Origin of the sequence: Amycolatopsis silviterrae (assembly GCF_042684085.1) — a bacterium.
GTDB lineage: Bacteria > Actinomycetota > Actinomycetes > Mycobacteriales > Pseudonocardiaceae > Amycolatopsis > Amycolatopsis silviterrae.
Window position 1 is genome coordinate 68,464 of record NZ_JBHUKS010000012.1, and the last position, 57,671, is coordinate 126,134.

Below are 57,671 nucleotides of genomic sequence, written 5' to 3' on the forward strand. Positions count from 1 at the left end.
TGCCCGGCGAGCGCAGCAGCGAACGTGCCGCCGACCGGGGCGGTATCCGGGGCCACCGGTTCCTCGCGATGATCGAACACCGCGCGCAGCGGCACCGCGCCCGGATAGAACACCAGCTCGCCCGCGACCACGAACCCCGGCGGCAGCGAACTGTCCAGCGGACGCCCCGGCGGCGCGAACGACAGCACCAGCGCGTCCCGGCCGCTGCGCTTGCCCCGCAGCCAGGTGCGCCTGCTGCGCAGCGAATCCTGTTCCTCGTCGGCCGCGCCGGTGACCAGCCACTGGTCCGGCACCCGTTCGCCGGACTCCAGCACCTGCGCGTTGCCGACGGAGAAGCCGAGCCGGGTCCGTACTGTGTCGGCGAGGCCGGCAGGCAGCGACTCCAGCCGGTTCGCCGCGTCCGCGAGCACGTAGACCAGCGACAACTCGGCCAGCAGCCGATCCGGCCAGTCCCGGCCCCGGCCGACCAGCGCCGCCGCTCGGCGCAGGCCGCCCGCCAGACCGGGCGCTTGCGCGTCGACCATCCGCGACGCGACCGTGTTCAGCTCCTCGGTGCCGCCGCGCTCGAACGTCGCGAACCCGGCGGACACCCGGTCCGCAAGCCATCCGCGCAGCTCAGCGGCCCCCGCGGTGACGCGCGCGAGCCGCTCCTGCGCCCGCTTCGCCGCCGCTTCGAGATCCTTCGGCGCGTCCGTCTTCTTCTCGGCTCGTTCCGCCCGCGCGGCCCGTTCGTCCAGCCACGTCTGCACCCATCCGGGCTCCTCCGCGCGGGGGATCTGGCCGTCCGACCAGCGCAGCAGCAGCCCCAGGGCGTGCTTGCACGGGAACTTCCGGCTCGGGCAGGTGCACCGGAACGCGGGCCCGGCCACCTCCACCGTCGTCTGATACGGCCGCTTCCCGCTGCCCTGGCACGCGCCCCAGACGGCACGGGCCGACGCGCCCGTGTCCGACCACTTCGCCGGCGCCGCCTGCCCGCGCCCGGCTTTCGCCGACGCGGCGTCCGGCGCGAGTTCGAGCACCCGCTCCGGGCTCCACCGCGCCGCTCCTTCGTCCCCCACGTTTCCTTGCCGCTCTTCCGGTTCCGTCCCCTTCCGGGGCTGACCGGAAGAGCATCCCATCCGGCACCGACAATTTCCGGCGCGCTTGCCTGAGCGGGGCGGGATGGGGTTGATCTTCGAGGGGTTCCGAGCCGCTACCAGGGACTCACGGCGGAGCGCGCGGGGCGGGTTCGTGGTCGGTGATGGTCTCCTTGACGGGCTCTGATTCCCCATGCCGGGGACTTGAGGCGGCGTTGGGGGCGCGGCGGGAGTGGAGTGTGTCGTCCGTGAGGGACTCCCTGAAGGAATCTGATTCCCTCAGGGAGTCTCTCACAGACTTGAAGAAACGGGCAGGTCGGCACTAATCGGGCATTTCATTGACCTGGGTGTCCTTTGTGGACAGTCAACAGGCGGACCGCGGCCCGGACCTTGCGGCCGCTGCCCCGTCCTGGCCCGCCAACGGCCAACTCGGCCTCGTCAGGCTCTTCGGCCTGGTCGGATGCCACTCAACCGCGCTCGTGGCACCGCCTCGCGTTGGCGGCGATGTGGTCTGGAAGGCCCGAGCATGCGCCGCTCAGGAAGCTTCGACAGCCCCGCGCCAGCGCACCGTCGGGCGCATCCGCTCGTCGTTCACCCGGTGCTTGTTCGCCCCCACGATGTCGAACATCGACTCGATCAGCGTGTCCGACAGCAGATGCGGCTCCAGCCCCAGCCCGACCAGCCCGGTGTGCTTGACGTTGTAATAGTGCTCCGGCTGCTCCACCCGGGGGTTGTCGAGGTTCTCGATCTGCACCGGCCCGGGGAAGCGGTCGGCGACGACCTCGGCGATCCGGCGCACCGACATGCTCTCGGTCATCTGGTTGAACACCCGGAACTCGCCGCGCCCGGCGGGGTTCTCCACCGCGAGGCGGATGCACTCGACGGTGTCGCGGATGTCGATCAGGCCGCGCGTCTGCCCGCCCTTGCCGTACACCGTGAGCGGCTGGCCCAGCACGGCCTGGATGACGAACCGGTTGAGCACCGTGCCGAACACCGCGTCGTAGTCGAACCGGGTGGCCAGCCGCGGGTCGAGGGCGGTCTGCGGGGTCTGCTGGCCGTACACGACGCCCTGGTTGAGGTCGGTCGCGCGCAGGTCCCAGATCCGGCAGGCGAACTCGATGTTGTGCGAGTCGTGCACCTTGGACAGGTGGTAGAACGAGCCCGGCTTCTTCGGGTACAGCATCCGGTCGCGGCGGCCGTTGTGCTCGATCTCGAGCCAGCCTTCCTCGATGTCGATGTTCGGGGTGCCGTACTCGCCCATCGTGCCCAGTTTGACCAGGTGGATGTCCGGGTCGATCTCGGCGATCGCGTACAGCAGGTTGAGGGTGCCGACCACGTTGTTGTGCTGCGTGTAGACGGCGTGCTCGCGGTCGATCATCGAATACGGCGCGGACCGCTGCTCGGCGTAATGCACGATCGCGGAAGGCCGGAATTCGCGCACCGTCTCGAAGAGGAATTCCGCGTCGAGCAGGTCTCCTTCGTAGCGCGCGATCCTTTTCCCGGACACCGCGTGCCACGCGTCGGTGCGGGTGCTCAGGTCTTCGATCGGGACCAGGCTCTCGGCGCCGAGTTCGACGTCGTACTGCCGCCGCGCGAAGTTGTCCAGAACCGCCACTTCGTGGCCTTTGTCCGACAGGTGGAGCGCAGTGGGCCAGCCCAGGTAACCGTCACCGCCGAGAACCAGCACTCGCATCCAGAGCACCCTTCCTTTCGTTTGCCGCGACAGACGCGTTCCTCGGTGGCAACCCGATGTCGCGGTGGCAGATCCGAACCTAATCGCGGGCCGCTGATGTTCGCCTGGCAGCCAGCTGTGAATCCGCTGTGGGCCGGGGGGCCGCGCGGCGGAACCGGCGGCCCGAGGGGAAACTGGGGACATGACGACGGTAACCAACCCGGCGAACCGCCGCACGACGGAAGAATCGCCGGGACCGCGCCGCCGCGGCGCGGTCCGGTTCGTGCGCGCGGCCGCCAGTTCGGTGGCCGCGACCCTGCTCAGCCAGGCCGCGCTGATCGCGGTGCTCGCCGCGGACGGGGCCCCGTGGCTCGCCAGCGCGTGCGCGTTCGCGGCCGGCGCGGTGCTGAACTTCTTCCTCACCCGGCGCTGGGTGTGGGGCCGCCGCGGCCGTCCCGAAGTGGGCCGCGAGCTGCTGCCCTACGTCCTCGTCATCTCGCTCGGCGGCCTCGCCTCGGTCGGGCTGACCACGCTCGCCGGCCACCTGCTCGCGCCGCTGCGGCTGCCGCACTTCTGGTGGGTAGTGCTGCTCGACGCGGCGTACGTGTTCAGCTACGCACTGGTGTTCGTCGTGAAGTTCACGATGCTCGACCGGTTCGTTTTCGCCCGCGGCGCAGCACGTAGCCCCGCCACCACGTCCCGGTCATGACCCGCGCGTAGTTCGCGCCGTACACGACGCTGCCGCCCTTCTTGCTCTTGCCCGCCTTGCGCAGCCGCATGCTCATCGGCCGTTCGAGCACGCGCGCGCCTCGCGCGGTCGCGCCCAGCAGGAGTTCCGACGATTGGTACTGCGGTTCGTTCAGCGGGATCGCGCACGCGAGTTCCGCGCGCATCGAACGGAATCCGAACGACGTGTCGGTGATCCGTCGCCAGGTCAGCACCGACGCGAGCCACGCGAACACGCGTACGCCGACCCAGCGCACCCGGCTATCGGCCTCTTCGTGCCCCAGCCGCCGAGAGCCCGTCACGAAATCCGCGGTGCCGTCCAGCAGCGGCGCGACGAGTTCGGCCATTTCGCTGTTGTCGTACTGACCGTCGCCGTCCGTGGTGACGATGTACCTCGCGCCGTTCTCGGTGGCAAGGTGGTACCCGAGACGCAGCGCGGCGCCCTGGCCGCGGTTAGTCGGTGTGACGCACACGTACGCGCCATGGTCTTCCGCGATGGCCGCAGTGTTGTCCGTACCGCCGTCTACGACCACGAGGACGTCGACAGTCCGCCCGAGGCACTCGTCCGGCATCTTCTCCAGTACCTGGCCGATGCCGCCAGCTTCGTTGTACGCGGCGATCACCACGGTCAGCTCGGACAGCTTCGCGCCGGGATGCCGCTCGTGGAAGTCCGCGATAGCGCCTTCGTCGACAGTGTCTGGATAACTGCCGAGCCGACGACGGCTTGCCACGGTGAGCGTCGTGAACCCGAGCGCGCCGGCGACCGGCAACAGCACGAGCGCGGGAAGCTGATAGCGCCAGGAAAACTCGAACATCGCGGACGCGAACAGCAGGAACAACCCAGTGCCGGCAGCGAAAAGCGCGCCGCCGCGGGCGATGTGCCGGGGTTTCTTGCGGCGCAGGACGGTGAGCAGGCCGAGGAGCGCGAAGAACCCGAGCACCGCGCCGGGCACGAACCCGCCGTTGAGCTGATAGTCGCGCAGGAACGCCGCGATCGGCTCGTCGACCTGGGGATCGGTGCCGTCGTACTGCTGCGTGACCGCCTTGACCGCGGCGGGATCGGCGAACTCCGGGTAGGTCAGCTGGAACTGCCACCGGTCGATCGGCACGTCGGTGGGCGCGGTGTAGCGGGTGAACTGGAAGCTTTTCGCGAAGTCGCCGAGGATCGAGGTCGTGACGTCCCACCACTGCGCTTTCAGCGCGGTGACGGCGAATTCGTGTGCCAGCGCGCCCTTGTCCGCGCCGGGCGGCAGCGGCCCGGGCCACGCTGGGTCGAGGTCGGCGTGAGTGTAGTTGTCGACCAGCCGGTTCTCGACCGGTTCGGTGGGGCAGAATTGCCGTACCACCGGGTCTAGCTGGAGTTTCGCGCAGTCCGCCACCGCGGCGGTGCGCCCGTAGAGCATGCTGCCGGACGGCCCGCTCAGCCCCCATTGTCCGGTCTCCGCCTTGACTTTCGCCGCGTACGGGACCACGACGACGAGGATCCCGAGCAACCCGATGCCAGCGTTGCGCCAGCCGCGCCACGAACGCCAAGCGCTGCCCGCGGCGAGCACGTACAGCAGGAACGGCGCGGCGATCGTGATGCCGATCAGCCGCACCAGCACCCCGGCTCCGACCACCAGACCGGCGAGCGCGATCCGACGCCAGTTCGGCTTTCCCTTGGCCAGCACCAGCCACAACAGCCCGAGCAACAGCGCCTCGAACAGCACCTCGGCCATGATGTTCTGCTCGATCTGCACCTGGTAGGCGTCGAGCAGCAGCGGCGCGGCAGCGAGCGCGCTCACCCAGTTGCGGGCGCCGAGCCGCCGGGCCAGCGCGTAGATCCCGACCGCGATCGCCAGCCCGCCCAGATGCTGCACCGCGGCGACGAACGACAGCCCGCCGACCGCGAGCAGCGGCCGCAGCAGCAGGTCGTAGCCGACCGGGTTGATCCCGTCGGCGCGCAACGCTTGCAGATTGTCCAGGTACCGGAACGAATCGATGTACAGCAGCGCCGGCCGGTAGGCGATCCAGGACAGCACCCGCAGCGTGGTTCCCGCGGCGAGGAGCACCAGCAGGAACGCGTGGCGGCGGAGGAATCCGGTCACGGCGCCTCGGCCCGGTTCAGCCCGGAGAAGTACTTCCACGCCGTGGCGAGGCCGTCGGCCAAGGTGATTTCCGGCTGGTAGCCGATGGTTTCCGCGCTCGCCGACACGTCCACGACCACCGCGGGCATCTCGCCGGCCGGGGCGGGCACGTGCTCGACCGGCAGCTTGGCCCCGGTCACCGCGCGCACGGTCTCGACCATTTCCAGCACTGACACGGAACGTCCGGCGCCGACGATCGCACGGCCGGTGTAGCCGCTCTCGTACGCGAGCACGATCGCGCGTACGACGTCGTGTACGTGCACGAGGTCGCGACGCTGCTCTCCGGTGCCGTACACACGCACGCCTTCATTATTCAACGCTGCGCGCATCATGCGCGGGACGAAGCTGTCTTTGTGCGACATACCGGGCCCGTACACGTTGGTGAAGCGCAACGCGCACGTCGTGATGCCGTACGCGCCGGCGTAGCCCGACAGCAGCATCTCGCAGGCTGCTTTCGTAGCACCGTATGGCGTAAGCGGCTTCGTGGGCAGGTCGACCGTGATCGTGTTAGTGCCGACATCGCCGATCACGGCGTTCGTAGACGCGAGAATGAACCGTGGCACTTCGCGTGCGCGGCACAGTTCGAGAAGTTCCTGTGTCACCGCGACGTTTTCCGCGTATGTGTCGCGTGGCAGCTCTACCGACTTCAACACGGACGTCAGCGCGGCGAGGTGCACGATCCCGCCAACGCCTGCGGCGACAGCGTCTTCGCGGGTTTCGGCGTCTCGCAGATCTCCTACGACAACGCGCACTCCCTCGTCCGTCGTCTCGTAGCGCACGCGGTCCACGACAGTGACCGGATAGCCGCACTCACGGAACGCGCGCACGACAGCGCGGCCGATGAAACCGCTGCCGCCGGTGACGACGACGGGTGTCCTTTCGGGACTGTGGGGGAGCGTCATGGCGCACAACCTACCTCCGCGGCCTGTGCGGCACTTGTGCGTCTTTCCCGCCGACAAGCACAGCGGTGGGCGCGGGACCGCGTGCGGGCACCCCCAGCGACCGCACGCGGATCCCGGTGTTTAGTTTTCTAAACGATGCGCGGTGGGGAGTGTAGCTGGAGCGGGACGGCTGGTGTCAAGTTTTCGAGACGGTTATGCTGGACGCTGTTACGGAGACGGAACGGCGATGGGGGGCGGCATGGCCGAGCAGTCGGAGGAGCGCAGCTTCGCGCAGCGGCTGGCGCACCTGATCGCGACGGTGCACCCGCCGGACCGCAAGCCCTACTCCTATCGCGAGATCGCCCAGGGCGTCGCCGACGTCACCGGCGTCAGCATGTCGGCGACGCACGTGCAGCAGCTCGCCGTCGGCGCCCGGCGCGACCCGAAGCGGTCGCACATCCAGGCGCTCGCGCGGTTCTTCGGCGTGCCGGTCACCTACTTCTTCGACGACGAGGTCGCCGGAAAGGTCGACGAGCAGGTCGCCGACGTCGTCGCCTGGCGCGACACCCAGGCCCGTGACCTGGCCCAGCGCGCGATGCGGCTGTCCGAACGCGACCGGCGGACGGTTTCCGCGCTGATGGACCAGCTCGACAGCTACACCGAGGGCCGCGAACGCACCCGGCGCGGGCGCAAGCGGGAGTGAGCCGGGCGGCTATGCTGGCCCCTGCCGGAGCACCGGGGACGCCGTGGTGCACCAGGCTGGTCCAGCCGCCGATCGCCTCGGGAGGGGACATCGACCCGACCGTGCGCGTACGCGCCCGCAACCGGGTGCGCGACCTGCTGCGGCACGTGCCCGCCCCGCGGCCGTGGTCGATGAACGCGTGGATCGACCGGCTGGAGCGCCATCGCGGCCGCGACATCGACCTGCTCGCGGTCGACTACGCGCCCGGCCAGCCCTCCGGCGCGTGGCAGCGGCACGACGACTTCGACCTGATCGCGTACGCGGCGGGCACGTCTTCGCTGCACCAGGACCACATCATCGCCCACGAGATCGCTCACCTGCTGTGCGAGCATCGCGGCGAGTGCGTGCTCACGGACGCCGAAGCGGCGACGGTCGCGCCTGATCTCAGCGCGCACCTGCTGTCGCATCTGCTCACGCGCGTCACGACGAATTCCGACGAGTACGAAGCGGAGCTTATCGCCGTGTTCCTCATGAGCGCCGCTACGGAAGACGGTGCCCAGTTGCGGCCGGGTGCCTCCGGTCCGGCCGCGGATCGCGCGCGGCGCTTCGCGTCGCTGCTCGGGTAGCGCGCGGATGATCGACGTTCTGTTCTTCGGGGTCGGCCTGTTCTCCCTCGCGGTCGGGATCTGGCGCGCGGTCCGGGCGCGGCGGACTGGCGCGGGCGTGGGGCTGGCGACCAGCCTGATTGCTCTCGGCGTCGCTTTCTGCCTGCTCGCCGACAGCGCGCAGGCGATCGAAAGCCAGCTGTACCCGAGCTTGGGACGGCTGCTGTCGAACCTCGCGACGATGGTGGCTGCGTACGGCATCGAAGTGACTGTCGCGGAGATCGGTGGCGCGGCGCAGCGTCGGCGGCGTGCGCGGCTCGGCGCGTTGATTGTCGCGCTTGTGGTGCTCACGGCGTCCTTCTTCGCGACGCGCGGGCTGCCGACGGGCGTCGGGCTCTTCGACGAGCTGTACCGGTCGAACCCGACACTGGTCGTGTACATCGTCGTGTACACGCTGTACCTGGGCTTGGCGGTGGCGGACATCGCCGTCGTGTCGGCCGGCGCGGTGCGCGCGGGTACGGGCGCGTTGCGGGTCGGGCTGGGCATCGTGCTCGTGGCCTGTGTGTTCGCTTTCGCTTACCTGATCGGCAAGATCGTCGATCTGATCAGCGATCTGACCGCGGAGCATCCGGTCACGAAGCTGTGCCGCGGCGCGTTTTCGACGGTCCGGTGCTCGCTCGCGGTCGGGTTCCCGGCGATTTCGGTGCTGCTGATCGTGGTGGGGCTGACGGTGCCGGCGACGCCCGCGCTGGGCCGGGCCGTGCGCGACGCGCGGACGCGGGCGGTGCTGCGGCCGCTTCGCGAGCACCTGACCTCGCGGTATCCGGACGTCGTCCGGCTCGACGGCTCGTCGGGGACCGGCCGGGAGCGGCTGCTGACGATGATGAGCGAGATCAACGACGGGCTGCTGCTGTCCGGGGTCGGGCCCGAGCTGTCGCCGAGCGCGGCGGCGCAGGTGCTGCGCAGCTCGACCGGCGCGGTCCCGGACGAACCAGCGGCACCGTCCGAGCAGACCGCTTTCGCGGCCGATGTGGCTCGGCTGCGGGCTATCGCGCAGGCGTTCCGAGCGGAGCCGACAGCCGGAGCTGCCAACCCTCCTCGGTGAGCGCGACGAGGTGCAGCGTTTCCGCCCTGGCGGTGATCGGCAGCGCGGCGCGCGCTCGTTCGGCGACCTCGGCGCGCTGGTCGTCGGTGCCGCCGAGGGCGATCGTCAAATGCGCCGGCGGGTGCGCGCCGAAGCGGCCGCCGTACGGGGGCACCTCAGGCCAGTGATCGCACACAGCGTCGGCGAGGGGCTGTAGCGCGGGCGCGGCCGCGGCGACGAATCCGGGCGCGGTGACCAGGTCGGTCAGCTGTACTTCTGTTGCGGGGAAGCTGGCCGCGAGCTGCCGGACGTCGGCGTCGGTCTGCTCGGTGAGCCGGTCGGCGGGCAGGAACGGGTACAGGGCGGTGACGTGCGGCGGAAGGCCGGGACGGACGAGTCCGGGATCGACGGCCGCGGCGGTTTCGAGCAGGACGGCGGCGGACGGGAGCGTGACGACGAGCGCGCTGGTTCCGGGCGTGGGCACGCTCCGATCCTGCCGGACCGCCCTCGCGGCGCGGCAAGGGACCCTCGGCCGGAGGAAAGGCAACCCTTTCTTGTGCTTCCTTCGGGGAATTCCGCTAAACCTAACCCTAAGTCTTTCCCAAGTCCGCCGTCGGCGATTCCGCGCGGTCCTACACTCGGTGGATGAAGATCGTCCTATGGACCGCATTGTGCGGATTGTGCGCCGTCACCGGCCACGTGCTCCTGGGCGTCGTGGCAGGTTTCCTTCTGCTGGCTTGTGTTCCGCGCCGTCCCGCTCCGGGACGGCCGGCACCCGAAAGAGAATTGATCAGCTCGCGCGGCTGACTTTCCGGGAAATGATCCCGGAATATGCGCACCCCGCGGCAGGCGCTGCCCTCCTCCCGGCCGCGGGCGTCCCGGAATTGTCGGTGCCGTGCGGTACAACGGTGACCGGCGAACAGGGAGGGAACGATGCATTACGTCGAGCACGGTTCCGGCACGCCGGTGCTGGCCGTCCACGGCTGGATGCCGGACCACCGCCTGATGACCGGCTGTCTCGAACCGGTCTTCGCGCGGCGGCCCGGATTCCGGCGGATCTACCCGGATCTGCCCGGGATGGGTGATCGCCCGCCGGGTCCGCGCGCGGGTCGGACGACCTCGTCGCCGCGCTCGGGGACCTCGTCGACGACCTGATCGGCGAGGAGCCGTTTCTGCTGGTCGGGGAGTCGTACGGGGGTTACCTGGCGCGTGGTCTGGTGCGGGCGCGGCCCGAGCAGATCGCGGGGCTGGCGCTGCTGTGCCCGGTCGGCCGCCCGGTGCCGGTGCTGGAACGGGACGTCCCGGAGCACGAGGTGCTGCGCGCCGATCCGGAGCTGCTGGCGGGTCTCGACCCGGCCGAGGCGGCGGAGTACGGGGAGGTCGCGGTGGTCCAGTCCGCGGAGACGCTGGCGCGTTTCCGCGCGGACGTCGCGCCCGGCCTGGCGGCGGCCGATCGCGCCGCACTGCAGCGGATGCTGGCGGGCTGGACGTTGTCGGCCGATCCGGAAAGCGGTCCGGCGTACCGGAAACCGGCGCTGATCGTGTGCGGGAGGCAGGACGCCTCCACCGGATTCGCGGAGCTGTACGGCTTGCTGGGGCACTATCCGCGGGCGAGCTTCGCGGTGCTGGACCGGGCGGGGCACAACCTGCAGTTCGAGCAGCCGGTGTTGTTCGAGGCGTTGATGGAGGAGTGGCTGGACCGGGTTGTGGAGGGGAGTGGTGCGGTGGGGTGATGCGGCTGCAGGGTTGTCGCTTTGAGCGGCGCTGTGCTGCTTCGGCTTGGGCGATTCGCATATCTGAAGCCCCGGCCGACCTAGTCTGTCGTGGAACGGCGCGGTCTCTCCGCTGATGTGCGTGCCGGAGCGGTGAGGCTCCTCGCTTGATCCGTGGCGAACTGGCGTGTGGTCGGCTTGCGATCGTGAGTGGCCTTACTGCGTCGCGGTGACCGAGAGGCCGTGACCGGAGCGTCTTCGCGTCCGCGCTGAGTACGGCAATCGTCGCTCGCGGTTCGGCGGCAGTGCGAATTGGCAGCCGCGCGCTGCGCGACGCCGCGATTCCGTGCGTCCCCAACCGTTATGGGACAAACGGCCGTTCCTGCGCGTCGAGCGTCACCTGCGTGCGCCGGCGCGGAGTGGTCCAAGCCAGTCGAGTCGCCGAGTGTTCACCGCAGCGTCGTTGAAGGGGGTTGCCCCGGCGGTTAGCGTCGGCGCGACTTCTTTGCTGCGGAGGTAGCCATGTCCACTGGGGAACTCAACCGGCGCAACCTGTTCCGGGCCGGCGGCGTCGTCGCGGCCGGGGCGGCGATGGGCATGCTCCCGGGCGTCTCGTTCGCGGCGCCCGCGCCCGGCACCGGGCAGCAGACGAAGACCGTCACCGGCACCTTCCGCCCGGACGTGCCCGACTGGTACTACCTCCCGGTCGACGTGCCGCGCGGCGTGAAGCAGATCGACGTCGTCTACTCCTACGACAAGCCCGCCGTGCCCGCCGGCACTCGCGGAAATGCTTGCGACATCGGGATGTTCGGCCCGGAGGGGCACGAGCTGGGCACCCGGCGCGGCTTCCGGGGCTGGTCCGGCGGGTTCCGCGACCGGTTCTCGATCAGCGCCGCCGAGGCGACGCCCGGGTACCTCGCCGGGCCGATCACGCCTGGGCGCTGGCACGTCATCCTCGGCCCGTACACGGTCGCGCCGCAGGGCATGAACTACCGCGTCGACATCACGCTCACGTTCGGCCGGGACACCTCGAAGCCGTTCCAGCCGAACCCGGCCCCCGCGACAGCACCCGCGCGCGACCGCGGCCGGTCCTGGTACCGCGGCGACTCCCACCTGCACACCGTTCACTCCGACGGCAGGCGGACGCCGGAGCAGCTCGTCGCGGACGCGCGGGCGGCCGGGCTGGACTTCATCGTGTCCACCGACCACAACACGTCGAGTTCGCAGCTCGTGTGGGGCGACTACGCGACCGACGACCTGCTAATCCTGAACGGCGAGGAGGTCACCACGCGGTCCGGGCACTGGCCCGCGATCGGCGTCCCGGCCGGCACCTGGATCGACTGGCGCTACCGCGCGTCCGACCCGGCCGGCTTCCGGCGGTTCACCGACCAGGTGCACCGGGCGGGCGGCCTGGTCACCGCCGCGCACCCGTTCGCGAACTGTTTCGGCTGCACCTACGAATTCGCCTACGAGATCGCCGACCTCGTCGAGGTGTGGAACGGCCCGTGGACCGCGGAGGACGAAGCGAGCGTCACGCACTGGGACGGCCTGCTGCGCGGCGGCCGGTGGATCCCGGCGATCGGCGATTCCGACGCGCACAACCCGGACCAGACCGTGGCGCTCCCGCACACCGTCGTCCAGGCGGACCGGCTCGGCCGGGGGGAACTGCTCGCCGGGCTCAAGGCGGGCCGGTCCTGGCTCGCCGAATCGAAGGACGTACAGCTCGACTTCTCGGTCTCCGGCGCGGGCCGCACCGCGGGCATCGGCGGACGGCTCGTCGCGGGCACAGGCACGCCGGTCGAGGTGCGCGCTGTTGTTCGCGGAGTGCCGGGCACGACCGTGACCTTCCTCGACCAGCTCGGCCCGGAGCACAGCGAGACCGTCCCGGAGTCCGGCAGCGCGACGGTCGCGTGGACGACGTACCCGCGCTACAGCCGCTGGGTGCGGGTCGAGGTGCGGCGCGCGTCGGGCGGCCCGAAGACGACGACGCCGAACGCCATGGTCGCCATGTCGAACCCGATCTTCCTTGGCGCTGCCAACGCCGGCTGACCCGACCCGGACGTCTCGCGGCCGGGACGCCCGGGCAGACTGTGCACTCAGAGTGGGCAGTGGGGAAGGGCGGGAACGGGTGCGCGGGTGTGGCGTGCGAGCGGCGATCGCAGCGGTCGTCGTGGCCCTCGCGGCCGTGGTCGTCGTGGTGGTCATGTTCTCGCGCAGTGACGAGGTGAAGACCCCCGGCTGCACCGTGGCGCTGCCGAAGGGTGCGAACGACGCCTCCGCGCCGCAGTACACGCTGCAACCGGAGCCGATGAACAACGCCGCGATCATCGCCGCCGTCGGCGTCAAGCAGGGCCTGCCCTCGCACGCGGTCACGGTCGCCTTGGCGACCGCTTTGCAGGAGTCGAAACTCCGCAACCTGAGCGGCGGCGACCGGGATTCGGTCGGCCTGTTCCAGCAGCGCCCGAGCCAGGGCTGGGGCACCCCCGACCAGCTCCAGGACCCGGTCTACTCGGCGACGGAGTTCTACAAGAAGCTGGCGAAACTCGACAACTGGCAGACGATTCCCGTCACCGAGGCGGCGCAGGCGGTGCAGCGCTCCGGCGCACCCGACGCGTACGCCCAGTGGGAAGACGAAGCCACCGCGCTGACCGGCGCGCTGACCGGCCAGTACCCGGCGTCGCTGACCTGCCGGAACCTGACGCTGAACCCGCCGGCGAACCTGGTGACTGTCGCGAACGCCGAACTGGGCACGGCCCGCCTGAGCGGCGCGCACCCGGCCGCGGAGGGCTGGCGGATCGCGAGCTGGCTGGTGGCCCGCGCGGCGAAACTGGGCATCGACCGGGTGAGCTTCGCCGGCCAGACGTGGACGGCGGAGTCCGGTGCGTGGGCCGCGGACGAGAAGGCTGGGCAGAATCTTTCGCTGCATCAGGCACCTGTCGCGCCGCCTAGCTCTGGTTGATCAACGGCAGCGCACTTCGCCCCGGACTTGATCGTCCATCGCCGCCTCGTTCAGCCTGCGGTCGCGGTGGCGAGGATTCTGCGCGTGCGGTCGAAGGTAGCGAGCACATGGATACCTTCGTCGTGCATGGACCGCAGGGCAGGATCGTCGCCCGGGTCGAGCGCCGCGGCCTCCTCCCACATCGCACGTTCCGCGGCCCGCCACTGTGGACGGTCCCGAACGACCACGTCCGTAAAGCCTGCGGAGGTGAGGCCAGCCTCGGCGTCGACTGCCCGGATCCGTGCCGGGACCCGCTCGTCGGCGGAATCGACGGCCTCCCAGGCCGTCAGCGCGACGCGTCCGCCCGGACGGAGCACCCGGCGCATCTCCTCGAACGACTCTGCGGTCGCCTGGAACTGGATCGCGTCGACGCAGACGACCGCGTCGGCCGACCGGGCTTCCAAGGTCGTGTCGGAAAAATCGCCCAGACGGAATTCGGCGTCCACGGAAGCGAACTGCTGCGTCAGAGTCCGAGCTTGGCCGATTGCCTCCTGCGCGAAGTCGACACCGATCAACCGCGCTCCGGTCCGGGAAGCGATCTCAAGGCCGTACCCGCCGCGCCCGCAGGCCAGATCCAGCAGCCGTTCGCCGGGCGCGAGCCGCAGTGCCTCGACGACTTCCGCGAGGCCGTCCCAGCTGAGCAGGCTGCTCGACAGCAGTCGCGGCGGCAGCCCCAGATGCCGTTGGTGGAGGTCATCGTGCGCGCCGCCGTCGCGCATGGTCGAGTACCACTCGTCGAAACCCGCCGCCGACGGCGCTGATCCGGAACTCACCGCAGCCCTCCCCAGCTCAGCTGTTTCCGTCGCGGAAAGCCTACGCGGGACAGCCAGTCCCGGTCGGCTCCGCTCGGTGCACCGGGCGCTGTTCAGCTGATGGCGGACTTGTAGAGCTGGGCGATGTCGTCGTCGAAGTAGGCGCTGTAGGAGACGTCCGGGGTGTCGCCGCCGGTTTGGTAGCCGCCGATGGTTCCGATGACGGTGCCCGTGCCGGTGTCCGGGTCCTGGTCGATCACCCAGGGGCCGCCGCTGGTGCCGTCGGGGAAGCCGGGGCAGGCGACGCGTTGCTGGTAGGTGTCGGACTGCGTGGTCGTGCCGGTGCAGACGACTGGTTGTTCGGCGCCGTTCGGGTATCCGGTGAGGGTGATGGTGTGCGAGAAACCCTGGTTCGTGCCGAGCTGGTTGGCGCCCGTGCGGCTTTCGAGGCTCGCCGGACCGGGCTGGGCGACCTTGAGGAACGCGAAGTCGAGGTCTGGGTCGGACGAGGATTTCCATCCGTCCGCGACCACCGCCGCGGTGACCTGCCAGGTGCCGTAGGGGGCGAGGCCGTCGTGGTAACCGGGCTTGAAGGTGACGCCGGAGACGTCGCCGCCGACGCAATGCGCGGCGGTGAGGAGCAGGTCGCCGGTCGGGCTGTGCACCACGCTGGCCGAGCAGAAGTGGTTGCCGCCGGAGAACAACGCGCCGGCTGCTGGGCTGGCGTTGCCTGCCGGGCCGGCGGCGGTGCTTGGCTGGTTGGGGGTGGGAGCGGCCGAGGTGGTGACGTCAGCGGTGTCGACGACGGCAGTGTCGACGGCGGCGCTGGCGCCGCCGGTCGCGACGAGTGCGGCCGCCGCGCAGATGATCAGCGCGGTCCGGGAAACGGTGACTCTCACACATCAAGATGACCATGCCGGTGCCCGGCGGGCATCCCGTGCGGCCGGATGCACAGCAACCTCACAGCGCTCGCACATCGCTTCACAGCAGGGCGCGGGCGGTTGGCGGGCGCGGGATTTTCCACCCCTGCGGGGGTGGTGGCGTCCATCTCGTGGCACGGTCCGTCTGGTGCGTCAGCCCGCGGGCGTGACCGGCCGGCCTGGGGGACCGGCCGGTCACCTGCCTGCTGAGCAGGCAGCCCTCGGGACGCCTCCGGCTGAGCCAGCGACCGGCCGCATGGGCGAGGTCTGCTTGGCTGGGGCGTCGTTCCGACACCGAAGCCGGCGACGTCTGCGGCGTACTTCGCCGTCTCCGCGTCAAGCTGGCAAGTCGGTGCTGGGTGGCTGACGTGCCGACTCGACACAGCTGACTCGACGATGAGCAGACGGTCGGCAATACCGGGACGAAATCTGTTCGGGCGCGATCCTCGCAGCGGCGACCTCGGCGTCGAAGGTGCGACTTGCCCGGCCGGAGCCGTTGACGCGGTTCGGTGGCGTCCGGACACCACCGAACCGGCACGGCACCTGGCCTACCCGGCCAGTACCACCTCCGAACCAGCCCGAGTCACCCTCGTGCCGCGGAGCCGTTCCGCAGTTCCCATCCCTACTTGCCTTCCTCCTGGCTGTGCGTCACCAGGAGGGTCACGCCAGCTTCGCCGTCGCAGTCGACCAGGACCGGGCCTACTCCGTTGCCGATCTTCGTGGTCAGTTTCGCCGTGGCCTTGAAGGCTTCCGGGTTCGCGTCGACGATCTTGAGGTCCTTCAGGATCTGGTGGCCGGGGTAGCCGCCGATGACCTTCTTCAGGCCTTTGCCTCCGCCGCAGTTGCCGGTGATCGTGACGTCCCCGCCGGGGACTGCCGGGTTCGGGTCGACCTTCACCGTCGCCCTGGCGCCTTGCGGGGGCTGTTCGGCGGCGGGCGGCTGGGCGGCGGCCGGTGCGGCAGGGCGGTCGCCGGTCGACGCGGCGGCGACTCCGATCGTTCCGCCCGCGATGACGGCGGCGGCGACCGCCGTTCCGGCGACCAGGCGGCCGTGGCGCAGAATCGAAGACTTCACTGACATTCCGTTTCCCTCCCTCGAAGTGTCCATTGAGGACACTGTGCGGTTCACCCGTGCATGGGTTCGTCCGGATAGTCGACGCGACCCCCTTCCCAGGTTCTCTCCGAAGCAAAAAGTGACTGGGGTCACATCGACGGCGAGCGGCTACGATGACGGGAAATCGACGCTGGCGGGGAGTTTTCGTGACGGTGGCGGGAGAAGCGCGCGAGCGGCTGAGTCCGCGGGTCGCCAAGCAGGTGCGCGATCTGATCCTGACCGGTGCGGTCCGCGGCGGCGAGCGGCTGCGCACCGAGCATCTGGCCGAGCGGCTCGGCGTCAGCGCCACTCCGGTGCGCGAGGCGTTGATGGCGCTGGCGGGCGAGGGCATGGTCGATTTCCGTCCAGGGCGCGGGTTCCGGGTGATTCCGGTGACGCGCCGGGACGTGGTCGACGTCTACGCGATGCAGGCTTACGTCTCCGGCGAGCTGGCGGCGCGGGCGGCGGAGCTGCTGGAGCCGTCGGGGCTGGCGCAGCTGGACGATCTCCAGCGGGAGATCGAGAAAACCGTCCGCGACGGTGATCTCGACGCGACCGAGCGGGCCGATTTCGCGTTGCATCGCATGGTCAATCGCGCTGCCGCCGCGCCTAAGTTCACCTGGATGCTGTCTTTGACGCTCAGGTACGTCCCCTTCTCGGCGTACGCGGACATCCCGGGCTGGCCGCTTCTTGCTCGCGACGACCACGATCGGGTGCTTGCCGCGTTGAATGAGCGCAAGCCGGAAGCGGCGCGGGAGGCAATGGCGGCGCACATCCGCGAGGCGGGGGATCTGCTGGTCGATTTCCTCGCGGCCCAGGGCGTGCTGGCGGCGCACTAGACAGCGGGTGCGTTTTCTATAGAATCCGGCGAGGGAAGAGGACCCTAGGTCGAAGGAGACTCGGTGGCTGAGCGCGACGTCCTGTACATCGGCGGCGAATGGGTCCGCTCGGAGAGCGAAGCCCGGATCCCGGTGGAGAACCCGGCTACCGAGCAGGTCCAGGCGCGGATCCCGGAGGGCACGGCGGCCGACGCCGACCGGGCGGTGCGGGCCGCGCGCGAGGCGTTCCCGGCGTGGGCGGCCACGACCCGGGCGGAACGCGCGGAGCTGCTGGGCAAGCTGGTCGACGGGCTGGCGAAGCGAGCCGACGAGATCGGCGAGACGATCGCGAAGGACGTCGGCACGCCGCTGCGGATCGCGACCCGGATCCAGGCCGCGCTGCCGCAGACCGACGTGCGGACGTATGTCGAGCTGCTCGGCCAGGAGGAGCCGGAGGAGAAGGTCGGCAACTCGCTGATCGTGCGCGAACCGGCGGGCGTGGTCGCGGCGATCACGCCGTGGAATTACCCGCTGCACCAGATCACCTGCAAGATCGCGCCGGCGCTCGCGGCCGGGTGCACGGTGGTGGTGAAGCCGAGCGAGGTCGCGCCGCTGAGCGCGTACCAGCTGTTCGACGCGATCCACGAGGCCGGTTTTCCGCCGGGCGTGGTCAATCTCGTGACCGGGTTCGGGCCGGTGGTCGGCGAGGCGCTGGCGACGCATCCCGAGGTGGACGTGGTGTCGTTCACCGGTTCGGTGCGCGCCGGCACCCGGGTCGCGGAGCTGGCGGCGCGTTCGGTCAAGCGCGTGACGCTGGAGCTGGGCGGCAAGTCCGCCAACGTGATCCTCGATGACGCGGACCTGGCGACCGCGGTGAAAGTCGGGGTTTCCAACGCGTTCCTCAACGGCGGCCAGACGTGCACGGCGTGGACGCGCATGCTGGTCCCGCGCGAGAAGCACGACGAGGCGGTGGCGCTCGCGAAGACGTTCGCCGAAGGGTTCACGACGGGCGACCCGCTGGACGCCAAGACCAAACTGGGTCCGCTGGTCTCGGCAGCGCAACGCGACCGGGTGCGCGGCTACATCGAAAAGGGCATCGCCGAGGGCGCGACTTTGGTGACGGGTGGGACCGAAGCTCCTGCGGACACAGGCTACTTCGTCGCACCGACAGTTTTCGCCGGCGTCGACCCGGATTCGACCATCGCGCAGGAGGAGATCTTCGGCCCGGTGCTGTCGATCATCCCGTTCGACGACGAGGAGGACGCGCTCCGGATCGCGAACAATTCGCAGTACGGCCTGCACGGCGCGGTGTGGTCGGGCGATCAGGACCGCGCGCTGGCCTTCGCGCGCAAGGTCCGGACCGGGCAGATCGACGTGAACGGCGGCGCGTTCAACCCGCTCGCCCCGTTCGGCGGGTACAAGCGGTCCGGTCTCGGCCGCGAGATGGGCCGGGCCGCGCTCGACGAGTTCACCGAACTCAAGTCCATCCAGCTCTAGCGCGACCCGAAGGAGAAGACATCGTGGTCAAAGCCGTGGTCGTGCGCGAGCAGGGCGGCCGTCCGGAGGTCTGCGACATCGAGCTGCCGCCGGTCGGCCCCGGCGACGTCCGGGTCCGGATCGCGGCCGCGGGGGTGTGCCATTCCGATCTGTCCATGGTGGACGGAACGCTGCGCCCGCAGTACCCGTTCGTGCCGGGGCACGAGGCGTCCGGCGTGGTGGCCGAGGCCGGTGCGGACGTCCGGCACGTCAAGCCGGGCGACCGGGTGGTGCTCAACTGGGCCGCCGCGTGCCGGGAATGCTGGTTCTGCCTGGCTGGGGAGCCCTGGCTGTGCTCGGCGATCGAGGGCATCACGACGCTGCCGCGCGGCGAGCTGGCCGGGCAGCCGCTCAACGTGCTGCTCGGCGTCGGCGGGTTCGCCGAGGAAACCGTGCTGCCGGGGCGATCCGTGGTGCCGCTGCCGGACGGCATTCCGCTCGACCTGGCCGCGTTGATGGGCTGCGCGGTGCTCACCGGGGTCGGCGCGGTGCGCAACACCGCGAAAGTCCGAAAAGGACAGAGCGTGCTCGTGCTCGGGCTCGGCGGGATCGGGTTGTGCGTGGTGCTGGGGGCGAAGCTCGCCGGTGCCGGGCAGATCATCGCGGCTGATCTGTCGCCGGAGAAAGAGGCGCTCGCGAGGGCGGCCGGCGCGACGGATTTCCTGCTGAGCGACGACAAACTCGCCAAGCAGGTGCGCGGGCTGACCGAGGGGCGGGGCGCGGATTACGCGTTCGAATGCGTCGGCGCGGCCGCCACGATCCGCGCGGCGTGGAGTTCGGTGCGCCGCGGCGGGCACTGCACGGTGGTCGGCGTCGGGCGGAAGGACCAGCAGGTCGTGCTGAACCCGCTGGAGATCTTCCACTTCGCCCGCACGCTCACCAGCACGGTCTACGGGGCCTCCGACCCGGATCGCGACATCCCGGTGCTGGCGGACGAGGTCCGCTCGGGCGAGCTGGACCTGGAAACCCTGGTGACGCACCGGATCTCGCTCGACGAGGTCGGCGACGCGTTCGACCGGATGCGGCGAGGGGAGGGCGCCCGGTCGCTGATCCGGATCGGGGACTAACCGACCGGTGACGCCGCGGTGACGCGGGCGGCGGACAATCCAGCGGTTATGTTCGCCCGTCAGAGCAAGCCGAACGTCGCGCCGCCGGTCGTGCACGAGGTGCTGCGGGAGCCCGGCGAGCCGCTGGACGACGCGACGCGCACGACGATGAACGCCCAGTTCGGCCACGATTTCAGCCAGGTCCGCGTGCACGCCGGACCGCGGGCCGCGCAGTCGGCCGAGGCGGTGGGAGCCCGGGCCTACACCGTCGGCCCGCACGTGGTGTTCGGCGCCGGCTGTCGCCCGGGAACCGCGCTCGGCCAGCGGGTGCTCACCCACGAACTCACCCACGTGGTGCAGCAAAGCGGAGTCACCGCGATTCCCGTGTCCGGGCTGCCGATCGGCGACTCGCATTCCCCCGCCGAGGTCGAAGCCCGCCTCCGCGCCGACGGCCGGACCGGCGGCTCGATGGTTGCCGCCGCGGGTCCGGTGCTGCAGCGCGACGACATGGACGACCCGCGCTTTGGCCGCTCCGGCGCCCGGACTCTCTTGCAGTCGACGCCGCGGAAAACCTCGGGACCGGCGGCCCAACCGGGCGGCCGGTGCCCGAAGCCGGACGACATCACCGACGCCGAGGACTGGATCATCGAGGCGGAGTCGGGGTGGCAGCCCACCGCGAAGAACGCCGTGTCGAGCGCGTTCGGGCTGGGGCAGCTGGTGAAGGCGACGCGCGTGAAGTACCTGAAGGACAAGGCCGACTCGACCGACTGCGACGACCAGATCCGCGCGTTCCGGGGATACGTGAAGGACGCGTACGGCACGGCTGATGTCGCGAAGCAGTTCTGGCTGGCGACCAAGGCGAAGGATCCCGCGAAGGCCCCGAAGGGGTTCGAGGGCAAAGTGAAGCAGTGGATCAGCAAAGGGTGGGTCGGGTACTGACCCGCCCATTGCGTCACCACGCCCAGCGGGTGCTCCCCAGGTGGCGTCGTCCGTGCGGCGCTGGCGAAATAGAATCGGTTGCCGGCCCCGTGCAGCCAGCACCAAAGCGCTCCTCGATCAGTCGGCCACGTCCAGCGCGGCCTGGATGATGCTGTCGGTGTCGATGCCGTGGTACCGGTACACACTGTCGAGATCGCCCGATTGCCCGAACCGGTTCACGCCGAGATGCGCGGCCCGCACGCGGTGGACGTTCGCGAGGAACGCCAGCGTGTGCGGATGCCCGTCGAGAACCGTCACCATCGGGGCGGACCGTTCGGACGGCAGCGCCGACTCCAGGATCCACGTGTCGGCCGTGTCCTGTCCCGCCCGCGCCTGCACCGCGCGGAACAGCAGGCCGGCGCTCGTCACGCACACGACGTCGGCGTGCTTGCCCAACGCGTCCAGCCGGTCGGCGGCCTCCAGCGCCTCGGTCACCATCGCGCCCATCGTCACCAGCGTGACGTCCGGGCGCGCCACCGCGGCGGTCCGGATCGGGTACGCGCCGGCCACGACCTGGCGGCGACGGCGTTCCCGTGCCGCCGGATCGGCGGGCACCGCGGCCAGGCTCTGGTCCACCGGACGGGTCGACAGACGCAGGTAAGCGGAAGTCCCGTCGGGGCGGCCGAGCCGGGCAAGCGAAGCCAGCAGCGTCCATTCGACGTCCAGCGCGAAGGCCGGTTCGTACGTCACGCAGCCCGGCTGTTCGAGCCCGACCGACGGAGTGGTCACCGATTGGTGCGCGCCGCCCTCGGGAGCGAGCGTGACGCCGGACGGCGTACCGACCAAAATGGACTGTCCGCCGCCGTAGATGCCGAACGACCACGGTTCCAGCGCGCGCTCCACGAACGGGTCGTAAAGCACCCCGATCGGGAGCAGCGGACGGCCCCAGCGCGACCACGTCGTGCCCAGTTCGCCGAGCGCGCTCACCAGGTTCACCTCGGCGATGCCCAGTTCCAGGTGCTGTCCGCTGGGCCGCTCGCGCCAGTGCAGGATCGTTTCCGGGTCGTCGGCGAACCAGTCGACGCGTTCCTGCGGCGACCACACGCCGACCTTGTTGACCCAGCCGCCGAGGTTGGTGCTGGACGAGACGTCCGGGCACAGCGTCACCACGAGTTCCGCCGCTTCGGGCGCTTCGCGGGTCAGGTCGAGCAGCGCGCGGCCGAGCGCGGCCTGCGTGGTGGTGCGGCCGGACGGCGTGCGGCCGATGTCCGACGGCAGCGCCGGAACCGGTTGCGGCGTAACGGGTTCCCGTTCCAGGCGAGCGGCCGTCGAAGCGCACAGCTCGGCGGCCGCGGAGCCGTCCGGGAACTTCTGCCACGGGTTGTCGAGCGAGATTCCGACGCGCTCGGCCAGCGAGCCCAGCTGGTCGGCGGTCAGCAGCGACGAATGGTTCTGCGGATGTCCTTCGCTGGCGAGACCGAATCCCTTGACGGTGTAAGCGAAAACGACCGTCGGGCGGTGGTCTTCGATGGCGTCGAACGTGTCCAGCAGCGCGGACAGGTCGTGCCCGCCGAGGTTGCGGATGGCGGCGTGCAGCGTGTCGTCGTCGAGAGTGTCCAGCAGCGGAGCCAGTTCCGGCGTCGTCAGGCGTTCGCGCAATTGGGCCGGGGTGCACCGGAGCAGCCGCTGGTACTCCGGGTTCGACATCTCGTCGATGCGCTGGCGCAGCGCCGCGCCGCCCGGCCGCTCGAACAGATCCTGCAGCAGTCGGCCGTATTTCACGGTCAGCACCTGCCAGCCGGCCGCCTCGAACATGCCCTGCAGCCGGGTCGCGCCGATGTTCGGCACCACGCGGTCGAGCGACTGCCGGTTCAGGTCGACGATCCACACGACCTCGCCCAGTTCGGCGACGTTCGGGTCGAGGATCGCCTCCCAGCACGCGCCCTCGTCCAGTTCCGCGTCGCCGACCAGCGAGTACTGCCGTCCGGTGCCCGCGCCGCCGCCGTGCGATTCGACGTAGCGCCGCGCCAGCGCGCCCCAGATCGGGGCGGTCGCGCCGATGCCGACCGAGCCGGTGGAGTAGTCGACCTGGTCCGGGTCCTTCGAGCGCGACGGGTAGCTCTGCAGGCCGCCGAACTCGCGCAGCGTCGTCAGGTACTTCTCTTCGAGGTCGCCGAGCAGGTAGTTGATCGCGTGCAGCACGGGGGAGGCGTGCGGCTTCACCGAAACGCGGTCCTCGGCGCGCAGCCGGGCGAACCACAGCGCGGTCATGATCGACACCATCGACGCGCTGGACGCCTGGTGCCCGCCGACCTTGAGCCCGGTCGGGTTGGGCCGGACCCGGTTCGCGTGGTCGATGATCGCGGCCGACAGCCACAGCACCCGGTCCTGCACCTCGCGCAGGACGGTCACCGTGTCGTTGTCCGGAAGGCGTTCGGGGGCGGCGCTGCTCACGACGGATCAGACCTTTCTTGGGCGGAAAGTTCAAGCTAGTCCAGCAGAGCTGGGTAGGATGCACAACAAGCGCGCTCGACATTGAGCAGAACGCCCAGAACAGCACCTCGCGGTGCGGAAAGGACTGCGCAGCATGCCCAGCACACAGCGGCTCGACGCCACCGACGCCCGGATCCTGCTCGCGCTCGGCCGCACCCCGCGCGCCACCGCCGTCGCGCTCGCCGACGAGCTGGGCCTGTCCCGCAACACCGTGCAAAGCAGGCTCGCCCGCCTCGAGCAAGGCGACGCGCTGCGCTCGGCCGAACACCGGATCGACCCGGCCGCGCTCGGCTACCCGCTCACCGCGTTCGTGACCGTGCAGGTGCGGCAGCGGCTGCTGGACGAGGTCGGCCGGGCGCTCGCGGCGGTGCCGGAGGTGCTGCAGGTGCGCGGATTGACCGGCACGCAAGACCTGCTGGTGCACGTGGTCGCGACCGACGCCGACGACCTGTACCGGATCGCCGGGGAAATGCTGGAAATCCCCGGCGTCGAGCGCACCAACAACGCGCTCGTGATGCGCGAGATGGTGCCGTACCGGCTCACCCCGCTCCTCGAACGCGCCGCGCGCCGCTGACGGTCACGGCTGGTCGTCGGCCGTGCGCTCGCGGCCACGCCGCAGAAGGCTCCGGTGCGCCCACACCAGCGGCGGCACGGCGACCAAGCCCCACAGGAACCAGCCGGTTTCGCCCGCCATCAGGCCGAAGACCAGCATCAACAGGGCGGTGACCTCGGCTCCGACGAGGATGGCCTGCCACCGCCGGGACTGCGTCGGAGGCCCGCCTTCGCTCAGTTTCGCGGCGAACACGGGGTCGCTCGCGGCGAGTTCCTCTTCGATCTTCCGCAGGGCGCTGCGGTCGCGATGGGGCAGCATGATCCCCTCCTCGGGCAGGACGGGCCGGTGATCCGCAGGTACTAGTGGAGTACCCGCCCCACGGCGCCGTCAAGCCCGGGTTTCCGCAGGAATAATCGCGCTCGCCCGGACGCCGTTGCAAACTGAAACACGTTCTAATAACGTGCCGAGGGTGAGATACGGGATCGTGCTGTTCACCAGCGACCGGGGCATCTCCCCGGCGGCGGCCGCGCAGGCCGCGGAAGAGTCCGGATTCGCGACGTTCTACGTGCCCGAGCACACCCACATCCCGATCCGGCGGGACGCCCCGCATCCCCGGACCGGCGACTCCTCGCTTCCCGACGATCGCTATCTGCGCACGCTCGACCCGTGGGTCGCGCTGGCCAGCGCGGTCCCGGTGACCTCGACGATCCGGCTGGCGACCGCGGTGGCGCTGCCGGTGGAAAGCGATCCGATCACGCTCGCCAAAACGGTCGCGACGCTGGACCACCTGTCCGGCGGCCGGGTCACGCTCGGCGTCGGGTTCGGCTGGAACACCGACGAACTCGCCGACCACGGCGTGCCCGGGAAGCGGCGGCGCACCGCGCTGCGCGAGTACCTGGAGGCGATGCGCGCGCTGTGGACCGAGGAGGAGGCGAGCTACGCGGGCGAGTTCGTGGAGTTCGGGCCGAGCTGGGCGTGGCCGAAACCGGTGCAGCCCAAGGTGCCGGTGGTCGTAGGCGCGGGCGGGAACGAGCGCACGTTCCGCTGGATCGCCCGGCACAGCGACGGCTGGCTCACCACGCCCGGCGAAGGCGACATCACGGAGAAAGTCGCGCAGCTGCGGGAAATCTGGCGCGAGGAAGGCCGCGAGGGCGAACCTGAGGTGATCGCCCTCGGCCCGCGCCCGGATCCAGACGGGCTGGCGCGGCTTGCCGACGCGGGGGTGACCGAGGTCGTGTTCGGGCTGCCGGACCGTTCGCCGGGCGAGGTCGAAGCGTGGCTGGACCGGCTCGCCGGGAAGCTCGGGCAGCTGACCGGGGCCTGAGCGGCGTCCACTTCGGACGGCGGTATCTCGGACCTCGGCCGCGTGGCCGTTGCCGAGGTCCGTGAGGGGAACCTTCACGGACTCTGATTCCCGCAGGGTTCCCCTCACGGACAGCAGGCGCGCCTCGAACCGCGCCCGGGGCACCGCCTTGGGTTCCTGGCATCGCCATTTCGGACGGCGCTACCCCCGTTGGTATGCACCCGCTCGGTGAAACCGCGAAAAGCGCCTGAACGGGTGAACTCAGCCGCCGCGCGTCATTCCGGGGAACGGCTTCCCTCTTGTTTCGTGTGGCGGTGACCGGCCGGCACGCCCCCCGACCGGCCGGTTACCGCTTCGCCCGTCTGCGGCGGCGAGGCGAATGGCGCCGCGCGGCACTGCCCGGGACACTGTTCCGGTGCGCATTCCCGTTCCCCGGACCGAAACGTGACCCCCGAACTGGCCGAATTGGCCGCCGCTCACGGGGTCGCCACCCGCTACGAAAACGCCGACCGCATCGAAGTAAGCGTTGACCCCGATGTCGTGATCGCCGTATTGGCGCAGCTAGACGTCGATGCCGGTACTCCACAAGCGATTCAGCGAGAATTGGCCGCCGTGCGGGAAGCCCGTGCGTCGCAAGCCTTGCCGCCGACCGTGGTGCTGCGCGCCGGGCAAGAACGCGAGCTGGGCCGAGCCGCGACAGTCGAACTCGAAGACGGCACTGTCCGTGACGTCGGCACCACACTTCCGGCGGACCTTCCGCTGGGCTGGCACCGGATCGTGACGGACGGGCAGCGCGTTTCGCTGGCCGTCGTCCCGGATCGGCTGCCCGAGGTGCCGCCCGCGTGGGGCTGGATGCTGCAGCTTTACGCACTGCATTCCGATCAGTCGTGGGGAATGGGCGATTTCGGCGACCTCGCCGAAATGGCGTCCCGGTCGGCCGCCGAACTGGGCGCGGGCGTGCTGCTCGTCAACCCCGTGCAGGCGATCAGCCCGGCGCATCCGGTCGAGCGGTCGCCGTATTCGCCGTCCAGCCGCCGGTTCGCGAACCCGTTGTACCTGCGGGTCACCGACACCGAAGCGTTCGCCCGCGCCGACGAGAACACCCGGCGGCAGGTGCGCGCGCTCGCGCCGGATCCGATCGGCGAGCTGATCGACTACGACGCCGTGTGGACCGCCAAACGCGCCGCGCTGGACCTGCTGCGCCGGTATCACCCGGAGCCGGTGGAAATGGACGACGACCTTCGCGATTTCGCCGCGTTCGGCGCGCTCGCCGAGGTGCACGGCGGCGACTGGCGCGAGTGGCCCGAGCCGTTGCGCGATCCCGGCAGCGCCGAGGTGGCCGCCGCGCGCGAGGAACTGGCCGAGCGGATCGAGTTCCACGGCTGGCTCCAGCAGCTCTGTCACGAGCAGCTCGACCGCGTCCGCCGCGCCGCGCGGGAAGCGGGCATGCCGGTCGGCGTCGTGCACGATCTGCCGGTCGGGGTGCATCCCGGCGGCGCGGACACCTGGGCGCTGCGGAACGTGTTCGCCGCGCGGGTGCGGGTCGGCGCGCCGCCGGACGCGTTCAACCAGCAGGGCCAGGACTGGAATCTGCCGCCGTGGCGGCCGGATCGGCTCGCCGAGGCCGGGTACGCGCCGTTCCGCGACGTCGTGCGCGGCGTGCTGCGGCACGCCGACGGGATCCGCGTGGACCACATCGCCGGCATGTGGCGGCTGTGGTGGATCCCGCCGGGCGAACCGGCCGGTCGCGGCACGTACGTGCACTACGACGCGGAAGCGATGCTCGGCGTGCTCGCGCTGGAAGCGCATCGCGCGGGCGCGGTCGTCGTGGGGGAGGACCTCGGCACGGTCGAGGACACCGTCACCGAAACCATGCACGAGCGCGGCCTGCTCAGCTCCGCGGTGCTGTGGTTCCAGCGCGACTGGGACGCGCCCGGCCAGCCGTTCGTCCGCCCGGACAGCTGGGATCCGGACGCGATGGCCAGCATTTCCACGCACGACCTGCCGACCGTGTCCGGCTGGCTCGACGCCGAACACGTCCGGGTCCGGGCCGGGCTCGGGCAGCTGGACCGTCCGGTGGAGCAGGAGTACGCCGAGGCGGCGGCCGAACGGCAGGCGCTGCTCGAAGTGGTTGCCAGCGAAGGAATTCCGGCTGACGACTTGGTGGTCGCCTTGCACACGCTGCTCGCTTCGGCGGCGTCTCGATTGGTGCTCACCGCGCCGGCGGACGTGATCGGCGAACGGCGCCAGCCGAATTTGCCGGGCACCGTGGATGAGTACCCTAACTGGCGCATCCCGCTTCCCGTCACTGTCGACGGGTTCTTCGCGGACCCCCGCGTACGGGCGGCGGTCGCCCCGCTGGCCGCCGCCCGTCCACTGCGCTGAACCGCCGGAAACCCCGTCCGGACACCGAAAACCGATGCCCAAGGAGAGCCCAGTGCGGCCCTGGCCCGGAAAGCCCTATCCGCTCGGCGCGACCTACGACGGCGTGGGGACGAACTTCGCGCTGTTCTCCGAGGTCGCCGAGCACGTCGATCTCTGCCTGTACGACGACGAGGGCAACGAAACCCGCGCGCGGCTGGAGGAGGTCGACGGCTTCGTCCACCACGGCTACCTGCTCGGCGTCGGGCCGGGCCAGCGCTACGGATTCCGCGTGCACGGGCCCTACGATCCGGGCCGCGGCGAGCGCTGCAACCCCAGCAAGCTGCTGATCGACCCGTACGCCAAGGCGTTGTCGCGCGGCGTCGACTGGAGCGAAGCGCTGTTCAGCTACCGCTTCGAAGACCCGGAGCAGCGCAACGACGACGATTCCGCCGGGCACGTGCCGTACTCGCTGGTGGTCAGCCCGTTCTTCGACTGGGCCAACGACCGGCCGCCGCGGACGCCGTACCACGAGACGGTCATCTACGAAACGCACGTGCGCGGCATGACGATGACGCATCCGTTCGTGCCGGATCGGCTGCGCGGCACGTACGCCGGGCTCGCGCACCCGGCGGTGGTGGAGCACCTGAAGAAACTCGGTGTCACCACGGTGGAACTGATGCCGGTGCACCAGTTCGTCACCGACCACGGCCTGGACGAGAAGGGCCTGCGCAACTACTGGGGTTACAACACGATCGGGTACTTCGCGCCGCACGACGGCTACGCGGCGATGCAGGGCCAGGGCGGGCAGGTGCAGGAGTTCAAGGGCATGGTCCGCGCCCTGCACGAGGCCGGCATCGAGGTGATCCTCGACGTGGTCTACAACCACACCGCCGAGGGCAACCACCTCGGCCCGACGCTGTCCATGCGCGGCATCGACAACGAGGCGTACTACCGCCTGGTCGAGGACGATCCGCGCTACTACATGGACTACACCGGCACCGGGAACTCGCTCAACGTGCGCAGCCCGCACACGCTGCAGCTGATCATGGATTCGCTGCGGTACTGGGTCACCGAGATGCACGTGGACGGCTTCCGGTTCGATCTCGCGTCCGCGCTGGCGCGCGAGTTCTACGACGTGGACCGGCTGTCGACGTTCTTCGACCTCGTGCAGCAGGACCCGATCGTGAGCCAGGTGAAGCTGATCGCCGAGCCGTGGGACGTCGGGCCGGGCGGGTACCAGGTCGGCAACTTCCCGCCGCTGTGGACCGAGTGGAACGGGCAGTACCGCGACACCGTCCGCGATTTCTGGCGCGGCGAACCGTCCACGCTGGGCGAGTTCGCTTCGCGCATCACCGGCTCGTCGGACCTGTACCAGGACGACGGCCGCCGCCCGTTCGCGTCGATCAACTTCGTCACCGCGCACGACGGGTTCACGCTCGCCGATCTGGTGTCGTACAACGAAAAGCACAACGAGGCCAACGGCGAGGACAATCGCGACGGCGCGGACGACAACCGGTCGTGGAACTGCGGCGTCGAGGGTCCGACCAACGACGAGGAGGTCCTCGCGCTGCGCGCCCGGCAGCGGCGGAACCTGCTCGCCACGCTGCTGCTGTCGCAGGGCGTGCCGATGCTGCTGCACGGCGACGAACTCGGCCGCACCCAGCAGGGCAACAACAACGCCTACTGCCAGGACACCGAACTGTCCTGGATGGACTGGGAACTCGTCTCGGAGAACGCCGACCTCGTCGAGTTCACCGCGGCGCTGACGGCGTTCCGCAAGGCGCATCCGGTGTTCCGCCGCCGCCGGTTCTTCCAGGGCAAGCCGGTGCGCAAGGGGGAGGAGCTGGGCGACATCGCCTGGTTCACCCCGGCAGGCGAGGAGATGACCGAGCAGAACTGGGACGACGCGTTCGGCAAGTCGGTGGTGATTTTCCTGAACGGGGAAGGGATTCCGGACCTCGACCCGCGCGGGATGCCGGTGTCGGACGATTCGTTCCTGCTCGCGTTCAACGCGCACTGGGAGGACATCGCGATGACCCTGCCCGGCAACGGCTACGGTCGCGAGTGGACAGTCGTGGTCGACACCGAGACCGGCAGCGTCGGGAACGCCGACGCCGAACCGGTCGAGGGCGGCGGCAAGTTCACGCTCGCCGCGCGGTCCCTAGTGGTGCTCCAGCGCACCGCCAAGGAGGGCGAATGAGCACGCCGTCCTCGACGTACCGGGTGCAGCTGCGGCCGGAGTTCGCCTTCGCCGACGCTGCCGGGATCGTGGACTACTTGCGCGAGCTGGGCGTCGGCGCTCTCTACGGCTCGCCGATGCTCGACGCGACGCCCGGGTCCACGCACGGTTACGACGTCACCGATCCGACGCGCGCCCGGGGCGAACTGGGCGGCGAAGAAGCGCGGAAGGCGTTGTCGGCGCGGCTGAAGGACGCCGGGCTCGGGTTCGTGGTGGACATCGTGCCGAACCACATGTCGGTCGAGGTGCCGAAGGCGAACCCGTGGTGGTGGGACGTGCTGCGGAACGGCCGGCAATCGCCGTACGCGCCGTTCTTCGACATCGACTGGCACCGGGGGCGGCTCCTGCTGCCGGTGCTCGGCGACGACAACGACGAGCTGGCGGTCGAGGGGGACGAACTCGTCTACTACGACCACCGGTTCCCGATCGCGCCCGGCACCGGCGACGGCACTCCGCAGGAGGTGCACGCGCGCCAGCATTACGAGCTGGTCGGCTGGCGGCGCGGCAACCGCGAGCTGAACTACCGACGGTTCTTCGACATCACGAACCTGGCCGCGGTCACCGTCGAGCGGCCGGAGGTGTTCGCCGAGACGCACGGCGAGGTGCTGCGCTGGGTGTCCGACGGCGACGTCACCGGCCTGCGGGTGGACCATCCGGACGGGCTCGCCGACCCCGGCGGCTACTTCCGGCGGCTGCGCGCGGGCGCGCCCGGGGCGTGGCTGGTGGCGGAGAAGATCCTGCACCCGGGCGAGGCGCTGCCGCAGAGCTGGCCGGTCGACGGGACCACCGGGTACGACGCGCTGCGCGAGATCACCGGCGTGTTCGTCGACCCGGCCGCCGCGTCGGTGTTCACGCGGCTCGCGGCCGAACAGGGCGTGCGCACCGACTACCACGCGGTCGAGGAGCGAGCGCGGCGCTTGGTGACCGACGGCATCCTCGTCGCCGAGGTGCACCGGATCGCCGCGCTGCTGCAGGGCGTGGACGCCGACGCCGCCCACGCCGCCGTCGCCGAGGTGATGATCGCGTTCCCGGTCTACCGCTCGTATCTCCCCGAGGGGGCTGGGCACTGGGCGACCGCCGTCGCGCGGGCACGCAAGCGGCGTCCGGAATTGGCACCGGCGCTCGACGCGCTCGACAGCCAGGTGCGCGGCGCGCCGGACGGCGAGCTGGCGACGCGGATCCAGCAGACGTCCGGCATGGTCGTCGCGAAAGGCACCGAGGACACCACGTTCTACCGGTTCACCCGGTTCGCCGCGCTGAACGAGGTCGGCGGCAATCCGGACCGGTTCGGCTTGAGCACCGGGGAATTCCACACCCTGGCCGCGGGCCGGGCCGCCGCGTCCCCGGCCACGATGACCACCCTGACCACGCACGACACGAAGCGGTCCGAGGACACGCGGGCCCGGATGGCCGCGCTGTCGGAGGTCGCGGACGAGTTCGCCGTCGCGGTCCGCCGCTGGACCGCCGCGCGCGGGATCGACGAGCCGGCCCTGAATCTGCTGGCCTGGCAGACGCTCGTGGGCGCGTGGCCGATCTCGCCGGAGCGGCTGCGCGACTACCTCGACAAGGCCGCGAAGGAAGCGAAACTCCGCACCTCCTGGACGGACCACGACGAGGACTTCGAACGCGCGGTCGCCGAGTGGCCGTCCGCGGTGCTGGGCGACGCTTCGCTGGCGGCGGACGTCGAGTCGTTCGTCAAGCGGGTGCGCGGCGCGGGCTGGGCGAACTCGCTGGGCCAGAAGCTGGTGCAGCTGGCCGGACCCGGCGTGCCGGACGTCTACCAGGGCACCGAGCTGTGGGACTACTCGCTGGTCGACCCGGACAACCGCCGCGCGGTCGACTACGCCGCGCGACGTTCCCTGCTCGAACGGATCCAGGCCGGCGAACAGCCGGAGATCGACGAGACCGGCGCGGCGAAGCTCCTGGTGGTGCACCGCGTGCTGGCCCTGCGGCGAGACCGGCCGGAGCTGTTCGCCGGATACCGGCCGTTGCACGCGGAAGGCGTTGCCGCGGAACACCTTCTGGCCTTCGAACGCGGTGCCGGCCTGGCCGTGGCGGTCACCCGGCTGCCGATAGGACTGCACCGCGCGGGCGGCTGGCGGGACACCGTCCTCCCGCTGCGCGACGGCGAATGGACCGACGTGCTGACTGGTCGCTTGGTCGGCGATGCCCCGCGAGCGGCCGCGTTGTTCGACCAGTACCCAGTCGCGCTTCTGGTACGGGAGGAGTCCTGATGTTCACCGTGTGGGCCCCGTCCGCCGAGCGCGTCCGCATCCGCGTCGACGGCACCGACCACGACATGACCCCCGCCGCCGACGGCTGGTGGCAGGCCGACGTCACCGGCACCGACTACGCCTTCCTCCTCAACGACGATCGTCCGCTTCCGGACCCGCGTTCCCTTCGTCAACCGCACGGCGTCCACGAAGCCTCCCGCGTCTACGACCACGCGGCGTTCGAATGGACCGACCAGTCGTGGACCGGACGCCAGCTGCCCGGCGGAGTGGTCTACGAACTGCACGTCGGCACCTTCACCGAGGCAGGCACGTTCGACGCGGTCATCGACCGGCTCGGCCACCTGGTCGACCTCGGCGTCACGCACGTCGAACTGCTCCCGGTGAACTCCTTCGACGGCACCGCGGGCTGGGGTTACGACGGCGTGCTGTGGGGCGCGGTGCACGAACCGTACGGCGGCCCCGACGGCCTGAAACGCCTGGTCGACGCCTGTCACGCACGCGGGCTCGCCGTGCTGCTGGACGTCGTCTACAACCACCTCGGCCCGTCCGGCGCCTACCTCGACCGGTTCGGCCCGTACTTCGCCGGCCGCACCGACTGGGGCGCGGGCCTGAACCTCGACGGCCCTGGTTCGGACGAAGTCCGCCGCTACGTCCTCGACAACGCTCTCGGCTGGCTGCGCGACTTCCACGTCGACGGCCTGCGCCTGGACGCGGTGCACGCTCTGGTCGACAAGCGCGCCGTGCACCTGCTGGAAGAACTGGCCACCGAGGTCGAAGCGCTGTCGGCCGCCTTGAACCGCCCGCTGACGCTGATCGCCGAATCCGACCAGAACGACCCCCAGCTCGTCACCGCCCGGGACGCCGGCGGCTACGGCCTGCACGCGCAGTGGTCCGACGACCTGCACCACGCGCTGCACGTCCGGCTCACCGGCGAAACCACCGGCTACTACACGGATTTCGCCCAGCCCGGCGCGCTGGCCAAGACCCTGCGGGAGGCGTTCTTCCACGCCGGCACCTGGTCGTCGTTCCGCTCCCGCACACACGGCCGCCCGCTGGACCGGCGCGTCGCCCCCGGCCACCGGTTCCTGGCCTACCTGCAGGACCACGACCAGATCGGCAATCGCGCGGCGGGCGACCGGCTGTCCGCGACCGTCTCGCCCGGCCTGCTGGCCTGCGGCGCCGCGGTGGTGTTCTGCTCGCCGTTCACGCCGATGCTGTTCATGGGCGAGGAATGGGCGGCGGAGACGCCGTGGCAGTTCTTCGCGTCGTTCCCGGACCCGGAACTGGCCGAGGCCGTCCGCACCGGCCGCCGCCGCGAGTTCGCCCGGCACGGCTGGGTCGAGGCGGACGTCCCGGACCCGATGGACCCGGCCACCGTCGCCCGGTCGCGGCTCGACTGGACCGAACCCGGCAAACCGGGCCACCGGGAGATCCTCGGCCTGTACCGGACGCTGATCCGTCTCCGCCGCTCGCATCCGGAGCTGGCCGATCCGCGGCTGGACCGGGTCGTGGCGGAGACCGCGCCGGACGATTCGTGGCTGGTGCTGCACCGGGGCGGGCTGCAGCTGGCGTGCAACTTCGGGGCGAAACCGGTCGAGGTCCCGGTGGCGGGGGAGGTGCTGGCTTCGTGGGGGAATCCGGTGGTCGGGGAGGGAGCGACGGTGTTGCCCGCGGAGTCGTTCGTGCTGGTCGCTACTCGCTGAACCCGTCGGCGGCCGGCCGAGCCCGGGCCCAGCGCTCCTCGAACTCGGCAGCGCTGATCTCCTCGTCCGCAATCTCCGGGGCGAAGAGGTCGACGACCGGCGAGTTGAACGGCCAGTCGTCCGGTTCGCCGCGCAGCGAGGTCCCGTCGTCGGCCACTTCCAGGTCGCGGATCCGGCGCCCGTCCGGCCCGATCTCGGCCAGCCAGTCGGCGTTCTCCTCGTCCATGCGCCTGCGGAGGTAGACGACCTCCCGGTCCGCGAACTCGCCGAACCCGGGGCGGCCGCGCTGCCCGGCACGCTCGGCGCGCAGCCTGTCCAGCACCGCGGGCATTTCGGCGTCGTCGATGTCGGCTTCCGGCAGCCCGGTGTTCCGATGCCTGGCCTCGACGTCCGGATCGGTGACTACCTCGACCCAAGCGAACGTTTCGCGGATTTCCCGCTCGGACCGCGCTGAAATCCACCACCAGAAGCCGCCCATGCCGTAGTCGTGCAGCACGAGGAATGAGCGCTTGGGCACGGCGTCACCGGTCACGGAGCCGGAGTCTAGCGGCGATACCGCCCGAGCATCTCCTCCAGCACCCCGGCCACCCGGTCCCGAAGCTGTTGCGGCGCAACCACTTCCACGAGCGGCCCAAGCCGCAAAAGATCGTGAACCGCCTGCCCGTCCTCCTCGACCGGAACGACCACCCGGGTCCACCCGTCCGCCTCGACCACCCCGCTCTCCTGAGCCGCCCGAGCGAAAGCTGGCTCGGCAAGCTGCGGCAAAAGACGCAAACCCTCCGGAGACACCCGCAGCACCGCCTCGCCTTGATGCCGCCGGGCATCGAAATCTTCGAGGTAGCTCTGCCAGTACCCACTCAGCTCGAAGTCCCCGGCACGGTCGAAGGACTCCTCAAGCATCTCCGCCGAGACGATCCGCGCCACCCGGTAAGTCCGGAACTCCCCGGTACGGGCGACCAGGTACCACTGCCCAGCCTTGAGCACCACGCCGTACGGCTCAACGGTCCGGGTCACCTCGTGCGGCGCTGCCCAGCGCTGATAGCGGATCCGGACCCGGCGCTGCTGCCACACCGCGTCCGAGACGGTCGGCAGCTGCGGCGTGGCTTCGGCACCGTGGTACCAGGACGAAGCGTCCAGATGGAACCGCGCGCGCAAGAGATCAGCATGCGCACGAAGGTCAGCAGGCAGCGCGGCCAGGAGTTTGCGCTCCGTGTTCGCCACGACCGGCCCGAGGCCGAGCCCGGCGGCCGCGACGGGCAGGCCGGTGAGGAAGAGCGCCTCGGCCTCTTGCCGCGTCAGGCCGGTCAGCTGGGTGCGGTAGCCGTCGACCAGGCGATATCCGCCGTCGTGGCCAGGTTCGCCGTACACCGGGATGCCAGCCGCGCTCAACGCCTCGATGTCGCGATAGATCGTGCGCGGGGAGACCTCCAGCCGCGCGGCGAGGTCGTCCGCGGTCCTCGGCTGCCGGGCCTGGAGCAGCAACAGGATCGAGACGAGCCGGCTCGCGCGCATGGCACCAGCATGCCTGGATCCACTGACAAAAGATGTCAGCAGACCCCGGTTAACGTCCGGATCATGAACGAAAACACCCAGGCCGTCGTCGAAGAATTCCTCCGCCGGACCGCAGGGGACACCCCGGAGCGGATCGCCGAGCTTTACGCGGAGACCGTCGACTGGCGGGTGAGCTGGCCAGCACCAGAGCATCCGGACGTGCCGTGGATCCGTCCCCGGTCCACCCGGGCCGACGTCGCGGACCACTACCGGACCTTCGCGCGCGTCTGCGTTCCCGAAGCCGGCGAAGTGCGGCTCGACCAGGTCATCGTCGACGGCGCGGACGCGGTCCTCTTCGGAGCCAGCTTCCAGCAGGTCAACCCCACCGGCCAACGCTTCGCGATGACCTTCGCGCTCCGGCTGACCGTCCACGAAGGGCTGATCTCGCGGCACCACATGTACGAGGACAGCCTCGCCGTCGCGGCGGCTTTCCGGGCGCGCCCGGCCTGACCTCGGTTCGCGGGGCCGTCTGCCCAGGTCACCACCCCTATCCTCGCCAAGTTCAGCCAAGCGCCGGAGCCCGGGGCCGCCCCGGGTTTGGAAAGATCGGCGCATGGCACAACGACCCGCACCCGACAACCAGGTCCTCGCCGGACGGCCGTTTCCGCTCGGCGCCCACCCGGAGGCGGGCGGCGTCCGGTTCGCGGTGACCTCGCCGGTCGCCGACGCGGTCGAGGTGTGCCTCGTCGGCGACGACGGTTCCGAGCGGCGGATCGAGCTGACCGAACGCACGTTCGGCGTCTGGCACGGGCTCGTCCCCGGCGTCACGGTCGGCCAGCGCTACGGCTATCGCGTGCACGGCCCGTACGACCCGGCCCGCGGCTACCGCTGCAATCCGGCCAAGCTCCTCGTCGACCCGTACGCCCGCCGGATCACCGGGAAGCTCACCAGCCTGCACGCCGCGCAGGGCTTCACCGGCGACCCGGACCGCGGTCCGATGTCCACTGTGGACTCTCTGGGCAGCGTGCCGCTGTCAGTCGTCACGTCGCCGGGCGGACAGGACACCGGGGTCAAGCCGGAGGTGCCGTTCGAGGAGTCGGTGATCTGCGAACTGCACGTGAAGGGGTTCACCCAGCAGCATCCGTTCATCCCGGAGGCGCTGCGCGGCACATACCTCGGCCTCGCGCATCCGGTGGCGATCGAGCACCTGACCCGGCTCGGCGTGACGACCGTCGAACTGCTGCCGGTGCACGCGTTCGCCGACGAGCCCGCGCTGATCCGCTCCGGGCGGCACAACTACTGGGGCTACTCGCCGCTGGGCTACTTCGCGCCGCACGCCGGGTACGCGAGCGAGCCGGGCCGCGAGGTCGAGGAATTCCGCACGATGGTGGCGGCCCTGCACGCGGCCGGCATCGAGGTGCTGCTCGACGTCGTCTTCAACCACACCTGCGAGGGCGGACCGGACGGCCCGACGCTCTCGCTGCGCGGCCTCGACGCCCCGGCGTACTACCTGCACACCCGCCGCGGGCACATGGCCGACCTCACCGGCTGCGGCAACACCCTCGACGCCGGTTCGCCGACCGTCGTCCGGCTGGTCACCGATTCGCTGCGGTACTGGACGCAGGAGATGGGCGTCGACGGGTTCCGCTTCGACCTGGCGAGCACGCTCGGCCGCCCGCGCGGCGAGATGTTCGACCGCGAGTCGACGATGCTCACCGCGATCACCACCGACCCGATCCTGTCGCGCTGCAAGCTGATCGCCGAACCGTGGGACGCGACCGGCGAGGGCTACCGCGTCGGCGATTTCGGCGCGCAGTGGGCCGAATGGAACGGCCGCTACCGCGACACCGTCCGCGACTTCTGGCGCGGCGCGACCGGCGTGCGCGACCTCGCCTATCGGCTGTCCGGCTCGTCTGACCTGTACGACCACAACCTGCGCCGGCCGTGGCAGTCGATCAACTTCGTCACCGCGCACGACGGCTTCACGCTGCGGGACCTGGTGTCCTACAACGAAAAGCACAACGAGGCCAACGGCGAGGACAACCGCGACGGCACGAACGACAACCGGTCGTGGAACCACGGCGCGGAGGGCGAGACCGACGACGCGGCGATCGTCGCGCTGCGCACCCGCCAGGCCCGCAACCTCTTCGCGACGCTGCTGCTGTCCACCGGGACCCCGATGTTCACCGCGGGCGACGAGATGTGGCGGACCCAGCAGGGCAACAACAACGCCTACTGCCTCGACGACGAAACGTCGTGGCTCGACTGGACCCCGACCGAGGCGTCCGAGCCGATGCTCGCGTTCGCCCGCCGGGTGGTCCGGCTGCGCGCGCACAGCCCGGCGCTGCGGCAGCCGGAGTTCTTCGAGGGCCGCACGACGGTCACCGGCAAGCCCGACCTCGTGTGGTTCCGCCCGGACGGCGAGGAGTTCGACGAGATCGACTGGTTCGACGAGGACCGCCGCACGCTCTGCATGTGGATCGACGGCTCGAACAGCCAGGCGCGCAACCGCGAGGGCGCGCTCGTCACCGACCATTCGTGGCTGCTGGTGCTGCACGCCGGCGCGGAACCGGCCGAGGTGGTCCTGCCCGGCCCGGAGTACGGCGAGACCTTCAAGCCCACTTTGGACACCAGCACCGCCGACGGCACCCCGGCCAACCCCGGCGTGCTGGAACCGAAGGCGCGGATCACGGTCGAGGCGCGCTCGCTGCTGTTGCTGCGCGCGCCGCGGGACACGGTGGAGATCCCGCAGCTGTAGGCGGTGCCCGCGAAACCGGGATATTCCACAACTGGAGACCGGTACTCGCGGGTAATCACCGGAACGCGCCGCCGATTGTTAACGCAATTCGGCGCGCGTGTTGCGGGCGGGAGACGGGAATGCGTCCGGAAGTTCCGCCGAATGGGCCCGTTTCGCCCGACCGGGTGGCGGGAATTTCCGAAAAAGGCCCCGCTGTCAACGGCTTTGGAGGAATCAGGCACACTGGCCGTGCTCGCGGAAGCACACTCCGCCCACACTCCCACCCACGGTGAAAAAGGGGCATTGCCATGACCGGCAGGCTCGGGATCGACGACGTCGCACCCATTGTCAGCTGCGGCCGGTATCCGGCCAAGGCCGTCGCAGGCGAACATTTCCCCGTCACCGCCACGGTCTGGCGGGAGGGCCACGACGCGGTCGCCGCGACGGTCGCCTGGCGCGGCCCGGGCGACCGGGCCGCGCGCCAGACGCGGATGGCCGAACGGGGCCGGGGGCTCGACCGCTTCGGCGCGGTGATCGTGCCCGACGCCGAGGGCATGTGGACCTATCGCGTGGACGCGTGGAGCGATCCGTGGGCCACCTGGGAGCACGCGGTGGAGGTGAAGATCGCCGCCGGGCAGGGGCCGGGGGAACTGGCCAACGACCTGGAGAGCGGCGCGCTGCTGCTCGACCGGGTGTCGCGCCGCCCGGAACGCCGGGCCGAGCGCCCGCTGCTCGCCGGGGCCGCGGCCGCGCTGCGCGACGACGAGCGCGACCTCGCCGAGCGCGTCGGTCCCGCGCTGTCGCCCGAGGTCCGCCAGCTGATGCACGACTTCCCGGTGCGCGAGCTGATCACCAAGGGCCGCGCGCTGAAGCTGTGGGTCGACCGCAAACGCGCCGCTTTCGGTTCGTGGTACGAATTCTTCCCCCGTTCCACGGGCGGGGTCGACGCGCAGGGCCGCGCGGTGCACGGCACCTTCGCCACCGCGCGGCGCGAGCTGGACCGCGTCGCGGGCATGGGCTTCGACGTCGTCTACCTGCCGCCGGTGCACCCCATCGGCCGGGTGAACCGCAAGGGCCCCAACAACACCCTCGACGCGACGCCGGACGACGTCGGCTCGCCGTGGGCGATCGGCGCGGACGAGGGCGGGCACGACGCCATCCACCCGGAGCTGGGCACGATCGAGGATTTCGACGCCTTCACCGCGCGCGCCGGGGAACTCGGCCTCGAGGTCGCGCTCGACCTCGCGCTGCAGGCCGCGCCGGATCACCCGTGGGTGGTCAAGTACCCGGAGTTCTTCACCACCCGCCCGGACGGCACCATCGCGTACGCGGAGAACCCGCCGAAGAAGTACCAGGACATCTACCCGGTCAACTTCGACAACGACCCGCGCGGCATCTACGACGAGGTGCTCCGCGTCGTGCTGCACTGGGTGTCGCACGGGGTGCGGATCTTCCGGGTCGACAACCCGCACACCAAGCCGCCGGACTTCTGGGCGTGGCTGATCCAGTCGGTCAAGGACGCGCATCCGGACGTGCTGTTCCTCGCCGAGGCGTTCACCCGCCCGGCCCGGCTGTGGGGGCTGGCGAAGCTCGGCTTCACCCAGAGCTACACCTATTTCACCTGGCGCACCACGAAAGAAGAGCTGACCGAGTTCGGCACGGACCTCGTCGAGCATTGGGACCACGGGCGGCCGAACCTGTTCGTGAACACCCCGGACATCCTGCACGAATCGCTGCAGCACGGCGGTCCCGGCATGTTCGCGCTGCGCGCCGCGCTGGCCGCGACGATGTCGCCGACCTGGGGCGTGTACTCCGGCTACGAGCTGTTCGAGTCCGAGGCGGTGCGGCCGGGCAGCGAGGAGTACCTCGACTCGGAGAAGTACCAGCTGCGCCCGCGCGATTTCGCCCGCGCGCTCGCCGAGGGCCGTTCGCTGGAACCGTGGCTGACCCGGCTCAACGCCGTCCGCCGCGCGCATCCGGCGCTGCAGGGCATGCGGTCGCTGCGCTTCCACCACGTCGACGCCGACGCGCTGATCGCCTACTCCAAACAGGATCCGGCGACCGGCGACACGGTCGTCGCGGTGGTGAACCTCGACCCGCACAACGCGCACGAGGGCACGCTCTGGCTCGACCTCCCGGCGCTCGGCTTCGACTGGTCCGAGCGGCTCATCGCGCACGACGAGGTCACCGGCGAGACGTGGGACTGGGGCCAGGCGAACTTCGTCCGGCTCGAACCGTGGCGGGCGGTCGCGCACATCGTGGCGCTGCGCCGCCGGCTCGCGGCCTGACCAGAAAAAACCCTCGTGAGCGGTTATCCCGGCCGGAACCGGGATAACCGCTCACGAGCAGCACTCACGACAAGGTGGAACGGATGGACGAGGACAGCCGGCCCGGCGCCGCCGCGGGACTGGCGGGCGTGCCGCACACCGGGGAGGCGGTGACCGCCGACGGCCTGCTGGTCGAGCCGCAGGCGGACGACTTCGGGCACGCGCACGCGGCGCCGAAGGACCCGGAATGGTTCAAGAGCGCGGTGTTCTACGAGGTGCTGGTGCGCGCGTTCGCCGACTCGAACGGCGACGGCACCGGCGACCTGCGCGGGCTGGCGGAGCGGCTCGACTACCTCGAATGGCTCGGGGTGGACTGCCTGTGGCTGCCGCCGTTCTACGCCTCGCCGCTGCGCGACGGCGGCTACGACATCAGCGATTTCCGAGCCGTGCTCCCGGAATTCGGCAGCGTCGAGGACTTCGTGTACCTGCTCGACGAGGCGCACCGGCGCGGCATCCGGGTGATCACCGACCTCGTGCTCAACCACACCTCGGACGCGCATCCGTGGTTCCAGCAGTCGCGCTCGGACCCGGACGGCCCGTACGGCGACTACTACGTGTGGAGCGACGACGACTCCCGCTACGCCGACGCGCGGATCATCTTCGTCGACACCGAGACGTCGAACTGGACCTACGACCCGGTGCGCGGCCAGTTCTACTGGCACCGGTTCTTCTCCCACCAGCCCGACCTCAACTACGAGAACCCGGCCGTGCAGGACGCGATGATCGACGTGCTGCGGTTCTGGCTCGACATCGGCATCGACGGGTTCCGCCTCGACGCCGTGCCCTACCTGTTCGAACAGGAAGGCACCAACTGCGAGAACCTGCCGCGCACGCACGATTTCCTCAAACGCTGCCGGAAGGTCGTCGACGACGAGTTCCCCGGCCGGATCCTGCTGGCCGAGGCGAACCAGTGGCCGACCGACGTGGTCGAGTACTTCGGCGACGCGGAGTCCGGCGGCGACGAGTGCCACATGGCGTTCCATTTCCCGCTGATGCCGCGGATCTTCATGGCGGTGCGCCGGGAGTCGCGGTTCCCGATCTCGGAGATCCTGCTGCAGACGCCGCAGATCCCGTCCGGCACGCAGTGGGGCATCTTCCTGCGCAACCACGACGAGCTGACGCTCGAGATGGTGAGCGACGAGGAACGCGACTACATGTACTCCGAGTACGCCAAGGACCCGCGGATGAAGGCCAACATCGGCATCCGCCGCAGGCTGGCCCCGCTGCTGGACAACGACCGCGACCAGCAGGAGCTGTTCACCGCGCTGCTGCTGTCGCTGCCCGGGTCGCCGGTGCTGTACTACGGCGACGAGATCGGCATGGGCGACAACATCTGGCTCGGCGACCGGGACGCGGTCCGCACGCCGATGCAGTGGACGCCGGACCGCAACGCCGGCTTCTCCACCTGCGACCCCGGCCGCATCTACCTGCCGGTGATCATGGACCCGGTGTACGGGCACCAGGCGCTGAACGTCGAGGCGCAGGCGGACAACGCGTCGTCGCTGCTGAACTGGACGCGCCGGATGATCGAGGTCCGCAAGCAGCACCACGCGTTCGGCCAGGGCGATTTCGCCGACCTCGGCGGCTCGAACCCGAGCGTGCTCGCCTACCAGCGCCGGTGGCTGCGCCCGGACGGCCGCGAGGACGTCGTGCTGTGCGTCAACAACCTGTCCCGTTTCCCGCAGCCGGTGGAACTGGACCTGTCCGCGCACCAGGGCGCGACGCCGGTCGAGCTGACCGGCGGGGTGCGGTTCCCGGACATCGGCGAGCTGCCGTACCTGCTCACGCTGCCCGGACACGGGTTCTACTGGTTCCAGCTGCTCGAGCCGGAAGAATGAGGTGAGTCCGCTGCCGCATCGCGATTCCCCGCCGGAGCCGTCCGAAGTGCCCGAGCTGCCCGAGGTTTCCCGGGCGCTGACCGCCCTGCTGCCCGGCTGGCTGCCCGCGCAGCGCTGGTTCGCCGGCAAGGACCGGCCGGTCGACGAGGTCCGCCCGGCCGGCCTCACCGTGCTGGCCGGGCCGGATCCGCTGCTGGTGCACGCGGTCGTCGAGGTGTGCCAAGGCGACCGCACCGAGCTGTACCAGCTGCTGATCGGCCGCCGGTCCGGGGTGCCCGAGGTGGCGTCGGCGGCGGTGCTCGGCGACGGGTTCTACGAGGCGAGCGGCGACGCGGACCTCACCGCCGGGCTGCTGGACCGGATGGCCGCGGGTGAGTCCGCCGGCCCGCTGCGGTTCTCCGCGGAGCCGGACACGACGCTCGACCCCGGGCTGCGCTCGCGGCCGATCACCGCCGAGCAGAGCAACACTTCGCTGGTCTACGGCGGGCAGTACATCCTCAAGCTGTTCCGCAAGCTCAGCCCCGGCATGAACAAGGACCTGCTGCTGCACCGCGCGCTGCAGGACGCGGGCTGCAAGCACATCGCCCGCGTGGTCGGCTCGATCTCCGGCGAACTGCACGGCGAGCCCGCGACGATGGGGATGCTGCAGGAGTTCCTGGCGGACGCGGTCGACGGCTGGGCGATGGCGACCACGAGCGTGCGGGACCTGCTGGCCGAACCGGACCAGCCCGCGGCCGAGGCGGGCGGCGACTTCGCCGGCGAGTCCGAGCGGCTCGGCGCCGCGGTGGCCGAGGTGCACGCGGACCTGGCGACCGCGCTCGGCACCGAGCCCGCGGACAGCGACGAGCTGGACCGCACGGTGCGCGCGATGACCGAGCGCCTCGACCAGGTGTCCAGCGTCGTCCCCGAGCTGGCGGTGCACGCGCCCGCGCTGCGCGAAGCGTTCGAAGCGGTGCGCGCGCACGAGTCGCCGATTGTCATGCAGTACATCCACGGCGATCTGCACTTGGGCCAGGTGCTGCGTACCGTCAGCGGATGGCTGTTGCTGGACTTCGAAGGCGAACCGGCCGCCCCGGTCGCGGAACGGCACGCGCTGCGCTCGCCGCTGCGCGACGTGGCGGGCATGCTCCGGTCGTTCGACTACGCGGCGCACCAGCGGCTCGTCGGGCAGCCGGAGAACGCGGACGTGACCCGGCACGCGATGGAATGGGCCCGGCGCAACCGCGCCGCGTTCTGCGCCGGGTACGCCCGCGCCGCCGGCCCGGTCGGCGACCCGCGGGCGCACGCGGGTCTGCTCCGCGCCTTCGAACTGGACAAAGCGGTGTACGAGGTCGCCTACGAGCACGCGAACCGGCCGGACTGGCTGAGCGTGCCGCTGGCGGCGATCGCCCGCAGCACCGACGGAAGCGAGTGACCCCGTGAACGCTGTCCCCGCGGATCTGCCCTCGGCGGCGCCGTCCCCGCTCGACATCGACCGGCTGCTGGCGGGCGAGCACCACGACCCGCACGCGGTGCTGGGCGTGCACACCGACGGCAGCGACATCGTCGTGCGCGCGCTGCGCCCGGGCGCGACGTCGGTGTCGGTCGTCGCGGGCGACCGGCGCGTTCCGCTGGAACGCGTGGCGGACGCGCTGTTCGCCGCGGTGCTGCCGGAACATCCGGGCGACTACCGGATCGAAGTCGGCTACGACAACCGCACGGTGGTCACCGACGACCCGTACCGCTGGCTGCCGACGGTGGGGGAACTGGACCAGCACCTCATCGGCGAAGGACGGCACGAACGGCTGTGGGACGTGCTCGGCGCGCACGTGCGCCGGTACGACACCCCGAACGGCGTCGTCGAAGGCGTGTCCTTCGCGGTGTGGGCGCCGACCGCGCGCGGCGTGCGGGTGATCGGCGACTTCAACGCGTGGGAGGGCCGCGGCCACCCGATGCGCTCGCTCGGGTCCTCGGGCGTGTGGGAGCTGTTCGTGCCGGGCGTTTCCGTCGGCAGCTGCTACAAATTCCGCATCCTCGGCGCGGACGGGCACTGGCACGAGAAAGCCGACCCGATGGCCTTCGCCACCGAGGTGCCGCCCGCGACCGCGTCGAAGGTCACCGAATCGTCGTACGCCTGGGGCGACGCCGGCTGGGTCGCCCGGCGCGAGGCGACCGACTGGGCGGACGCGCCGATGAGCGTGTACGAGGTGCACCTCGGCTCGTGGCGGCCCGGGCTCGGCTACCGCGAGCTGGCCGACCAATTGGCCGACTACGTCGAGGAAACCGGCTTCACGCACGTCGAATTCCTGCCGGTGGCCGAGCATCCGTTCGGCGGCTCGTGGGGCTACCAGGTCACGTCGTACTACGCGCCGACGTCGCGCTTCGGCTCGCCGGACGACTTCCGGTACCTGGTCGACCACCTGCACCAGCGCGGCATCGGCGTGCTCGTGGACTGGGTGCCCGCGCATTTCCCGCGCGACATCTGGGCACTGGCGCGGTTCGACGGCAGCCCGCTGTACGAGCACGAGGACCCGCGCCGCGGCGAACAGCCGGACTGGGGCACGCTCGTGTTCAACTTCGGCCGCAACGAGGTCCGCAACTTCCTGGTCGCGAACGCGCTGTTCTGGCTGGAGGAGTTCCACCTCGACGGCCTGCGCGTCGACGCGGTCGCCTCGATGCTGTACCTCGACTACTCCCGCAAGGACGGCGAGTGGCTGCCGAACGAGTACGGCGGCCGGGAAAACCTCGACGCGGTAAGGTTTTTGCAGGAACTGAACGCGACTGTCTACAAGCGACACCCCGGCGTGGTCATGGTCGCCGAGGAATCCACCGCGTGGCCCGGCGTCACCCGCCCGACGCACCTGGGCGGCTTGGGTTTCGGCTTCAAGTGGAACATGGGGTGGATGCACGACACGCTCCGCTACCTGTCGCACGAGCCGATCCACCGGGCGTACCACCACAACGAGATGACCTTCTCGCTCGTGTACGCGTGGAGCGAGAACTTCGTCCTGCCGCTCTCGCACGACGAAGTGGTGCACGGCAAGGGTTCGCTGTGGGAACGGATGCCGGGCGACGACTGGAACAAGGCCGCCGGGCTCAGGTCCTTGCTGGCCTTCATGTGGGCGCACCCGGGCAAGCAGCTGCTGTTCATGGGCGGCGAATTCGGCCAGCCGCGCGAATGGTCGGAGTCGCGGTCGCTGGACTGGCACCTGCTGGAAACCCCGCTGCACCGCGGCGTCCGCGACCTGATCCGGCAGCTGAACGCGCTCTACCGGGACACCGCCGCGCTGTTCAGCGGCGACGTCCGGCCGGACGGCTTCCGCTGGATCGACGCGAACGACTCAGCGGGCAACGTACTGAGCTTCCTGCGCCTGGGCGCGGACGGCTCACGGCTGGCGTGCATCGCGAACTTCGCCGGGATCCCGCACCACGACTACCGGGTCGGCCTCCCGTCCGCGGGCCGTTGGACCGAGGTGCTGAACACGGACGCGGCGTCCTTCGGCGGTTCGGGAGTCGGGAACCTGGGCGCGGTCGAGGCGACTGAGGAACCGTGGCACGGGCAACCCGCGTCGGCGGTGCTGCAACTGCCGCCGAGCGGGGTGTTGTGGCTGCTGGAGGAACGTCCGTCCACTGAGGACTGAGTCTGGGCCCGCCGACCGCTGCGGTCCACGTCCGTGAGGGACCCCTTGAGGGAATCCAAGTCCGTGAGGGTGCCCCTCACAGACGGCGGAGGGCCAACGCCAAAGGCTCAAGCCGGGTGACGTCAGCCTGCTGACTGTCCATAAAGGACTCACAGGTCAGCGAAATGCCCGACTGCTGCCAGAATGCCCGTTTATTCAAGTCCGTGAGGGGCACCCTGAGGGAATCTGATTCCCTCAGGGCGACCCTCACAGACAGCACGCCCGCCGCCCGCCCCGGCCTCGCCGCCAGCCGATCCGGTCCGCCAGCCGCTCCGGCCCGGACGGACACACCTCAGCCACACCCATAACGCCGCCCTGAGTCCCTGGCATAGGAATCTGGGTCTGTGAAGGGGCCCTTCACAGACCGCTGGGGGTTGCTGAGGTCCGTGAGGGGAACCCGGAGAGACTCAGCGTCCGTGAGGGCCACCTTCACGGACTCCAGCGGCGGCGAGGTCTGTGAAGGTTCCCCTCACGGACCTCGTCACAACAACCCACGCCCCACCGCATTCATCCCAGCCTGAAACCGCGTAGTAGCGTTCAACTCCGCCATCAACCGCCGCACCCTCCGCTGCGTCGTCCGCGCACTCCACCCCAGCGCCCGCGCAATCCCCGCATCCGTCTGCCCCGACGCCAGCAACGTCAGCAACGTGGCAGTGTCCGGATCCGCACCAGCAAGCGCACCAGTGATCGGCACCGCCCGCTCCCACTCCGCCTCGAAGAGCGTGACCAGCGCGTCCAGCAACGCCGACGCGTGGATGATGTACGCCGCGTCCACCACCCGCGGCGACGAGCTGATCGGGATCACCGCGACCTTCTCGTCCGCCATCACCATCTTGATCGGCAGCGTCGGACGCACCCGCGACCGTTCGCCGTGGCTGGCCAGGATGTCGCCGCGCAACCGGCCGGGCACCGCGACGGCGGCTTGCGCGTAGATGACCCGATAGGCGATGCCCGCTTTGAGCCGCCGCTGCTCCTCGCCGAGGTTCGCGCCGGGCGGTTTGACGTACGGCGGCCGGTCGAAACCTCGGATCTGTGTCCGGGCTTCCTCCTGCAATCGCAGCACGCGGCTGTCGATGTTCTCCGCCCCGGTGACGACTTCGACCAGTTCCGCCGGGTGCGTGAACCGGCTCGCCTCGCGGTGCACCTCCATCAGATCCTCGATTTTCGCCCGCGCCTCGCGCAGTTCGGCGGCCCGCTCCGCGGCGAGTGCGCCGAGCGCGAGTTCGGGCGGCGCGGCGAGGTAGCGCGCGGGCCGTCCGGGCACGCGACTGGCCAATCCGGCTGCGGTGAGCCGGGAAAGCGCGCGCGACACCTGCTGTGCCGACAACCCGCACTGCTCGGCGACGTCGACCGCCCGGGTGCGCGGATGTCCGACGAGTGCGGTGTAGACCCGGGTGTCCGAAAGCGGCAGCCCGAGCGCGGACAAATCCGGCGCGGCCTGGCGTGAATCAGCCACCTGGCGACTATTGGTCATGGTGGCTATCTTGCGCCACGCCGTCACGGGCTGGGAAATTGATCCGATCACTGACCCCCGTCCCCCCGACGCGAAAGGGGGCGCTGTGTCTCGCGCCCGAACGTCTTCGCTGCGCATCATCGTCACCGCCGTGACGTTGTGCGGCCTCGCCGCGGCCCCGGCCTTTGCCGCGCCGCCACCCGATCAGCCCCCGTCCAGACACGTCGCGATGCCGGACGGGGGAGCAGTCACGCTCGCCGCCGACGGCACCGCGACCCGCGCCGACGCACACGGCAAGACCGTCGCGAAAACCGTGCTGCCCCTTGCCCAAGGCACGTCCGCGCTCGGCGGTTTCGCCCCGACCGACGACGCCGTCCGAGCCGCCTTCACCCGTCAGCAGCCCCATGACGTCGTCGTGCACCTGGCACCGTCGACCTCCGTCACAGGCCCGCCGATCGCGGCGGGCAAGCGGGCCGCTCGCACTTCCGACAACGTTGTCAACACCGCGTTGGCCGAGGTCGGCGCAACCTCAGTCGAGCCCGTTTTCCCGGACGCCACCGACGTTCCCGCACTTTCGAAGACCGTCCTGGTGCACCTGCGCGACTCCGACGCCGCCGAGGCCGCCAAGAAGCTGTCCAAGACCCCCGGCGTAGTGAGCGCCCGCGTGAACCGGCGGGTCTCGGCGATGTCGACCGGCCCAGTCCCCGTGCCACCGAAGCAGAAGCAGAACCAGGCGCACGTCAAACCACCCGCGCCGCTCCCGGACAACTACGGCGTCAGCTCGTCCGCGGAGAGCTACCTCAACGCGGGCGGCACCAACGCACTCGGCGCGTACAGCCTGCTGAAGTCCAAGTACGGCCAGCTGCCCGGCGCCGGCCAGATCATCACCAACGTCTCCATCGGCGACCTGACCGATCAGAGCATGGCCGACGCGGGCGACCAGTACGTCCGCGCCTACGGCCCGACCACGATCGTGCGCGACGGCCAGCGGTACCTCGATCTGCCTGCCATGCCGCTGATCCCGACCTACACGGCCAGCCCGTCCGGCAGGCTGGACCCGCTCGGTGCGGCGGAGGGCCAGGACCCGGCGCTCGGCGAGGTGCTGCTCGACTTCGGCGTGATGGCCCCGCTCCCGCACGACGCGCAACGGCCGGGCGCGACCGGCTCCGGCTACACGGATCTGCTCGGCATCGCGCCGGGCGCGCAGTACCGGCTGGTCGTGCCGCAGGAGCCGACCGTCGACCAGATCGCGGTCTCGCTGCTGGCCGCCGCCCGGCAGACGCCGCGGCCGGACGTGATCACCGCGAGCCTCGGCGAAGGCACGGACACGGTCGGTTTCCCCGGCCGGTACCTCGAAGACGATCCGGTGCTGCAGTCCGTGGTCAGCACGATCGTGCACCAGTACCACATCGTCGTCACCATCTCGGCCAACGACGGAACCCGGCTCTACACGCCCACCGCGGTCGGTCCGGACGGCGGCAGCACGCCCACCGACGTCGCCCGCGATGCCAGTGACACCACCGACATCGACGACGACGCGTACTCCACGACGCCCACCAAGGTCCTCGACAGCGGCGCGATCGCCGTCGGCGGCACGACGCTGGACGACACCCTCTCCGTGCCGCAGCGATCAGGCACCCCGGCCGCGCACAACCCGACCTTCGCCACCACCCGCTTCAACGGCGGCGCGGCCTACTCGTCCGGCTTCGGCTCACGGGTGAACATTTCCGCGCCCAGCGACGGAATTCTCGTCTACGAGCACAAAGAACGCGGCTCCGCCCAGGACGTGACTCCGGTGCTCAACGGCGGCACCTCGGCCTCCGCGCCGATGACCGCCGCCGCGGCCGCCGTCGTGCTGCAAGCCGCGAAACTCAGCGGTCGCCCGATGAACCCGCTCGACGTCCGCAACGTGCTGACGCGTTCAGCGCGGCCAGTGGCGACTCCGCCGCAGGCCGACCGGCCGGTGACCGTCGGACCGCAGCTCGACGTGACCGCCGCCGTCCAATCGGTGCTCGGCGTGCACACCGCTCCGTCCATCGCGCGGATGTCGGTCGCACACCGGGTCACTACGGGCGGGCTCGGCGCGGCGTTCGTCGAAGACGCCCCGGACGGCCGGATCGACCTCGCCACCCAGGGCACCGGCGAAGGACTCGTCGGCCCGGTGACGATCGGAGCCGACGTCGTGGGCGCGCCGCCGGGTGCGTCGTATGCACTGAAGGTCGGAGGCAAGGAGTTCCGCTCAGCGGTGCCCGCAGTACGGCTGAGCCCGGCCGAACTCCTGACCGCCGCAGGCCTTCCGGTGCTCGCCACGACCGACCGGACCGTGCCGGTCACCTTCGAGGTCCGCATCGCGGGCTGGCCGCTCGCGTCGGCCAGCCGCACTTTGACGGTCGGCCCGACCGACGGCACCTACGCCGAAGCGCAGGCCCCGGTCGCGCCCGCGACTGTCCACAGCGGAGAGTCAACCCGCGTGCACTACGACCTCACCGGCGTGCGGAATCTGTCGAACCCACAGCTCGTCGTGTCGACAGTCGGCCACTGGAGCCCGGTCAGCGCCCCGCTGTTCGGGACCACGTTCAGCGCGCCGCTGACCGCGACGTCCGGCGACGTGCTGGTGCCGGCCACCGCGTTCGCCGCCGGCAGCGGGATCTACGGCATCGGAATCGTGCAGCGGTCGGTCACCGGCAGCGTCGGCGATCCGATGTACGGCGAGTTCACCGCGGTTCGCGTCGGCGGCGATGCCGGACAGCGGCCGGACGCGCCCATTCTCAACACCGGGCACCACGCTGAAATCACCCGCGCCGCGCCCGGGTTCTCGGTCGGCTACGACGTCCGCGGCATTCACGGCGCGACCGGCGCGGCGGTCGAGTTCTCCGCACCCGCGCCGACCCTGTTCAAGTCGCTCAACACCGTGACGAACGCGAACGGCGACAGCCGGGACGCAGGCGGACCGAGCGCCGGATCAGTTGCGTACCAACAGCTTCCCGGCCGCAACGGCACCGCGAAGCTGGACGCGGCCAAACTCGGGCTGGGCGGTTCGCTGTCCTACAACGTCCGCGTCTTCGCCACCGACGCGCACGGACACATCCTCGGCCAGGCCTCGCCGACGTCGTTCCTCACCGTGGACGACGGCCTCGCGCCAGGAGACACCGTGGTGACGAGCTTCGCGGCTTCGGCCACCGGCACGTCGTACGTCGCGCTGCGCGAACCCGGCGCGGGGGAGTCGGTGCGGGAGTACGACGCCGCGAAGGGCACCTACGGCCGGGCCCTCGCCAGCGACGCCTCGCCCAACCGCGGCTACCAGGTCCTCGGTGCCGATCCGGAAGCGCATCGCTTGGTGCTGCTGCACTTCGGCGGCGAACCGTCCACTGTGGAGACTTATGACACGGCGTCGGGCAAGCTCGTCGCCAGCGCCTCCGCAGCCGGGTACTCGCTCAACGGCGGCCGGGTCGATCCAGTGCGGCACCGCGCCGCGCTGCTGGCCCACCACGACGGTGACAACGCCGACGCGGTCCTGCCGCTAGACCTGGCCACCGGCGCGTTCGGCAAGCCGCTGCCCGCCGATCCGCCCGGGGTGGCGCCCGGCGCGTACCGGATGCTCGACCTCGATCCGGCGAACGGTTTCGTCTACCTGAGCCGGGTCAACCAGAGCATGATCTGCTTCAGCGGCGGCGCGGGTCCGCTGGCTCGCGTCGACCTGGACTCCGGAGAAGTCCGGCGAGCGGACGGTGGCAGCGGCTGCGCCACCGGACTGGCGACCGACTCCGGCTCCGGCAAGATCTACCAGCCGGAGTACCGCGCGATCAGCCTCAACATCGTCGGCACGACGTCGCTGGCGTCGGTCGACGGGACGACGCTGGCGTCGGCGGGCACGATCGGCGTGCGCAAGCAGCGCGGCGGGTTCCTGGCCGTCGACGGCGCGCACCACCTGGGGCTGGAGGCATTCCGGACCCCGCCGGTGCTGTCGCAGTTCGGCAAGGTCGGCGGCGTGGTCACCGACAACAACGCGACGAGCCAGTTCGCCGTCGTCGACCTCGCCGCCGGGAAGCCGATGGCGGTGGTGCCCGGTCTGAACTTCGTGACCGGCCCGTTCGGCGGCGAGTACGACCAGCTGACCGAGCGTTCGGCGCAGCTCGACCCGGCCAGCCGCACCGGCTGGGTCCCGTCGGCGGACGGCCGCCAGCTGCAGCAGTTCCGGTACTGAACGAGCGCCGGAGGACCGGGCGGTTTGCCCGTCCGGTCCTCCGGCGCTGCCCGGAATTCCCCGAGGAACCACCCGCGCGGACCTTCGGTCGGAAAATGACCCACGGAATGCCTTGCCGGTGCGGGACCCGGTCGGCATACTTTGTTGCCATCCACAACAAACCCGGGTGGCGCCGCCAGGCCGCCCTCGAGTGATTGAGGGATGACCAGTGACTTCACAGACGTCTAGAAAATCCCGGTGGCGGCTGCTCGCGCTTCCCGCGGCGCTCGTCGTCGCCGGCGCGGTCGCGACGGCGCCCGCGGGGAACGCCGCGCCCGCCGCCGCCCCGGCCGCCGGGTTCTCCGACGACTTCGACGGCCCGGCCGGCTCGCCTGCCGACGGCGGCAAGTGGACCTACGAAACCGGCGACAACAACGGCAACAACCACGAACGGCAGTGGTACACCTCGGGCGCGGCGAACGGCGCGCTCGACGGCCAGGGCCACCTCGTGATCACCGCGAAGAAAGAGAACTCCGGCAACAACTGCTGGTACGGCGCGTGCCAGTACACCTCCGCGCGGCTGAACACCTCGGGCAAGTTCAGCCAGGCGTACGGGCACATGGAAGTGCGGATGAAGCTCCCGCGCGGCCAGGGCATGTGGCCCGCGTTCTGGATGCTCGGCGGCGGCCAGTGGCCGGACGACGGCGAGATCGACGTCATGGAGAACATCGGCAAGGAGCCGAACACCGTGCACGGCACCATCCACGGCCCCGGCTACTCGGGAGCCGGCGGCATCGGCGCGGCGTTCAACGGCCCGAACTTCTCCGACGATTTCCACACCTACGCGGTCGACTGGTCGCCGGAAAAGATCGTCTGGCTGGTCGACGGACAGGCCTACCAGACCCGCACGCCCGCGGACCTGAACGGCAAGAAGTGGGTCTACGACCATCCCTTCTTCCTGATCCTCAACCTCGCGGTGGGCGGCGACTGGCCGGGCGACCCGGACGGCAACACGCAGTTCCCGCAACAGCTGGTGGTCGACTACGTGCACGTGAGCTGACCACCCTCGCCGCCGCCGGATCCTCGGCGGCGAGCGGAGAGCGCGGTCTCCGCGGCCCCGCCCGGCTCAGCCCATTCTGAGCCGGGCGGGGCTTTCTCGTGCCGCTGAAGCGGTCCACAGCTTCTCCACGGACGACGGCAAGGAAAATCTCAGGTACCGGGTGTTTGCTGAGCTGGCGGAGGGTCACGAGACGCGGGAGCGCAGCATGAACGAGCAGGACCAGGGACAGTCCGGCTACCCCGGACAGCAGGGAACCGGGCAGCCGTACCAGCAGGGCTGGAGCCAGCACCAGGCCTGGGGCGCCCCGCCGCCCGGCGGTTACGGCCAGCCGTACCCGGGCCAGCAGTTCGCGACGCCTTACCCTCAGCCGCGTCCCAGCCACCCGCTGCGGACCGCGGCGATCACGGTCGGGGCGATCGTGCTGGCTGTCGCCGTCGGGCTCGGGGTCGGGCACTTCGTGTGGACGCCGTCCGCGCCGTTCGGCGTCTCCGGGAACCAGAACTTCGGCTCGATCGGCAACCAGACCAACCCGTCGAACACCGCGATCGACCCGCAGGCGATCGCGAAGAAGGTCAGCCCGGGCATCGTCAACATCAACACCGAACTGGGCTACCAGGGCGCGGCCGCGGCGGGCACCGGCATCGTGCTCACCGCCGACGGCGAGGTGCTCACGAACAACCACGTCGTCGAGGGCGCGACCAGCATCAAGGTCACCGACGTCGGCAACGGCCAGACGTACACCGCGTCCGTGCTCGGCTACGACCGCAGCCACGACGTCGCGGTCCTCAAGCTCGCCGGCGCGTCCGGGCTGGCCACCGAGGAACTCGGCGACTCGTCGTCGGTCAAGGTCGGCGACGCGGTCGTCGGCCTCGGCAACGCGGGCGGAGCCGGGGGAGCGCCGGTTCCCGCTCCCGGGCGGGTGACCGCGCTGAACCAGTCGATCACCGCGTCCGACGAATCGAACAACTCGTCCGAGCGGCTCACCAACCTGATCCAGGTCGACGCCAACATCCAGTCCGGCGACTCCGGCGGCCCGCTGGTGAACGCGCAGGGCCAGGTCATCGGCGTGGACACCGCGGCCTCGGCCGGCTACCAGTTCAACGGCGGCGGACGGCGCGGGCACGGCGGCCTCGGCAACGGCTTCCCCGGCGACAGCTCGCAGGGCTCCGAGGGCACCGACGGCACCGAGGGCAACGGATCGACCGGCCACGAGGGTTATGCGATCCCGATCAACCAGGCGATCTCCATCGCGCACCAGATCGTCGGCGGCACCGGCTCCGACACTGTCCACATCGGAAAGAGCGCGTTCCTCGGCGTGACCGTGAGCGGCGCCGGGCAGGGACAGCAGGGCGGAACCGGCGAGGGCGCGGCGATCCAGCAGCTCGTCGCCGACGGCCCGGCCGCGAAGTCCGGCCTCGCCGCGGGCGACGTGATCACCGCCGTGGACGGCAAGGCCGTCGACTCGCCCACCACGCTGACCACCCTGATGGACCAGCACCACCCCGGCGACAAGCTCACCGTGACCGTGGTCAACCAGGCCGGCCAGCAACGAGACGTGACCGTCGTGCCCGCCGAAGGCCCCGTCGGCTGACCCTTCCCGCGTTATCCGGACGGCCTTCAGTCGTCCGGATAACGCGTGTCCAGGGAGACTTCCTCCCACGCCGCGAGATCCGCGAGCTGCCGCTCCAGCTTCGCCCGGATCCGGTTCACCGCCTCCGGCCCAAGCGGGAGCCGCAACGGCGCGTCCGGCGTGTCGACCAGCTTGAGAATCGCCTCGGCGGCCTTGACCGGATCGTTCGGCTGCACCCCGTCCTGCGCGGAAAACTGCCGGCGCATCACCCCCGCCGGAGTCTCCCGGTAATCGTCGATCGGCTCGGAAAACGTCATCGACCGCCCGGCGAAGTCCGTCCGGAACGGCCCCGGCTCTACGAGGCTCACCCGGATCCCCAGCGGCCCGACCTCCCCGGCGAGCGCCTCGGACATCCCCTCGAGCGCGAACTTCGACGTCGCGTACAACGCGTGCCCCGGATTCCCGACCACGCCGCCCACCGACGACAACTGCACGATGTGCCCGCTGCGCTGCGCCCGCAGATGCGGCAACACCGCGCGCGTGACGTTGAGGACGCCGAACACGTTGGTCTCCAGCACTCGCCGCGCCTGCTCGTCCGTCAATTCCTCAAGCGCGCCCACGAGCCCGTGCCCGGCGTTGTTGACCAGCACGTCGATCCGCCCGTACTCGGCGATCGCCGCGCTCACCGCCGCTTCCACCGACGCCGGATCCGTGACGTCCAACCGTGCCGTGAACGTGTTCAGCTCGCCGAGCGCCGATGTGTCGCGAGCCGTCGCCACGACCTTTTCCCCGCGCGCCAGCACGGTTTCCGCGAGCACGCGGCCGAACCCGCTGCTCGCTCCCGTGATGAACCAGACGCGTCCGGACATGCGGACCTCCCCAGGACCAGGTACCTTGATACTCAAATCAAACTACCTTGAGCATCGAGGGAGTGTCCAGTTGGACTCAGTGGGGGCGGGCCTCGCCGCATGGCTGGCGGTCATGCCGGACGGCGTGGACGGACCGGTCGAGGCGGCCCGGCAGCGAATCGGCCGCCTGTCGAGGCAGTTCGAACAGGTGCTGCGCGGCGTCGCGGAGGAATACGGCTTCAGCACGGGGGACTGGCAAGCCCTGTCCGCCCTGCACCGCTCCGGCCGCGTCGCCGTGCTGACGCCGAAGGAGCTGGGAGACCGTCTTGGCGTCACGTCCGGCACCGTCACCGTCCGAATCGACCGCCTGGAACGAGCGGGCCTGGTAGAACGCGTCGCGGCCACTTCGGACGGCCGCAGCCGCCCGATCCGCCTGACCCGGAAAGGCCGCGCCCGCTGGGCCGCCGCCACGAAAAAACGCACCGAACGAGAACAAGCCCTGTTCACTGCGGCCCTGGGCGAGGACGGCCTCGCCGACCTGAACACCCTGCTGGCCCGCCTCCTGACCCGCTTCGAATCCGAACTCGGCCCCTCCTCCCCGCACGACGCCCTCCGCCCGGAGTGACTTTTTTGTCGGTGCCGGGCGCTAGCGTTGGCGCGAACCTGATGGAGGAGATTCTCGATGACCACTCTCAACGACCGCCCGAACACCGCCCTCTTGGTCGTCGACGTGCAAAACGGCGTCGTCGACGGCTCGCACGAACGGGACACCGTCGTGGCGAACGTCGCCGCGCTGGTGGAGAAGGCCCGGCAGGCCGAGGTCCCGGTCGTGTGGGTCCAGCACGAGAACGACGGCATGAAGAAAGGCAGCCCCGAGTGGGACCTGGCTCCGGAGCTGACGCCCGTGCCCGCCGAACCACTGGTGGAGAAGCGCTACGGAGACTCGTTCGAAGACACCACCCTGGAGTCGGTCTTGGCTGAGCTGGGGGTAGGACACCTGGTAGTCAGCGGAGCCCAGACAGACGCCTGCATCCGCTCGACCCTGCACGGCGCATTCGCGCGGGGCTACGACGCGACCCTGGTGAGCGACGCCCACACCACCGAGGACCTTTCGAACTGGGGCGCTCCGCCGCCCGCGCAGGTCATCGCGCACACCAACCTGTACTGGAGTCACCAGACCGCCCCGGGCCGGACGGCCGGGACGGTGTCCACGGAGGAGGTCGCCTTCGCCTCCGGAGCCTGAGCACGCCGGTGACTTCGCGAGCGGGCGTCTGCGATGCGGACGTCCGCGACGCGAGCGCGCCGGGGCGCGGGTGTCCTCCGGAACCTGGCGCGCGCCGGAACCCAGTCCGGCTTCCGCCCGCCCAGCGGAACTGGTGAGCCGCCAACCCCCGATGGCTCTGCCAACCCTTCGGCGGGAACGGTCACCCCGCCATCTACCGGCAGCCCCGCCATCTACCGGCAGCCCCGCCATCTACCGGCAACCCTGCCGCCTACCGCAACCCTGTCACCTACCGCAGCCCCCATCCACAGGCAGCCCCCGCCAACCTCCGGCACCCACCGGCAGCTGTCGCGACGTGAGCGGGCTCGTGACCGGGCACAGTCCCGACCTGTGCCCAGTCATCGCGAGGTGCGCCATAGCTTCGTCGCAGGCTGGCAGAGTCGCGTCGGCCTAGTTCTGGCGGTGGCGCTCGCGGGCGAGCGCGAGCACGGTCACGCCGGGCTCAAGCTCGCCTACCCGGACCGGTGAAGCGCCTCTCTCGCCTGAGTGGTTCGGGCGGATTGATCTTGTCGGCGCTCGATGCCCGGCGCTTTGCTGGAGCCCGGCCGCAGTATCCGGGCATCGAGCGGGACGGAGCGAAAAACATGGGCAAAATGGCAGGCAGGCTGGCCGTGGCAGCACTGGCACTGGCAGGCATGACGGCGGCCGCCCCGGTCGCGACGGCCGCGACTGTCCCGGCCGCCCCGCATTCCGTGCTGGGTTGTGTGGAGTACGCGGTCACCGAAGGGGAAGCCGACCTGGACATCGCGTTCCCGGCCTGCTCCCAGGGCAGTCTGCTGGACTGCTACCGGATCTTCCGCGACGAATACGGTCGCCAGGCGTGGGCTCTGGAGGCCTGCAAGCTCAGGGGCCAGTAACGGAGCCCGCGTCGCCGCGGCTTTCCAGCACCATCGCCCGGCGTCCGAGTCGTCGGTGAGTCCGTGCTCCGAACGCCAGGCAGCACTCGCGCAGGACGCCCACGATCGCCGGGAACCGAGTTCAACGAGCCGGAGCAGCGGCTTGGCCAACCCTGTCCGCAAGCCCGCCCGCCGCAGTTCCCGGCGACCCCGAAGCGGATGCCTCGACGCACCCGATCCCGCGCCGCCTGAGCCGCTGCCCCCTGCCCGCCGACCCGGCGACGCAGCTGGACCACGACCACCTCCAAGACCGATTCAGCCGAGCCGCGAACGCATCACTCCCGATCGGCCAAGCAAGCATTCGTCCGTCACATCCAACGGGTGAATCCTGATTGCCCCCAACCTAAAACCTCTCGCTCATCGGAACCCCGCCCCGGCGAGCGACAGCCCGCCCCGCCACCTCCAGCGAACCGGTCGCACCCAGAAACCCCTCTGCCACCACGACTTTCCCCGGCAAACACGGCAAACCGGAACACGAACCCCCTTCCCCGTACCGGAAATGCCCCGCCCCGCGCGCCCCAGGGTCCCTCCCCGTCCCGGGAACCCCACCAGTTACGGTGGCTCGCGTGTCCTCGTTCCGTCCGGTGAGCGTGTCTTCGGGGAACCGGCGGATCAGCTGGGACCTCGTGCGCGGTGGGTGCGTCGTGCTGGTGCTGCTGTACCACGCGACCTACATGAGCGTCGTCGTGCATCCCGAGCTCGGGCCGCGGCGGTTCGCGTTCCCGCATCAGGTCGGGGCGAGCCTGCTGCTCGTGATTTCCGCGTACTTCGCCGCCGTCACGATCGGGCGCGG

At 70.6% G+C, this 57,671-nt stretch carries 45 protein-coding genes and 1 pseudogene (2 of these 46 only partly in view); 32 read left to right on the forward strand and 14 right to left on the reverse strand.

Features of this window, described 5'->3' with window-relative positions; all coding sequences use genetic code 11:
• A protein-coding gene (locus ACFSVL_RS17790) for an SWIM zinc finger family protein (RefSeq protein ID WP_378305478.1) crosses the window boundary here: on the reverse strand, positions 1-1,058 show its 5' portion. 256 nt of this gene lie to the left of the window's left edge; only the first 1,058 of its 1,314 coding nucleotides appear in the window; its start codon is at positions 1,056-1,058; its stop codon lies beyond the left edge, outside the window.
• A 553-nt stretch (positions 1,059-1,611) separates the two neighbouring features.
• Positions 1,612-2,769 (reverse strand): NAD-dependent epimerase/dehydratase family protein, encoded by a 1,158-nt coding sequence (locus ACFSVL_RS17795; protein WP_378305479.1) that lies wholly within the window; start codon positions 2,767-2,769, stop codon positions 1,612-1,614.
• Between the two features lie 181 nt (positions 2,770-2,950).
• Here ACFSVL_RS17795 and ACFSVL_RS17800 point away from each other — a divergent pair, with 181 nt between their 5' ends.
• Positions 2,951-3,457 carry a GtrA family protein gene (locus ACFSVL_RS17800; RefSeq protein WP_378305481.1) on the forward strand — a complete coding sequence of 169 codons (507 nt, stop codon included), beginning with the start codon at positions 2,951-2,953 and terminating at the stop codon, positions 3,455-3,457.
• Here the strand turns inward: ACFSVL_RS17800 and ACFSVL_RS17805 are convergent.
• Positions 3,387-5,561 (reverse strand): glycosyltransferase family 2 protein, encoded by a 2,175-nt coding sequence (locus ACFSVL_RS17805; RefSeq protein WP_378305483.1) that lies wholly within the window; start codon positions 5,559-5,561, stop codon positions 3,387-3,389. The two genes, ACFSVL_RS17800 and ACFSVL_RS17805, sit on opposite strands and share 71 nt — an antisense overlap.
• Positions 5,558-6,502 (reverse strand): NAD-dependent epimerase/dehydratase family protein, encoded by a 945-nt coding sequence (locus ACFSVL_RS17810; protein WP_378305485.1) that lies wholly within the window; start codon positions 6,500-6,502, stop codon positions 5,558-5,560. The genes ACFSVL_RS17805 and ACFSVL_RS17810 overlap by 4 nt, the downstream gene beginning before the upstream one ends.
• Before the next feature lie 238 nt (positions 6,503-6,740).
• On the opposite strand from ACFSVL_RS17810, the gene ACFSVL_RS17815 reads away from it, so the two are divergent.
• The 3 genes from ACFSVL_RS17815 to ACFSVL_RS17825 are packed head-to-tail and all read left to right on the forward strand — an operon-like array spanning position 6,741 to position 8,873.
• Entirely contained in the window at positions 6,741-7,184 is a 444-nt protein-coding gene (locus tag ACFSVL_RS17815) for an XRE family transcriptional regulator (RefSeq protein WP_378305487.1), read from the forward strand.
• A gap of 11 nt (positions 7,185-7,195) precedes the next feature.
• Positions 7,196-7,789: a hypothetical protein gene (locus tag ACFSVL_RS17820; protein WP_378305488.1), complete on the forward strand. Its 594-nt coding sequence runs from the start codon at positions 7,196-7,198 to the stop codon at positions 7,787-7,789.
• Positions 7,790-7,796: 7 nt separating this feature from the next.
• Entirely contained in the window at positions 7,797-8,873 is a 1,077-nt protein-coding gene (locus tag ACFSVL_RS17825) for an MAB_1171c family putative transporter (RefSeq protein ID WP_378305490.1), read from the forward strand.
• On the opposite strand, the gene ACFSVL_RS17830 is transcribed toward ACFSVL_RS17825, so the two are convergent.
• Positions 8,815-9,336 (reverse strand): 2'-5' RNA ligase family protein, encoded by a 522-nt coding sequence (locus ACFSVL_RS17830; protein ID WP_378305492.1) that lies wholly within the window; start codon positions 9,334-9,336, stop codon positions 8,815-8,817. The genes ACFSVL_RS17825 and ACFSVL_RS17830 overlap by 59 nt on opposite strands.
• A 161-nt stretch (positions 9,337-9,497) precedes the next feature.
• On the opposite strand from ACFSVL_RS17830, the gene ACFSVL_RS17835 reads away from it, so the two are divergent.
• The 5 genes from ACFSVL_RS17835 (at position 9,498) to ACFSVL_RS17855 (ending at position 13,523) form a co-directional block, all read left to right on the forward strand.
• Positions 9,498-9,659, forward strand: coding sequence for a hypothetical protein (locus ACFSVL_RS17835; protein WP_167756662.1), 162 nt, complete (start codon positions 9,498-9,500; stop codon positions 9,657-9,659).
• 126 nt (positions 9,660-9,785) lie between these two features.
• Positions 9,786-10,007, forward strand: a complete 222-nt coding sequence (locus tag ACFSVL_RS17840) for an alpha/beta fold hydrolase (protein ID WP_378305494.1) — start codon at positions 9,786-9,788, stop codon at positions 10,005-10,007.
• Positions 10,007-10,585 carry an alpha/beta fold hydrolase gene (locus tag ACFSVL_RS17845; RefSeq protein ID WP_378305843.1) on the forward strand — a complete coding sequence of 193 codons (579 nt, stop codon included), beginning with the start codon at positions 10,007-10,009 and terminating at the stop codon, positions 10,583-10,585. Before ACFSVL_RS17840 ends, ACFSVL_RS17845 begins: the two co-directional genes overlap by 1 nt.
• A gap of 501 nt (positions 10,586-11,086) precedes the next feature.
• A complete protein-coding gene (locus ACFSVL_RS17850) occupies positions 11,087-12,613 on the forward strand; it encodes a CehA/McbA family metallohydrolase (protein WP_378305496.1) in 1,527 nt (508 codons plus the stop codon).
• Between the two features lie 94 nt (positions 12,614-12,707).
• Positions 12,708-13,523: a hypothetical protein gene (locus ACFSVL_RS17855; RefSeq protein WP_378305498.1), complete on the forward strand. Its 816-nt coding sequence runs from the start codon at positions 12,708-12,710 to the stop codon at positions 13,521-13,523.
• 50 nt (positions 13,524-13,573) lie between these two features.
• Here the strand turns inward: ACFSVL_RS17855 and ACFSVL_RS17860 are convergent, their stop codons facing one another.
• The 3 genes from ACFSVL_RS17860 to ACFSVL_RS17870 form a co-directional block, all read right to left on the reverse strand.
• The gene (locus ACFSVL_RS17860; protein WP_378305500.1) at positions 13,574-14,335 is read right to left on the reverse strand and encodes a class I SAM-dependent methyltransferase; all 762 of its coding nucleotides are present in this window, start codon (positions 14,333-14,335) and stop codon (positions 13,574-13,576) included.
• Positions 14,336-14,427: 92 nt separating this feature from the next.
• Complete coding sequence (locus ACFSVL_RS17865) at positions 14,428-15,213, reverse strand: trypsin-like serine peptidase (RefSeq protein WP_378305501.1); 786 nt, start codon at positions 15,211-15,213, stop codon at positions 14,428-14,430.
• A 643-nt stretch (positions 15,214-15,856) separates the two neighbouring features.
• Entirely contained in the window at positions 15,857-16,315 is a 459-nt protein-coding gene (locus ACFSVL_RS17870) for a hypothetical protein (protein WP_378305503.1), read from the reverse strand.
• 179 nt (positions 16,316-16,494) lie between these two features.
• Between ACFSVL_RS17870 and ACFSVL_RS17875 the strand changes: the two genes are divergently transcribed.
• The 4 genes from ACFSVL_RS17875 to ACFSVL_RS17890 all read left to right on the forward strand — a co-directional run bounded on the left by ACFSVL_RS17875 (position 16,495) and on the right by ACFSVL_RS17890 (position 20,666).
• Positions 16,495-17,166 carry a GntR family transcriptional regulator gene (locus tag ACFSVL_RS17875; protein WP_378305505.1) on the forward strand — a complete coding sequence of 224 codons (672 nt, stop codon included), beginning with the start codon at positions 16,495-16,497 and terminating at the stop codon, positions 17,164-17,166.
• Positions 17,167-17,229: 63 nt separating this feature from the next.
• On the forward strand, positions 17,230-18,642 hold the full coding sequence (locus ACFSVL_RS17880; RefSeq protein ID WP_378305507.1) for an aldehyde dehydrogenase family protein: 1,413 nt from the start codon (positions 17,230-17,232) through the stop codon (positions 18,640-18,642).
• 23 nt (positions 18,643-18,665) lie between these two features.
• On the forward strand, positions 18,666-19,748 hold the full coding sequence (locus tag ACFSVL_RS17885; RefSeq protein WP_378305509.1) for an alcohol dehydrogenase catalytic domain-containing protein: 1,083 nt from the start codon (positions 18,666-18,668) through the stop codon (positions 19,746-19,748).
• Between the two features lie 48 nt (positions 19,749-19,796).
• Positions 19,797-20,666 (forward strand): aggregation-promoting factor C-terminal-like domain-containing protein, encoded by an 870-nt coding sequence (locus tag ACFSVL_RS17890; protein WP_378305511.1) that lies wholly within the window; start codon positions 19,797-19,799, stop codon positions 20,664-20,666.
• A 117-nt stretch (positions 20,667-20,783) separates the two neighbouring features.
• On the opposite strand, the gene ACFSVL_RS17895 is transcribed toward ACFSVL_RS17890, so the two are convergent.
• A complete protein-coding gene (locus tag ACFSVL_RS17895; protein WP_378305512.1) occupies positions 20,784-23,099 on the reverse strand; it encodes a transketolase-like TK C-terminal-containing protein in 2,316 nt (771 codons plus the stop codon).
• A 133-nt stretch (positions 23,100-23,232) separates the two neighbouring features.
• Here ACFSVL_RS17895 and ACFSVL_RS17900 point away from each other — a divergent pair, with 133 nt between their 5' ends.
• Positions 23,233-23,712 (forward strand): Lrp/AsnC family transcriptional regulator, encoded by a 480-nt coding sequence (locus tag ACFSVL_RS17900; RefSeq protein ID WP_378305514.1) that lies wholly within the window; start codon positions 23,233-23,235, stop codon positions 23,710-23,712.
• 3 nt (positions 23,713-23,715) lie between these two features.
• Here the strand turns inward: ACFSVL_RS17900 and ACFSVL_RS17905 are convergent, their stop codons facing one another.
• On the reverse strand, positions 23,716-24,009 hold the full coding sequence (locus ACFSVL_RS17905) for a DUF3040 domain-containing protein (RefSeq protein WP_378305516.1): 294 nt from the start codon (positions 24,007-24,009) through the stop codon (positions 23,716-23,718).
• 151 nt (positions 24,010-24,160) lie between these two features.
• Here ACFSVL_RS17905 and ACFSVL_RS17910 point away from each other — a divergent pair, with 151 nt between their 5' ends.
• From ACFSVL_RS17910 to treZ, 5 genes are all read left to right on the forward strand, one after another.
• Positions 24,161-25,015 carry a TIGR03619 family F420-dependent LLM class oxidoreductase gene (locus ACFSVL_RS17910; RefSeq protein ID WP_378305518.1) on the forward strand — a complete coding sequence of 285 codons (855 nt, stop codon included), beginning with the start codon at positions 24,161-24,163 and terminating at the stop codon, positions 25,013-25,015.
• 423 nt (positions 25,016-25,438) lie between these two features.
• A complete protein-coding gene (gene malQ, locus ACFSVL_RS17915; RefSeq protein ID WP_378305520.1) occupies positions 25,439-27,379 on the forward strand; it encodes a 4-alpha-glucanotransferase in 1,941 nt (646 codons plus the stop codon).
• Between the two features lie 52 nt (positions 27,380-27,431).
• Positions 27,432-29,558 carry a glycogen debranching protein GlgX gene (gene glgX / locus ACFSVL_RS17920; RefSeq protein WP_378305522.1) on the forward strand — a complete coding sequence of 709 codons (2,127 nt, stop codon included), beginning with the start codon at positions 27,432-27,434 and terminating at the stop codon, positions 29,556-29,558.
• Complete coding sequence (gene treY, locus ACFSVL_RS17925) at positions 29,555-31,831, forward strand: malto-oligosyltrehalose synthase (protein ID WP_378305524.1); 2,277 nt, start codon at positions 29,555-29,557, stop codon at positions 31,829-31,831. The genes glgX (ACFSVL_RS17920) and treY overlap by 4 nt, the downstream gene beginning before the upstream one ends.
• Positions 31,828-33,534: a malto-oligosyltrehalose trehalohydrolase gene (treZ, locus tag ACFSVL_RS17930; RefSeq protein WP_378305845.1), complete on the forward strand. Its 1,707-nt coding sequence runs from the start codon at positions 31,828-31,830 to the stop codon at positions 33,532-33,534. Before treY ends, treZ begins: the two co-directional genes overlap by 4 nt.
• On the opposite strand, the gene ACFSVL_RS17935 is transcribed toward treZ, so the two are convergent.
• Positions 33,524-34,066 (reverse strand): hypothetical protein, encoded by a 543-nt coding sequence (locus ACFSVL_RS17935; RefSeq protein WP_378305526.1) that lies wholly within the window; start codon positions 34,064-34,066, stop codon positions 33,524-33,526. The genes treZ and ACFSVL_RS17935 overlap by 11 nt on opposite strands.
• Positions 34,067-34,077: 11 nt before the next feature.
• A complete protein-coding gene (locus ACFSVL_RS17940) occupies positions 34,078-35,046 on the reverse strand; it encodes a helix-turn-helix transcriptional regulator (protein ID WP_378305528.1) in 969 nt (322 codons plus the stop codon).
• Positions 35,047-35,109: 63 nt separating this feature from the next.
• On the opposite strand from ACFSVL_RS17940, the gene ACFSVL_RS17945 reads away from it, so the two are divergent.
• The 6 genes from ACFSVL_RS17945 (at position 35,110) to glgB (ending at position 45,547) form a co-directional block, all read left to right on the forward strand.
• On the forward strand, positions 35,110-35,535 hold the full coding sequence (locus ACFSVL_RS17945) for a nuclear transport factor 2 family protein (protein ID WP_378305530.1): 426 nt from the start codon (positions 35,110-35,112) through the stop codon (positions 35,533-35,535).
• Positions 35,536-35,638: 103 nt separating this feature from the next.
• The gene (gene glgX / locus ACFSVL_RS17950) at positions 35,639-37,783 is read left to right on the forward strand and encodes a glycogen debranching protein GlgX (RefSeq protein WP_378305531.1); all 2,145 of its coding nucleotides are present in this window, start codon (positions 35,639-35,641) and stop codon (positions 37,781-37,783) included.
• Between the two features lie 287 nt (positions 37,784-38,070).
• Positions 38,071-40,050 (forward strand): alpha-1,4-glucan--maltose-1-phosphate maltosyltransferase, encoded by a 1,980-nt coding sequence (locus ACFSVL_RS17955; RefSeq protein WP_378305533.1) that lies wholly within the window; start codon positions 38,071-38,073, stop codon positions 40,048-40,050.
• Positions 40,051-40,133: 83 nt separating this feature from the next.
• A complete protein-coding gene (gene treS / locus ACFSVL_RS17960) occupies positions 40,134-41,927 on the forward strand; it encodes a maltose alpha-D-glucosyltransferase (RefSeq protein ID WP_378305535.1) in 1,794 nt (597 codons plus the stop codon).
• A gap of 46 nt (positions 41,928-41,973) precedes the next feature.
• Entirely contained in the window at positions 41,974-43,341 is a 1,368-nt protein-coding gene (locus tag ACFSVL_RS17965) for a maltokinase N-terminal cap-like domain-containing protein (protein ID WP_378305846.1), read from the forward strand.
• 4 nt (positions 43,342-43,345) lie between these two features.
• Positions 43,346-45,547: a 1,4-alpha-glucan branching protein GlgB gene (gene glgB, locus ACFSVL_RS17970; protein ID WP_378305537.1), complete on the forward strand. Its 2,202-nt coding sequence runs from the start codon at positions 43,346-43,348 to the stop codon at positions 45,545-45,547.
• A 520-nt stretch (positions 45,548-46,067) separates the two neighbouring features.
• Here the strand turns inward: glgB and ACFSVL_RS17975 are convergent.
• Positions 46,068-47,042: a helix-turn-helix domain-containing protein gene (locus ACFSVL_RS17975; protein WP_378305538.1), complete on the reverse strand. Its 975-nt coding sequence runs from the start codon at positions 47,040-47,042 to the stop codon at positions 46,068-46,070.
• 103 nt (positions 47,043-47,145) lie between these two features.
• Here ACFSVL_RS17975 and ACFSVL_RS17980 point away from each other — a divergent pair, with 103 nt between their 5' ends.
• The 3 genes and pseudogenes from ACFSVL_RS17980 to ACFSVL_RS17990 all read left to right on the forward strand — a co-directional run bounded on the left by ACFSVL_RS17980 (position 47,146) and on the right by ACFSVL_RS17990 (position 53,873).
• Positions 47,146-51,243, forward strand: a complete 4,098-nt coding sequence (locus ACFSVL_RS17980; RefSeq protein ID WP_378305540.1) for a S8 family serine peptidase — start codon at positions 47,146-47,148, stop codon at positions 51,241-51,243.
• Between the two features lie 208 nt (positions 51,244-51,451).
• Positions 51,452-52,279: pseudogene (locus tag ACFSVL_RS17985) on the forward strand (glycoside hydrolase family 16 protein); the annotation flags it as partial.
• A 208-nt stretch (positions 52,280-52,487) separates the two neighbouring features.
• Entirely contained in the window at positions 52,488-53,873 is a 1,386-nt protein-coding gene (locus tag ACFSVL_RS17990; RefSeq protein ID WP_378305542.1) for a trypsin-like peptidase domain-containing protein, read from the forward strand.
• 26 nt (positions 53,874-53,899) lie between these two features.
• Here the strand turns inward: ACFSVL_RS17990 and ACFSVL_RS17995 are convergent, their stop codons facing one another.
• Positions 53,900-54,721 (reverse strand): oxidoreductase, encoded by an 822-nt coding sequence (locus ACFSVL_RS17995; protein WP_378305543.1) that lies wholly within the window; start codon positions 54,719-54,721, stop codon positions 53,900-53,902.
• Between the two features lie 79 nt (positions 54,722-54,800).
• Between ACFSVL_RS17995 and ACFSVL_RS18000 the strand changes: the two genes are divergently transcribed.
• The 4 genes from ACFSVL_RS18000 to ACFSVL_RS18015 form a co-directional block, all read left to right on the forward strand.
• On the forward strand, positions 54,801-55,325 hold the full coding sequence (locus tag ACFSVL_RS18000; RefSeq protein WP_378305848.1) for a MarR family winged helix-turn-helix transcriptional regulator: 525 nt from the start codon (positions 54,801-54,803) through the stop codon (positions 55,323-55,325).
• A 57-nt stretch (positions 55,326-55,382) separates the two neighbouring features.
• Positions 55,383-55,943: a cysteine hydrolase family protein gene (locus tag ACFSVL_RS18005; protein WP_378305545.1), complete on the forward strand. Its 561-nt coding sequence runs from the start codon at positions 55,383-55,385 to the stop codon at positions 55,941-55,943.
• 623 nt (positions 55,944-56,566) lie between these two features.
• On the forward strand, positions 56,567-56,839 hold the full coding sequence (locus ACFSVL_RS18010) for a hypothetical protein (RefSeq protein ID WP_378305547.1): 273 nt from the start codon (positions 56,567-56,569) through the stop codon (positions 56,837-56,839).
• Between the two features lie 605 nt (positions 56,840-57,444).
• Positions 57,445-57,671: the 5' portion of an acyltransferase family protein gene (locus ACFSVL_RS18015; protein WP_378305548.1), read on the forward strand. The gene runs 910 nt beyond the window's last position; the window shows 227 of its 1,137 coding nt (coding positions 1-227); the start codon lies at positions 57,445-57,447; its stop codon lies off the right edge, out of view.

What these genes read in the sequence shown, in the direction of transcription:
- ACFSVL_RS17810 (WP_378305485.1), bottom strand. Translation starts at nt 6,502, where the DNA reads ATGACGCTCCCCCACAGTCCCGAAAGGACACCCGTCGTCGTCACCGGC.
- treY (WP_378305524.1), top strand. Translation starts at nt 29,555, where the DNA reads ATGAGCACGCCGTCCTCGACGTACCGGGTGCAGCTGCGGCCGGAGTTC.
- ACFSVL_RS17900 (WP_378305514.1), top strand. Translation starts at nt 23,233, where the DNA reads ATGCCCAGCACACAGCGGCTCGACGCCACCGACGCCCGGATCCTGCTC.
- ACFSVL_RS17815 (WP_378305487.1), top strand. Translation starts at nt 6,741, where the DNA reads ATGGCCGAGCAGTCGGAGGAGCGCAGCTTCGCGCAGCGGCTGGCGCAC.
- ACFSVL_RS17840 (WP_378305494.1), top strand. Translation starts at nt 9,786, where the DNA reads ATGCATTACGTCGAGCACGGTTCCGGCACGCCGGTGCTGGCCGTCCAC.
- ACFSVL_RS17995 (WP_378305543.1), bottom strand. Translation starts at nt 54,721, where the DNA reads ATGTCCGGACGCGTCTGGTTCATCACGGGAGCGAGCAGCGGGTTCGGC.
- ACFSVL_RS17870 (WP_378305503.1), bottom strand. Translation starts at nt 16,315, where the DNA reads ATGTCAGTGAAGTCTTCGATTCTGCGCCACGGCCGCCTGGTCGCCGGA.
- ACFSVL_RS17835 (WP_167756662.1), top strand. Translation starts at nt 9,498, where the DNA reads ATGAAGATCGTCCTATGGACCGCATTGTGCGGATTGTGCGCCGTCACC.
- ACFSVL_RS17990 (WP_378305542.1), top strand. Translation starts at nt 52,488, where the DNA reads ATGAACGAGCAGGACCAGGGACAGTCCGGCTACCCCGGACAGCAGGGA.
- ACFSVL_RS17905 (WP_378305516.1), bottom strand. Translation starts at nt 24,009, where the DNA reads ATGCTGCCCCATCGCGACCGCAGCGCCCTGCGGAAGATCGAAGAGGAA.
- ACFSVL_RS17795 (WP_378305479.1), bottom strand. Translation starts at nt 2,769, where the DNA reads ATGCGAGTGCTGGTTCTCGGCGGTGACGGTTACCTGGGCTGGCCCACT.
- treS (WP_378305535.1), top strand. Translation starts at nt 40,134, where the DNA reads ATGGACGAGGACAGCCGGCCCGGCGCCGCCGCGGGACTGGCGGGCGTG.
- glgX (WP_378305531.1), top strand. Translation starts at nt 35,639, where the DNA reads ATGGCACAACGACCCGCACCCGACAACCAGGTCCTCGCCGGACGGCCG.
- ACFSVL_RS18005 (WP_378305545.1), top strand. Translation starts at nt 55,383, where the DNA reads ATGACCACTCTCAACGACCGCCCGAACACCGCCCTCTTGGTCGTCGAC.
- ACFSVL_RS17820 (WP_378305488.1), top strand. Translation starts at nt 7,196, where the DNA reads ATGCTGGCCCCTGCCGGAGCACCGGGGACGCCGTGGTGCACCAGGCTG.
- ACFSVL_RS17800 (WP_378305481.1), top strand. Translation starts at nt 2,951, where the DNA reads ATGACGACGGTAACCAACCCGGCGAACCGCCGCACGACGGAAGAATCG.
- ACFSVL_RS17850 (WP_378305496.1), top strand. Translation starts at nt 11,087, where the DNA reads ATGTCCACTGGGGAACTCAACCGGCGCAACCTGTTCCGGGCCGGCGGC.
- ACFSVL_RS17945 (WP_378305530.1), top strand. Translation starts at nt 35,110, where the DNA reads ATGAACGAAAACACCCAGGCCGTCGTCGAAGAATTCCTCCGCCGGACC.
- ACFSVL_RS17940 (WP_378305528.1), bottom strand. Translation starts at nt 35,046, where the DNA reads ATGCGCGCGAGCCGGCTCGTCTCGATCCTGTTGCTGCTCCAGGCCCGG.
- ACFSVL_RS17955 (WP_378305533.1), top strand. Translation starts at nt 38,071, where the DNA reads ATGACCGGCAGGCTCGGGATCGACGACGTCGCACCCATTGTCAGCTGC.
- ACFSVL_RS17890 (WP_378305511.1), top strand. Translation starts at nt 19,797, where the DNA reads ATGTTCGCCCGTCAGAGCAAGCCGAACGTCGCGCCGCCGGTCGTGCAC.
- ACFSVL_RS18010 (WP_378305547.1), top strand. Translation starts at nt 56,567, where the DNA reads ATGGGCAAAATGGCAGGCAGGCTGGCCGTGGCAGCACTGGCACTGGCA.
- ACFSVL_RS17825 (WP_378305490.1), top strand. Translation starts at nt 7,797, where the DNA reads ATGATCGACGTTCTGTTCTTCGGGGTCGGCCTGTTCTCCCTCGCGGTC.